Annotated in this window: 43 protein-coding genes and 2 pseudogenes (2 of these 45 only partly in view); 34 read left to right on the forward strand and 11 right to left on the reverse strand. The window is 71.6% G+C overall.

Annotated features, from left to right (window positions below):
• The 4 genes from ACIHIX_RS42760 to ACIHIX_RS42775 all read left to right on the forward strand — a co-directional run.
• Nucleotides 1–684 carry the 3' end of an ATP/GTP-binding protein gene (locus ACIHIX_RS42760; RefSeq protein WP_399965993.1) on the forward strand. Its footprint begins 1746 nt before the window's first position, so only the last 684 of its 2430 coding nucleotides appear in the window; the start codon falls outside the window, past its left edge; its stop codon occupies nucleotides 682–684.
• A gap of 97 nt (nucleotides 685–781) precedes the next feature.
• Nucleotides 782–2374 (forward strand): PucR family transcriptional regulator, encoded by a 1593-nt coding sequence (locus ACIHIX_RS42765; RefSeq protein WP_399965994.1) that lies wholly within the window; start codon nucleotides 782–784, stop codon nucleotides 2372–2374.
• Nucleotides 2375–2529: 155 nt separating this feature from the next.
• The gene (locus tag ACIHIX_RS42770; RefSeq protein WP_399965995.1) at nucleotides 2530–3441 is read left to right on the forward strand and encodes a hypothetical protein; all 912 of its coding nucleotides are present in this window, start codon (nucleotides 2530–2532) and stop codon (nucleotides 3439–3441) included.
• A 180-nt stretch (nucleotides 3442–3621) separates the two neighbouring features.
• Entirely contained in the window at nucleotides 3622–5067 is a 1446-nt protein-coding gene (locus tag ACIHIX_RS42775) for an aldehyde dehydrogenase family protein (protein WP_399965996.1), read from the forward strand.
• 120 nt (nucleotides 5068–5187) lie between these two features.
• Here the strand turns inward: ACIHIX_RS42775 and ACIHIX_RS42780 are convergent, their stop codons facing one another.
• A complete protein-coding gene (locus ACIHIX_RS42780; RefSeq protein ID WP_399965997.1) occupies nucleotides 5188–8028 on the reverse strand; it encodes a glycoside hydrolase family 3 C-terminal domain-containing protein in 2841 nt (946 codons plus the stop codon).
• Nucleotides 8029–8383: 355 nt separating this feature from the next.
• Between ACIHIX_RS42780 and ACIHIX_RS42785 the strand changes: the two genes are divergently transcribed.
• From ACIHIX_RS42785 to ACIHIX_RS42815, 7 genes are all read left to right on the forward strand, one after another.
• Entirely contained in the window at nucleotides 8384–10075 is a 1692-nt protein-coding gene (locus ACIHIX_RS42785; protein WP_399965998.1) for an extracellular solute-binding protein, read from the forward strand.
• 27 nt (nucleotides 10076–10102) lie between these two features.
• Nucleotides 10103–11134: an ABC transporter permease gene (locus tag ACIHIX_RS42790; RefSeq protein ID WP_399965999.1), complete on the forward strand. Its 1032-nt coding sequence runs from the start codon at nucleotides 10103–10105 to the stop codon at nucleotides 11132–11134.
• Complete coding sequence (locus tag ACIHIX_RS42795; RefSeq protein WP_399966001.1) at nucleotides 11131–12048, forward strand: carbohydrate ABC transporter permease; 918 nt, start codon at nucleotides 11131–11133, stop codon at nucleotides 12046–12048. Before ACIHIX_RS42790 ends, ACIHIX_RS42795 begins: the two co-directional genes overlap by 4 nt.
• A gap of 105 nt (nucleotides 12049–12153) precedes the next feature.
• Nucleotides 12154–14361 carry a WD40/YVTN/BNR-like repeat-containing protein gene (locus tag ACIHIX_RS42800; RefSeq protein ID WP_399966002.1) on the forward strand — a complete coding sequence of 736 codons (2208 nt, stop codon included), beginning with the start codon at nucleotides 12154–12156 and terminating at the stop codon, nucleotides 14359–14361.
• A complete protein-coding gene (locus tag ACIHIX_RS42805; protein WP_399966003.1) occupies nucleotides 14361–16328 on the forward strand; it encodes a beta-galactosidase in 1968 nt (655 codons plus the stop codon). The genes ACIHIX_RS42800 and ACIHIX_RS42805 overlap by 1 nt, the downstream gene beginning before the upstream one ends.
• Nucleotides 16325–18499 (forward strand): glycosyl hydrolase family 95 catalytic domain-containing protein, encoded by a 2175-nt coding sequence (locus tag ACIHIX_RS42810; RefSeq protein WP_399966004.1) that lies wholly within the window; start codon nucleotides 16325–16327, stop codon nucleotides 18497–18499. Before ACIHIX_RS42805 ends, ACIHIX_RS42810 begins: the two co-directional genes overlap by 4 nt.
• 50 nt (nucleotides 18500–18549) lie before the next feature.
• Nucleotides 18550–19275, forward strand: a complete 726-nt coding sequence (locus ACIHIX_RS42815; protein WP_399966006.1) for a hypothetical protein — start codon at nucleotides 18550–18552, stop codon at nucleotides 19273–19275.
• 75 nt (nucleotides 19276–19350) lie between these two features.
• Here the strand turns inward: ACIHIX_RS42815 and ACIHIX_RS42820 are convergent, their stop codons facing one another.
• Complete coding sequence (locus ACIHIX_RS42820; RefSeq protein ID WP_399966007.1) at nucleotides 19351–21399, reverse strand: TIM-barrel domain-containing protein; 2049 nt, start codon at nucleotides 21397–21399, stop codon at nucleotides 19351–19353.
• Nucleotides 21400–21499: 100 nt separating this feature from the next.
• Nucleotides 21500–22507, reverse strand: coding sequence for a LacI family DNA-binding transcriptional regulator (locus tag ACIHIX_RS42825; RefSeq protein ID WP_399966008.1), 1008 nt, complete (start codon nucleotides 22505–22507; stop codon nucleotides 21500–21502).
• A gap of 246 nt (nucleotides 22508–22753) precedes the next feature.
• Here ACIHIX_RS42825 and ACIHIX_RS42830 point away from each other — a divergent pair, with 246 nt between their 5' ends.
• The 8 genes from ACIHIX_RS42830 (at nucleotide 22754) to ACIHIX_RS42865 (ending at nucleotide 33124) form a co-directional block, all read left to right on the forward strand.
• Entirely contained in the window at nucleotides 22754–23563 is an 810-nt protein-coding gene (locus ACIHIX_RS42830) for an endo-1,4-beta-glucanase (protein ID WP_399966009.1), read from the forward strand.
• A gap of 113 nt (nucleotides 23564–23676) precedes the next feature.
• Nucleotides 23677–25608, forward strand: coding sequence for an acyl-CoA dehydrogenase family protein (locus tag ACIHIX_RS42835; protein WP_399966010.1), 1932 nt, complete (start codon nucleotides 23677–23679; stop codon nucleotides 25606–25608).
• Between the two features lie 88 nt (nucleotides 25609–25696).
• Nucleotides 25697–26992 (forward strand): 1-deoxy-D-xylulose-5-phosphate reductoisomerase, encoded by a 1296-nt coding sequence (gene dxr / locus ACIHIX_RS42840; RefSeq protein WP_399966011.1) that lies wholly within the window; start codon nucleotides 25697–25699, stop codon nucleotides 26990–26992.
• Nucleotides 26993–27000: 8 nt separating this feature from the next.
• Nucleotides 27001–28293, forward strand: coding sequence for a M50 family metallopeptidase (locus tag ACIHIX_RS42845; RefSeq protein WP_399966045.1), 1293 nt, complete (start codon nucleotides 27001–27003; stop codon nucleotides 28291–28293).
• 170 nt (nucleotides 28294–28463) lie between these two features.
• Nucleotides 28464–29621, forward strand: coding sequence for a flavodoxin-dependent (E)-4-hydroxy-3-methylbut-2-enyl-diphosphate synthase (ispG, locus tag ACIHIX_RS42850; protein ID WP_059197958.1), 1158 nt, complete (start codon nucleotides 28464–28466; stop codon nucleotides 29619–29621).
• Between the two features lie 254 nt (nucleotides 29622–29875).
• The gene (locus ACIHIX_RS42855) at nucleotides 29876–30724 is read left to right on the forward strand and encodes a GNAT family N-acetyltransferase (RefSeq protein WP_399966012.1); all 849 of its coding nucleotides are present in this window, start codon (nucleotides 29876–29878) and stop codon (nucleotides 30722–30724) included.
• A 52-nt stretch (nucleotides 30725–30776) separates the two neighbouring features.
• Entirely contained in the window at nucleotides 30777–31346 is a 570-nt protein-coding gene (locus tag ACIHIX_RS42860) for a GNAT family N-acetyltransferase (protein WP_399966013.1), read from the forward strand.
• 74 nt (nucleotides 31347–31420) lie between these two features.
• Nucleotides 31421–33124: a proline--tRNA ligase gene (locus ACIHIX_RS42865; RefSeq protein ID WP_399966014.1), complete on the forward strand. Its 1704-nt coding sequence runs from the start codon at nucleotides 31421–31423 to the stop codon at nucleotides 33122–33124.
• A 77-nt stretch (nucleotides 33125–33201) separates the two neighbouring features.
• Here ACIHIX_RS42865 and ACIHIX_RS42870 read toward each other — a convergent pair whose 3' ends face one another.
• Nucleotides 33202–33447 carry a hypothetical protein gene (locus tag ACIHIX_RS42870; protein ID WP_399966015.1) on the reverse strand — a complete coding sequence of 82 codons (246 nt, stop codon included), beginning with the start codon at nucleotides 33445–33447 and terminating at the stop codon, nucleotides 33202–33204.
• A 189-nt stretch (nucleotides 33448–33636) separates the two neighbouring features.
• On the reverse strand, nucleotides 33637–34059 hold the full coding sequence (locus ACIHIX_RS42875; protein ID WP_399966016.1) for a helix-turn-helix domain-containing protein: 423 nt from the start codon (nucleotides 34057–34059) through the stop codon (nucleotides 33637–33639).
• 282 nt (nucleotides 34060–34341) lie between these two features.
• On the opposite strand from ACIHIX_RS42875, the gene ACIHIX_RS42880 reads away from it, so the two are divergent.
• The 5 genes and pseudogenes from ACIHIX_RS42880 to ACIHIX_RS42900 all read left to right on the forward strand — a co-directional run bounded on the left by ACIHIX_RS42880 (nucleotide 34342) and on the right by ACIHIX_RS42900 (nucleotide 37424).
• On the forward strand, nucleotides 34342–34929 hold the full coding sequence (locus ACIHIX_RS42880; RefSeq protein WP_399966018.1) for an RNA polymerase sigma factor: 588 nt from the start codon (nucleotides 34342–34344) through the stop codon (nucleotides 34927–34929).
• Nucleotides 34926–35711, forward strand: coding sequence for a BN159_2729 family protein (locus ACIHIX_RS42885; RefSeq protein WP_399966019.1), 786 nt, complete (start codon nucleotides 34926–34928; stop codon nucleotides 35709–35711). Before ACIHIX_RS42880 ends, ACIHIX_RS42885 begins: the two co-directional genes overlap by 4 nt.
• Nucleotides 35708–35893: pseudogene (locus tag ACIHIX_RS42890) on the forward strand (WhiB family transcriptional regulator); the annotation flags it as partial. The gene ACIHIX_RS42885 and the pseudogene ACIHIX_RS42890, both read left to right, overlap by 4 nt.
• Nucleotides 35894–36400: 507 nt before the next feature.
• Entirely contained in the window at nucleotides 36401–36817 is a 417-nt protein-coding gene (locus ACIHIX_RS42895) for a hypothetical protein (RefSeq protein WP_399966047.1), read from the forward strand.
• 28 nt (nucleotides 36818–36845) lie between these two features.
• On the forward strand, nucleotides 36846–37424 hold the full coding sequence (locus ACIHIX_RS42900; protein WP_399966021.1) for a hypothetical protein: 579 nt from the start codon (nucleotides 36846–36848) through the stop codon (nucleotides 37422–37424).
• Nucleotides 37425–37527: 103 nt separating this feature from the next.
• Here ACIHIX_RS42900 and ACIHIX_RS42905 read toward each other — a convergent pair whose 3' ends face one another.
• The 3 genes from ACIHIX_RS42905 to ACIHIX_RS42915 are packed head-to-tail and all read right to left on the reverse strand — an operon-like array spanning nucleotide 37528 to nucleotide 39494.
• Entirely contained in the window at nucleotides 37528–38427 is a 900-nt protein-coding gene (locus ACIHIX_RS42905) for an aminoglycoside phosphotransferase family protein (protein ID WP_399966023.1), read from the reverse strand.
• Nucleotides 38428–38454: 27 nt separating this feature from the next.
• Nucleotides 38455–38946, reverse strand: coding sequence for a ferritin-like domain-containing protein (locus tag ACIHIX_RS42910; protein ID WP_399966024.1), 492 nt, complete (start codon nucleotides 38944–38946; stop codon nucleotides 38455–38457).
• The gene (locus tag ACIHIX_RS42915) at nucleotides 38943–39494 is read right to left on the reverse strand and encodes a hypothetical protein (RefSeq protein WP_399966025.1); all 552 of its coding nucleotides are present in this window, start codon (nucleotides 39492–39494) and stop codon (nucleotides 38943–38945) included. The genes ACIHIX_RS42910 and ACIHIX_RS42915 overlap by 4 nt, the downstream gene beginning before the upstream one ends.
• A gap of 216 nt (nucleotides 39495–39710) precedes the next feature.
• On the opposite strand from ACIHIX_RS42915, the gene rimP reads away from it, so the two are divergent.
• From rimP to ACIHIX_RS42960, 9 genes are all read left to right on the forward strand, one after another.
• Entirely contained in the window at nucleotides 39711–40208 is a 498-nt protein-coding gene (gene rimP, locus ACIHIX_RS42920) for a ribosome maturation factor RimP (RefSeq protein ID WP_399966026.1), read from the forward strand.
• 2 nt (nucleotides 40209–40210) lie between these two features.
• Nucleotides 40211–41197, forward strand: coding sequence for a transcription termination factor NusA (nusA, locus tag ACIHIX_RS42925; RefSeq protein ID WP_399966027.1), 987 nt, complete (start codon nucleotides 40211–40213; stop codon nucleotides 41195–41197).
• 102 nt (nucleotides 41198–41299) lie between these two features.
• Nucleotides 41300–41581 (forward strand): YlxR family protein, encoded by a 282-nt coding sequence (locus ACIHIX_RS42930; RefSeq protein WP_079313065.1) that lies wholly within the window; start codon nucleotides 41300–41302, stop codon nucleotides 41579–41581.
• A gap of 163 nt (nucleotides 41582–41744) precedes the next feature.
• The gene (gene infB, locus ACIHIX_RS42935; RefSeq protein ID WP_399966028.1) at nucleotides 41745–44870 is read left to right on the forward strand and encodes a translation initiation factor IF-2; all 3126 of its coding nucleotides are present in this window, start codon (nucleotides 41745–41747) and stop codon (nucleotides 44868–44870) included.
• A 135-nt stretch (nucleotides 44871–45005) separates the two neighbouring features.
• The gene (locus ACIHIX_RS42940; RefSeq protein WP_018531172.1) at nucleotides 45006–45299 is read left to right on the forward strand and encodes a DUF503 domain-containing protein; all 294 of its coding nucleotides are present in this window, start codon (nucleotides 45006–45008) and stop codon (nucleotides 45297–45299) included.
• A 38-nt stretch (nucleotides 45300–45337) separates the two neighbouring features.
• Nucleotides 45338–45784, forward strand: a complete 447-nt coding sequence (rbfA, locus tag ACIHIX_RS42945) for a 30S ribosome-binding factor RbfA (RefSeq protein WP_399966029.1) — start codon at nucleotides 45338–45340, stop codon at nucleotides 45782–45784.
• Nucleotides 45781–46686, forward strand: coding sequence for a tRNA pseudouridine(55) synthase TruB (gene truB, locus ACIHIX_RS42950; RefSeq protein ID WP_399966030.1), 906 nt, complete (start codon nucleotides 45781–45783; stop codon nucleotides 46684–46686). Before rbfA ends, truB begins: the two co-directional genes overlap by 4 nt.
• A 303-nt stretch (nucleotides 46687–46989) precedes the next feature.
• Complete coding sequence (locus tag ACIHIX_RS42955; RefSeq protein WP_399966031.1) at nucleotides 46990–50664, forward strand: trypsin-like peptidase domain-containing protein; 3675 nt, start codon at nucleotides 46990–46992, stop codon at nucleotides 50662–50664.
• A gap of 124 nt (nucleotides 50665–50788) precedes the next feature.
• Complete coding sequence (locus ACIHIX_RS42960) at nucleotides 50789–51736, forward strand: bifunctional riboflavin kinase/FAD synthetase (protein ID WP_399966032.1); 948 nt, start codon at nucleotides 50789–50791, stop codon at nucleotides 51734–51736.
• A 71-nt stretch (nucleotides 51737–51807) separates the two neighbouring features.
• Here ACIHIX_RS42960 and ACIHIX_RS42965 read toward each other — a convergent pair whose 3' ends face one another.
• Together ACIHIX_RS42965 and ACIHIX_RS42970 are read right to left on the reverse strand one after the other, a co-directional pair.
• Nucleotides 51808–54813 carry an AAA family ATPase gene (locus ACIHIX_RS42965; RefSeq protein ID WP_399966046.1) on the reverse strand — a complete coding sequence of 1002 codons (3006 nt, stop codon included), beginning with the start codon at nucleotides 54811–54813 and terminating at the stop codon, nucleotides 51808–51810.
• A gap of 675 nt (nucleotides 54814–55488) precedes the next feature.
• Nucleotides 55489–55617, reverse strand: a pseudogene (locus ACIHIX_RS42970) (SCO5717 family growth-regulating ATPase); the annotation flags it as partial.
• Nucleotides 55618–56079: 462 nt separating this feature from the next.
• Here ACIHIX_RS42970 and ACIHIX_RS42975 point away from each other — a divergent pair.
• Nucleotides 56080–57579 (forward strand): PQQ-binding-like beta-propeller repeat protein, encoded by a 1500-nt coding sequence (locus ACIHIX_RS42975; protein ID WP_399966033.1) that lies wholly within the window; start codon nucleotides 56080–56082, stop codon nucleotides 57577–57579.
• Nucleotides 57580–57649: 70 nt separating this feature from the next.
• On the opposite strand, the gene ACIHIX_RS42980 is transcribed toward ACIHIX_RS42975, so the two are convergent.
• Nucleotides 57650–57671, reverse strand: partial view of a DUF397 domain-containing protein gene (locus ACIHIX_RS42980; RefSeq protein WP_399966034.1) — the final stretch only. It continues 263 nt past the right edge of the window; only the last 22 of its 285 coding nucleotides appear in the window; the start codon falls outside the window, past its right edge — the gene reads right to left on this strand; it ends in the stop codon at nucleotides 57650–57652.

Genomic DNA, 57671 nt, shown 5'->3' on the forward strand with positions numbered 1-57671 from the left:
GGCGACACGGTCCCCTCCGACGGCTCCGGTGGTGACACCCTCCGTCCGTTCTCCCTGCGTGCCGTCGCCCATCACCCGCTGCGGGTCCGCATCGACCTGCCCCGGCACGGCCACGAGGAGGCGGCGCGGCTGATCGCCCGGCTGGTGCTGGCCCAGTTCGCTCGGGTCGCCGAGGAAGGCGAAGGCACCCGCGAGCACTTCGTGAGCCTCGTCCTCGACGACGCCACCGGCACCGTCACCCCCGGGTCGCTGCGCCGGATCCAGCGGCTGCGCTCGCGGAACGCCGGAGTGGTGCTGGCACTGCGCTCGGTCTCCGACGTCCCCGAGTCGCTGCACGGGCCGCTGTACGGGGCCGTGGGCTGCCGGATGGCCCTGTCCGGGGTGACCACCTGGGACGGCGGCCGCTTCGCGGAGGCCTGGGGCACGGAGTGGGTGGAGACCAAGGACGTCGCCCAGCACACCGTCTTCGCCGACCAGCCGATGACCCGGGTCATGCACGCCCTGCGCAAGCTGGTCACCGGCAAGGCCGTCACCACGGAGGCCGTGACCGTGCGCCAGGTCGAGCGGGAGCGCTGGTCCGCGTCCGAGCTGGCGCACGCGGTGCCGCCCGGGCACGCGGTGCTGTCGCTGACCGACGTCAAGGGGGAGCACACTCCGCCGCTGCTGGTGGACCTCAGGGGCTGAAGGGGACCGTACAGTGAGGCAGAATCGGCACAGGCTGTTCATACATGGCGGCCAAATGATCACGCCGGCCGCACCTCACTACTGACCTGAAGGCCTCATGCCGCCCACCCTCTCCTCGCTCGTCCACCACTCCGCGCTCAAGCTGACCGTGCGCGCGGGCGAGGACCGCCTCGACGTCCCCGTGCGCTGGGCACACGTCAGCGAGCTCGCCGACCCCGTGCCGTACATGGAGGGCGGGGAGCTGCTCCTGATCACCGCGCTGAAACTGGACGCGGCGGACCCGGAGGTGATGCGGCGCTATGTGAAGCGGCTGGTCGGCGCGGGCGTCGTCGGGCTCGGCTTCGCCGTCGGGGTCAACTACGAGGACATCCCCGAGGCGCTCGTGGCCGCCGCGGAGGCCGAGGGGCTGCCCCTGCTGGAGGTGCCCCGGCGTACCCCCTTCCTCGCCATCAGCAAGGCCGTGTCCGCCGCCATCGCCGCCGACCAGTACCGGGCGGTGACGGCGGGGTTCGCGGCCCAGCGCGAGCTGACCCGGCAGGCGCTCGCGGAGGGCCCGGAGGGGCTGCTGTCCGCGCTCGCCGGCCAGGTCGACGGCTGGGCGGCGCTGTACGACGCGTCGGGTGCCGTCGTCGCCACCGCGCCGGAGTGGGCCGGCCGGCGGGCCGCGCGGCTGACCGCGGACGTGGAGCGGCTGCGCGAGCGGGCCGCGCCGGCGTCTTCGGTGGTCGGCGGTCCGGACGGCGAGGACCGGGTCGAGCTGCACTCCCTCGGGACGGGCCGACGGCCTCGGGCCGCGCTCGCGGTGGGGACCGCCGCGGCGCTCGGCACGGCGGAGCGCTACGCCGTGCACTCCGCGATCGCGCTGCTGACGCTCACGACCGAGCGGTCCCGGTCGCTGTACGCGGCCGAGCAGCGGATCGGGGCGGCGGTGCTGCGGATGCTGCTGGCGGGGGAGCCCGACCACGCGCGGGCCGTGGCCGGTGATCTGTACGGCGCCCTGCTGGACGCTCCGTTCCGGGTGATCGTGGCCGAAGCGGAGTCGACGGTACGGGGGGCCGTGGACGGCGCCGCCGACGGTGATCCGCTGGGGGCGCTCGCCGAGGCCGTGGAGTCGGCGGCGGCCCGGGCCGGGGAGGCCGTGCTGGTCGTGCCCGAGGGGGAGCGGCTGGTGGTGCTGGCCGCGGACGGCGGCGCGGCGGTCGGCGCGTGCGGGGAGTACACGGCCGTACTGGAGGCCGCTCGGGCGGGGGAGCAGGGCGAGGCCGCGGAACCCGTCGTCGGGGTGTCCGCGCCGGCCGGTCCGATCGCCGCGGGCGTCGCCTACAAGCAGGCCGAGCAGGCGCTGTCCGTCGCCCGGCGCCGGGGGCGGCTGTGGGTGGAGCACGAGCAGCTGGCGGCGGGGTCGGTGGTGCCGCTCCTCGCCGACGACGCGGTGAAGGCCTTCGCCGACGGGTTGCTGCGGCCCCTGTACGAACACGACGCGACCGGCCGGGGAGACCTGGTCGCCTCCCTGCGGGCCTGGCTCTCCCGGCACGGCCAGTGGGACGCCGCCGCCGCGGACCTGGGCGTGCACCGGCACACCCTGCGGTACCGGATGCGGCGGGTGGAGGAGATCCTCGGACGGTCCCTGGACGATCCGGACGTACGGATGGAGCTGTGGCTGGCGCTGAAGGCCACGGCGTCGGAGTAGGCCCGTCACAGGGGTTGGCCGAAACCACAACTGTCGTCTCCTGAAACACAGTTGTCATGAATCCCGCCGATTGACAGACTCGCTGCGCCGGTGCGGAGAAAGCGCTCCCACCGGCGACAGGGGCACTGGCACTTCATCCGCAGGGGGGAACATTCATGAGCATCAGCGCGCCCGCACGCGTCCTGGCCCGCGCCGCGGCCGTCCTCGCACTGACCCTGAGCATGGCCGCCGGCACCACCGGTCTGCTGTCCGGCACCGAGGCACACGCTCTGCCCGTCACCGAGGGCTCGCTCGCCTTCAGCGGCGACGAGGGTGACTGGATCAGCGGCGGCCAGTCCTACGCCTACTCGACCGCGTCCCAGGATCAGCTGAGCATCTCCGCCGACACCGCGGGCAACGGGGTCCACCTCTCCGTCGACGGGGCGAACGGCGACTGGTGGTCCCTGGACCTCACGGCGCCTTCCGGCCGCACCCTCGCGCCGGGGACGTACACCGGAGCCACCCGCTACCCGTTCAACGAGCCGACCGAGCCGGGGCTCGACCTCAGCGGCAACGGGCGCGGCTGCAACACGCTCACCGGCGAGTTCACCATCACCGACGTGGAGCTCGGCCCGCAGGGCTATGTCGAGAAGCTCGACGCCAGCTTCGTGCAGCACTGCGAGGGAGGCAGTACCGCGGCCCGCGGTGAGGTCCACATCGCCAACCCGGCCCCGCCCGCGCAGCTCGACCTCGGCCTCGCCGTGGCCCTGGACGGCGCCGCGAGCAGCCTGAACGGCAAGGCCACCGTGCACGGGACGGTGAGCTGCAACAAGCCGGTGCGGGTGGATGTGGCGGGCGACATCACGCAGGTGAAGAGCCAGAAGCTCATCCGCGGCTCCTTCAGCACGTCCGTGTCCTGCACTCCGGGCGCCCCGGTGGCCTGGACCGCGACGGCCGTACCCACCGGAGACGTCCCCTTCCAGCGCGGTGACGTCGAGGTCGAGACCCGGGCGACGGCGACGGACCCGGACTACGCCCAGCCGGTGACCGTCAGCGAGACGGTCGCCGTCCGCCTCAAGCGAGCCTGATCCCGCCCCCTTCCCGAGCCCGGCCCGGAACGTCCCGGGCCGGGCTCTCCAGGGCACTCCACCAAACCGGCACACCCCCACCCCCCACCACTCCACCTCGGATAAACACCCCCTCGCCTCCCCACCCCTACCGTGGACCCCGAAAGCCATCGCACACCCCCAACGCGGAAGGGCCGGGACATGACTTCCACCCACGCCTTCTGGCTCGCCGGCCGCCAGGTCACCGGCGAGGACAGCTTCGACGTCACCTCGCCCTGGGACGGCCGGGTCGTCGGCAAGGTGAGCGTGCCGAGCGACGCGCAGACCGAGGAGGCCGTCGCCGCCGCCCACGCCGTACGGGACGAGTTCGCCGCCACCCCGGCCCACGTCCGCGCCGCCGCCCTCGACCACGTCAGCCGGCGTCTCGTCGAGCGCACCGAGGAGATCGCGCAGCTCATCTCCGCCGAGAACGGCAAGCCGATCAAGTGGGCCCGCGGCGAGGTCGGCCGGGCCGTCTCCGTGTTCCGGTTCGCCGCCGAGGAGGCCCGGCGCTTCAACAGCGGCGAGGCCCAGCGCCTCGACACCGACCTCGGCGGCCAGGGCCGGCTCGCGCTCACCCGGCGCTTCCCGAAGGGCGTCGTCCTCGGTATCGCGCCCTTCAACTTCCCGCTGAACCTGTGCGCCCACAAGATCGCTCCGGCGATCGCGGCAGGGGTGCCGATCATCCTCAAGCCGGCGCCCGCCACCCCGCTCTCCGGCCTGGTCATCGGCGACCTGCTCGCCGAGACCGAGCTGCCCGCCGGGTCCTGGAGCATCCTCCCGGTGCCGAACGACCGGATGCCCGCCCTCGTCCAGGACGAGCGCCTGCCGGTCATCTCCTTCACCGGTTCCGAGAAGGTCGGCTACGCGATCATGGACTCGGTGCCGCGCAAGCACTGCACCCTGGAACTGGGCGGCAACGGCGCGGCCGTCGTCCTCGGTGACTACGCGAGCGACGCGGACCTCGACTGGGCCGCGACCCGTATCGCCACGTTCTCCAACTACCAGGGCGGTCAGTCCTGCATCTCCGTGCAGCGGGTCATCGCGGACGCGTCGGTCTACGACCGCCTCCTGCCGCGGATCGTCGCCGCCGTCGAGGCCCAGGTCACCGGTGACCCGAGCGACGCCAAGACGGACGTCGGCCCACTGGTCAGCGAGGACGCGGCCAAGCGCGTCGAGGCGTGGGTGAAGGAGGCCGTGGAGGCCGGTGCCACCCTCCTCACCGGCGGCGACCGTGACGGCGCCTCCTACGCGCCGACCGTCCTCACCGACGTACCGGCGAGCACGACCCTCTCCTGCGAGGAGGTCTTCGGACCCGTCCTCACCGTGCAGAAGGTCGATGGCGAGGACGCGGCCTTCGCAGCCGTCAACGACTCGAAGTACGGCCTCCAGGCGGGCGTGTTCACCCACGACCTCCAGGCCGCCTTCCGCGCCCACCGCGCCCTTGAGGTCGGCGGCGTGGTCGTCGGAGACGTGCCCTCCTACCGCGCCGACCAGATGCCGTACGGCGGCGCCAAGCAGTCCGGTGTGGGCCGCGAGGGCGTGAAGTTCGCGATGGACGACTACACCTACGAGCGGGTGCTGGTCCTGACGGGGCTCGCTCTCTGAGGCGCCCCATCGAGACCCTCTAGCTAATGGGAACCATTTTCAGATAGGCTCCCGAAAAGGGGCCCGGCACCGATGCCTTCCGGTGCCGGGCCCCTTCTCCGTGCCGTCTCCTCCGGACACTCAACCGGAGAAGCCGACGTGCGCGAGCCGCAGCGGGCCGCGCAGTCTCAGGTGGACGTCGTGCACGCCGGAGGCCGTCAGCCCCGCCGTGAGGGTGACATAGTCGTACGGCCCTGACGTGGGCGTTCGGGGTGAGAGCGCGACTGTCGCGGGCCCGCCGTCCAGCGACACCTCGACCGTGCCCTCGCCCGCCACGGTCACCGTCACCCCCGTGACGCCCGGCCCGAAGTCGCAGGCACGGTAGAGCAGTTCGGCCGTCCGGTCCGGGGCCGGCGTCACCGCGTCGCCCGTGGTCCTCGTGCGGTCGACGATCTCGGCGCCGCTCTGCTCGTCGAAGTCCGCCCCGTCCAGGCCGCGTTCGGTCACCGCGCGCGGGGTGCCCGGCTCACCGTCCAGGACGACGGTCGCGCGCAACCGGATGTCCTCGCTGGAGGCGCCCACCAGCAGGTCGTACGGGCCGGGTTCGAGGCGGAGGCGGCCCTGCGCCACGTCCCAGAACTCCAGCTCCGACAGCGGGACCTCGAAGTCCACGCCCGTCTTCCCGCCCGGCGTCAGGGTGACCCGGCGGTGCGCGACCAGCTGGCGGCGCGGGCGCGGCACCGACGGGTCGACGGCCCGCGTGTAGAGCTGGGCCACCTCGTCGGCCGTCACGTCGCCGGTGTTGGTGACCGTGCAGGAGACGTGCAACATCCCTTCCTCGACCCGGGAGTTCAGATCCGCGTACGCGAACGACGCGTACGACAGGCCGTGACCGAACGGGAACAGGGGCGTGCCCTCGTAGTAGAGGTACGTCTGCCGGCCGCCGATCACGTCGTAGTCCAGCAGGTCGGGCAGATCGGCGTCGTCCGCGTACCAGGTCTGCGGGAGGCGGCCCGCGGGGGAGACGTCCCCGGCCAGGACCCGGGCCAGGGCGGTGCCCGCGGCCTGGCCGCCGTGGGCCGTCCAGAGCACGGCGCGCAGCGGACCGGGCTCGACCGCGTACGGGTAGGCGGAGACCAGGACCAGCACCGTGTTCGGGTTCGCGGTGCGGGCGGCGCGCAGCAGCCGCTCCTGGTGGGCGGGGAGCGCGAGGGTCGTACGGTCCTCGGTCTCGCGGCCGTTCAGATGCGGGTCGTTGCCCGCGACCACCAGGACGACGTCCGCCTCTGCGGCGACCCGGGCCACCGCGTCCCCGCCGTGCTCGGCGATGATCAGTTCGAAGATCTCCGGGGCCTCGGGGATTTCCGGATTCTCGTCGGCAACCTTTACTCCGCCGGCGGCGACAGAGATGTGGCGACCCGTACCGACGTGCCTGAGGAGGTGTCCGTTCTCGTGGGGTTCGAGCCGGAACGTCTCCTGGACGACCCAGCCCCCGGGCTGGTCGGCGGCGGCGCGGACATAGCCGTCCGCGGCGACCGACAGATAGCGGCCGTCGGGGGCGCGCAGGGTCAGCAGACCCTCGCCCCAGTCGACGAGGGCGAGTTCGGTGCCGGTCGGGTCCGTGGTCAGCGGCGGCAGATCGGTGCGGCCCGCGAGCAGCGCCGGGTCCAGGGCGCCCTCGGCACCGCGCACCTCGTCGTCGGCGTCCGCGGCCGGCACCTGAAGGAAGGCGCCGGTGGAGGTCCGCAGGCGGACGCGGTCCACGCCCTCCGCGAACTCCACGCGCTCGGCGCCGAACCGCTCGTACAGGCCCTCCAGCGGGGTGGAGCGGTGGATCAGGGTGCCGCTGTACCAGTCGAGCTTGCACTCGTCGGCGAGCAGGCCGACCACGGCGAGCCGGGTGTCGGGCGCGAGCGGCAGCACCCCGTCATTGCGCAGCAGGACGACGGCCTGCTCCGCCGCCTCCTGGGCGAGGGCTCGGTGCTCGGGGGTGTCGTACGCGCCCGGCTCGTCGTAGCCGTCGAACTCGCCGAGCCGGAACCGCACCGAGAGCTGGCGGCGGACCGCCGTGTCGAGGTCGGCCTCGGTCAACAGGCCCTGCTCGTAGGCCTTCCTGAGCCGGCCGACGATCAGCGAGCTGTCCGTGCCGTGGTCGGTGAAGCTGTCGACGCCGGCGAGCAGGGAGGCGGCCGTGGCCTCCTCGTGGGTGTCGAAGTAGTGCTCGAAGTCGACCAGGTTGGAGGGCGCGCCCGCGTCCGAGCAGACCAGCAGCTCCTCGTCCGTCCAGGCCCGCAGCTGCTCGCGCAGATACGGACTGACGTGGTTGGGGCGGCCGTTGACCAGGTTGTACGCGGGCATCACGCCGGCCACCGCGCCCGCCTCGACGGTCTCGCGGAAGGCTCGCAGGTCGTACTCGTGCAGCACGCGCGGGCGCACCGAGCTGGACGAAGTGGCCCGGTCCGTCTCGTTGTTGTGGGCCAGCCAGTGCTTGAGGACGGGGGCCGTACGCCAGTAGGCCGGGTGGTCGCCGCGCAGGCCGTGCGTGTACGCCGTGGCGATGGCGGAGGTCAGCTTCGGATCCTCCGAGTAGCCCTCCTCGTTGCGGCCCCACAGCGGGTGGCGCAGGAGGTTGACGGTCGGCGACCAGACGTTGAGGCCCACGCGGTCGTCGCGCGCCCGCATCGCGCGGACCTCCTTCGACACCGCGTCGCCGACCCGTCGCACGAGCTCCGTGTTCCAGGTCGCGGCGAGACCGACCGCCTGCGGGAACACCGTCGCCGGGCCCATCCAGGCCACGCCGTGCAGCGCCTCCTGGCCGGTGCGGAACGCGGCGACGCCGAGGCGCTCCACGGCCGGCGTGAACTGGTGCAGGAACGCGGTCTTCTCGTCGAGGGAGAGCCGCGACAGCAGATCGTCGATGCGCTTCGCGAAGGGCAGCTGTGGATCGCGGAAGGGCGGCGTGGGCGGCGGCTGTGCGGTCACGTGGGGTTCCCCTTGGAGTGGAGCGGCGAAGCTCTTTCGAAGCGCTTCGATGCTGATTCGACACCGGGGTGGGTGTCAAGGGAGCAGCACCATCACTTCAAGCGGTGCATAAGAAAAGGTTGCCTCCCAGGCCGCCGAGGAATATTGGGAGCGACCCTTGTGCACCCACATGGCTTCACTTAACCTCACAGCAACATCGAAGCGCTTCGACTACTTCGACCACGCGTCGACCGTAGAAGTCGACGGACCGACCGTAGAAGTCGAGGGAACGCTTCGGCTCAGCCAGTTCCACTGAAGACACCGCAGCCGACGGCCCACCGCCGGGTGTCCTGGTGCGCCATGAAGGGTTGACGCAATGACGCCGAACGCCGCTTCCGCCTCCTCCGGGCCCAGCCGGAGAAGCTTCCTCGCCTCCTCGGCGGTGGCCACCGCCGCGGTGGCCGGGGGGATGCCGCTCCTCGCCGCCTGCGGCGGCTCGGACAGCGGATCGCGCGACGGCACCACGTCGAGCAAGGACGCCAAGAAGATCCTTCCGGCCTATGTGGCCAGCAACGTGGTGACGCCGGACATCCCCGCCAAGAACGGCTCCGCGATCGGCTTCACCAGCAAGCTGGACCTCGCCACGCTGAAGACCTCGGTCGAGAAGAAGCTCGGCAAGGGCGGCAAGGTCACTGTCATGTCGCCGTTCTGGGGCTCGCCGCCCAAGAGCGGCAACGCCTACTACAAGGCGATGAACGACCTGATCGGCGTCGACGTCCAGTGGCAGAACCAGGACGGCAACACCTACGAGCAGAAGCTCGGCGCGGTCCTCGCCTCCAGCGACGTCCCGGACGTGGTGGTCGTCCCCGGCTGGAACATGAACGGCAAGATCCCCACCGCCATCATCAGCAAGTTCGCCGACCTCGGCCCCTACCTCTCCGGCGACGCGGTCAAGGACTTCCCGAACCTCGCCGCGATCCCGACCGACTCCTGGCGGCGCTCCATCTTCGGCGGCAAGCTGCGCGGACTGCCGATGCCGGCGCCGTGGGCCCCGAGTATCGTGCCCCTCTACCGGCAGGACATCTTCGACAAGGAGGGGTACGAAATACCCAAGTCCTGCGACGAGTTCATGGCCCTGGCCAAGGAGATCACCAACGCCAAGGCCAAGCGCTGGGCCTGCCTGGACATGAAGTGGACCGCGTGGCAGGCGTTCGGTGTCTTCTCCGGCAGCGAGAAGCCGCTCGGCTGGAACATGGTCGACGGCAAGCTGGTCAACCGAGTCGAGACCGAGGAGTACCTCGAAGCGATCGAGTGGGCCCGCAAGCTCTTCGAGGCGGGTGTCGTCCACCCCGACTCCAAGATGGGCAAGAACGCCCCCGACCCGGGACCGAAGTTCGCGTCGGGCGAGTTCCTGATCTACCCCAACAACATCTCCCAGTGGTGGAGCCGCACCGCCGAACAGGCCCAGCAGAACCCGGACTTCAAGGTCTGGGGCATGGATGTGTGGGGCCATGACGGCGGCAACCCCACCATCTACGCCGAGCAGCCCGCCGGCATCTTCGCCTTCGTCAACAAGAAGGCCTCCGAGTCGGTCATCCGCGACGTGCTCGCCGTCGCCAACGTCACCGCGGCGCCGTACGGCACCAAGGAGTACATGATGACCAACTACGGGGTGGAGGGCACCCACTACACCGTCAAGGACGGCGTCCCCACCAAGACCGACCAGGGCAACCTGGAGGTGATGAACGCCTACGTGATGGTCGCCAGCCCCGCCGCGACCCTCGCCCACCCCGACTTCCCCGAGGTCGCCAAGGGCCAGGTCGAGTGGGAGCAGCGGATGGGCGCCTTCACCAAGAAGTCCACCTTCTGGGGCATGCAGATCACCGAGCCCAACCGCTACACCAACCTCTCCAACGACTTCGAGCAGCTGGAGGACGACATCGTCCGCGGCCGCAAGAAGGTCAGCGACATGCAGCAGGCCGTCTCCGACTGGAAGAGCAAGGGCGGCGACAGGCTCCGCGACTGGTACAAGCAGATCCTCGACGAGAACGGCTCCGCGGCCGGCTGACCAGGTACCGAGGCAAGGAGAACGGCCGTGTCCCACAGCACGGTGCCTCGGAGCAGGACCGAGGCCGACACGACGGCGAAGACCCCGGTGGCGCCCGGCGGCGCCACCGGTTCCAGTGACGGGCGACGCGGGAGACTGAGCCTGCGCCTACGGTTCAGACGCGACCGCGTCCTGATCCTGATGACGCTGCCGGCGGTCGTCCTGGTCCTGCTCTTCAACTACGTGCCGATCCTCGGCAACGTGGTGGCCTTCCAGGACTACGACCCCTACATCAGCGACAACGGGGTCGTGTCGATGCTGCACAGCCCCTGGGTGGGGCTGGAGAACTTCAACCGGATCTTCGCGGACTCGTCCTTCTGGTCGGCGGTCCAGAACACCCTGGTGCTGTTCTTCCTCCAGCTCCTGCTGTTCTTCCCGATCCCGATCCTGCTCGCGCTGCTCATCAACAGCGTGGTCAGGCCCCGGGTGCGGGCCATCGCCCAGGCCGTTCTCTATCTGCCCCACTTCTTCTCATGGGTGCTGGTGATCGCGGTCTTCCAGCAACTGCTGGGCGGCGCGGGGCTGTTGTCGACGCTGCTGCGCAACCACGGCTACGACGGCCTCGACGTCATGACCGATCCGAACACCTTCAAGTTCCTCGTCACCGCGCAGTCGGTGTGGAAGGACGCCGGCTGGGGGATCATCGTCTTCCTCGCCGCGCTGGCGTCCGTGAGCCCGGACCTGTACGAGGCCGCCGCCATGGACGGGGCTTCACGGTGGCGCCGCATGTGGCACGTCACGCTGCCCGCGCTGCGGCCGGTGATCGCGCTGCTGCTGGTGCTGCGGGTCGGCGACGCGCTGACCGTCGGATTCGAACAGATCCTGTTGCAGAGAGACGCGGTGGGGCCGGGTGCCGCGGAAGTGCTCGACACCTTCGTGTGGTGGAACGGCGTCCGCAACCAGGACTTCGGCTACGCGGCCGCCGCCGGACTCGTCAAGGGCGTCATCAGCATCGGTCTCGTCCTGGCCGCGAACAAGGTGGCCCATCTCATGGGCGAGCAGGGGGTGTACAAGAAGTGACCGCCGTCATCGACAAGCCATGGGCCGCGCCGCCTCGGCCGGTGTGGGAAGAACCTCCCTCGAAGGCGGGGCTGGCGGGCAAGGGGCTCGTGCTCGGCATCGCGTGCCTGGCGATTCTCTTTCCGCTGTGGATCGTCGTCGTCACCAGTCTCTCCTCACGCAAGACCATCGACGAGGCCGGCGGGCTGGTGATGGTGCCGAAGGGCATCACCTTCGTGGCCTACCAGGAGCTGCTCAGCGGGGGGCAGGTCACCCGCGCGGCGATCATCAGCGTGCTCGTCACGGTCGTGGGTACCGCGTTCTCGATGACCGTGTCCGTGCTGTGCGCGTACGGGTTGTCGCGGTCGGGGTCGCTCGGACACCGGTGGATCCTCATGGTGCTGTTGGCGACGATGTTCTTCAGCGCCGGGCTCATTCCCACGTATCTGCTGGTGCAGACCCTCGGGCTGACGGACAGTTATCTCGCGCTGATCCTGCCGAGTGCGATCAGTGTCTTCAACATCCTGGTGCTGCGCGGGTTCTTCATGGGGATCTCGTCGGAGCTGACCGACAGTGCGCGCATTGACGGTGCCGGGGACTTCCGGATCCTCTGGCAGATCGTGATGCCGTTGTCGCGGGCGGTCATCGCTGTCATCACGCTGTTCTACGCGGTGGGGTACTGGAGCGCCTGGTTCAACGCGTCCCTGTATCTGAACGACCAGGACATGATGCCGTTGCAGAACGTCATGATCCAGCTGGTGCAGAAGCAGGAGGCGCCGGTGGGGTTGGGGCAGGCGATCAAGACGGGGCAGTTGTCGGGGCTTGCCGTTCAGATGGCTGTGATGGTGATGGCGTTGTTGCCGGTGGCTGTGTTGTCGCCGTTCGTGCAGCGGCATTTCAAGAAGGGCATGTTGACAGGCGCGGTCAAGGGTTGAACCTCTGCGCGTCGGCGGCTGCGGGTTTCTTTGTGGCTGGTCGCGCAGTTCCCCGCGCCTCTCAAGTAACTCACCTGAACCTTCTCGTCTAGCGAGGTATGTGTCATGCGCGCGCCACATCTGAGCCGTCGTGTCGTACTTGCGGGGACTGCGGCGGCTGCCGCGCTCACGGCCGTTCCCTCCCTCCAGGGGAACGCCCTGGCCGCCTCCGCCGCCCCCACCTACCGCTGGCGCAACGTCGTCCAAGGCGGCACCGGGTTCGTCACCGGCGTGCTCTTCCACCCCTCCGTCCGGGGGCTCGCCTACGCCCGTACCGACATCGGCGGCGCCTACCGGTGGGACGACTCCGCCGCGCGGTGGACGGCGCTCACCGATCACCTCGGCTGGGACGACTGGAACCTTCTCGGGGTCGAGGCGATGGCGGTCGACCCCGTCCATCCGAACCGGGTCTACCTCGCGCTCGGTACGTACGCGCAGTCCTGGGCCTCCAACGGGGCCGTTCTGCGGTCCGACGACCGGGGGGCCACCTGGGCCCGTACCGACCTCGACGTCAAGCTCGGGGCCAACGAGGACGGGCGTGGGTGCGGAGAGCGGCTGCTCGTCGATCCCCGGGACAGCGACACGCTCTGGCTCGGGACCAGACATGACGGGCTCCTCAAGTCCACCGACAGGGGCGCTACTTGGGCCAAGGTCGACGGGTTCCCGGGCACCCCCAGCGCTTCCGGGCAGGGCGTCACCCTCCTCGTCGCCGCAGGGCGTGTCCTCTACGCCGGTTGGGGTGACTCCGACGGGACCGCCGCCAACCTGTTCCGCACGGCCGACGGGAGCAACTGGGAGGCCGTGCCGGGACAGCCCTCCGGTACCGCCGCCAAGGTGCCGATCCGGGGCGCGTACGACCGGAACACCCGTGAGCTGTATCTGACGTACGCCGACGCCCCCGGGCCCAACGGACAGTCCGACGGCAGTGTGCACGCGCTGTGCACCGCCAACGGCAAGTGGCGCGAGGTCACACCGGTGAAGCCGGGCGGGACCACCGCCGACGGCGGCACCGACTCCTTCGGGTACGGCGGGGTCGCCGTGGACGCCCGGCGGCCGGGCACCCTCGTCGTCTCCACGAACAACCGGTGGGCCCTGGTCGACACCGTCTTCCGGTCCACCGACGGCGGTCGCTCCTGGACCTCCCTCAAGGACTCCGCCGTCTTCGACGTGTCCGAGACGCCCTATCTCAAGTGGGGTGCGGACGCGCCCAAGTTCGGCTGGTGGATCCAGGCGCTCGCGCTCGACCCCTACGACTCCAGGCACCTCGTGTACGGCACCGGCGCCACTCTCTACGGCACCCGGGACCTGAAGCACTGGGCTCCGCAGATCCGCGGGATCGAGGAGGCGTCCGCGCGGCTGCTGATCTCGCCCCCGGCCGGGGAGGCGCCGCTGATCAGCGGGTCCGGGGACGTCGGCGTGATGTACCACGAGAAGCTCACGGCGTCCCCTTCGCGCGGCATGGCGTCGAACCCCGTGTTCGGGACGGCGACGGGACTCGCGCAGGCCGCGGCGAAGCCGGCGTACGTCGTGCGCGCCGGGTGGGGCGACCACGGCAACGGGGCGTACTCGAACGACGGCGGGCGGACCTGGGCGCCCTTCGCGGCCCAGCCCGCCCTCGCCAAGGACGCACCGGGGCCGGTCGCCGTCAGTGCCGACGGCGGAGTGCTGCTGTGGGTCTTCGGGCACTGGGACGGCACCAAGTACCCGGCCCACCGTTCCACGGACAACGGGGCCACCTGGGCCGAGGTCGCCTCCTTCCCGAGGGGCGCCACGCCCCTCGCCGATCCGACCGACCCGGCGCTGTTCTACGCGTACGACACCGACACGGGAACGCTGTTCGCCAGCACGGACGGCGGCGTCACCTTTACCGCGCGCGCCTCCGGACTGCCCTCCGGAGACAGCCAGTTCGAGCTCGTCGCGGCACCCGGGCGCTCCGGCGACCTGTGGCTCAGCGTGAAGTGGAACGGGTTGTACCGGTCCACCGACGGGGGCGTCGGCTTCTCCAAGGTCGCCAGTTGCTGGGCCTCGTACACCCTCGGCTTCGGCAAGGCGGCCGAGGGAGCCGCGTACCCGGCGGTCTACATGGTCGGCTCCACCGAGTCGATCACCGCCGTGTACCGCTCCGACGACGAGACGAGGAGCTGGGTGCGGATCAACGACGACCAGCACCAGTGGGGCTGGACCGGTGAGGTGATCACCGGTGACCCGCGGGTGTACGGACGCGTGTATCTCGCCACCAACGGGCGTGGCATCCAGTACGGGGAGCCCGTCTGATGCCAGGGCTCGGTGACGCCACCCGCGGCCGCGTCCTCTTCGGCGGTGACTACAACCCCGAGCAGTGGCCCGAGGAGACCTGGCAGGAGGACGTCCGGCTGATGAAGGACGCCGGCGTCAACTCCGTCACGCTCGGCGTCTTCTCCTGGGCGAAGCTCGAACCCCGGCCCGGGGAGCGGGACTTCGGCTGGCTCGACCGGCTCATGGACCTGATGCACGAGCACGGCATCGGGGTCGTCCTCGCCACCCCGACCTCCTCGCCACCGCCCTGGCTGGGCCATCTGCATCCCGAGACCCTGCCCGTCGACCAGGACGGCCGCACCGAGTGGTGGGGCGGCCGGCAGCACTTCTCGCACTCCAGCGCCGTCTACCGGCACCATGCCGCCGCCATCACCGAGGCCCTCGCCGCCCGCTACGGCGGCCACCCGGCCCTCACGATGTGGCACATCAACAACGAGTACTGCACCTTCGACTGGGGCGACGAGGCCGCCGCCCGGTTCCGCGACTGGCTGCGACAGCGGTACGGCACCCTCGACGCCCTCAACTCCGCCTGGGGCACCGCCTTCTGGAGCCAGGGCTACGGCGACTGGGCCGAGGTGCACACACCGCGCCACGCCCACTATCTGAAGAACCCGGCCCAGGTCCTCGACTTCAAGCGGTTCACCTCCGACATGCTCCTGGAGTGCTACCTCGCCGAACGGGACATCGTGCGCAGGCACACCCCGCACCTCCCGGTCACGACCAACTTCATGCCGCTGTGGACGGGACAGGACGCCTGGCGGTGGGCCGAGGAGGAGGACGTGGTCTCCGTCGACCTGTATCCCGATCCGCGGGATCCGCTCGGCGCCCAACAAGGGGCGCTGGTGCAGGACATGACCCGCTCGCAGGCCCGTGGTCCCTGGATGCTGATGGAGCAGGCGGCCGGGCCCGTCAACTGGCGGGGCGTCAACCACCCCAAGCCGCGCGGCCTCAACCGGCTCTGGTCCCTCCAGGCCGTCGCCCGTGGCGCCGACGCCGTCTGCTACTTCCAGTGGAGACAGTCCCGGCAGGGCGCGGAGAAGTTCCACTCCGGGATGGTCAGCCACGCGGGGGAGCGGGGGCGGACCTACCAGGAGGTCAGGCAGCTCGGCGCGGAACTCGGCCGGATCGGCGGGGCGGTCGCCGGCCGCCACACACCCAACGAGATCGCCGTCCTGCACGACTGGCACTCCTGGTGGGCCGGCGCCCACGAGGGCCGGCTCTCCAGCGAGGTCGACTATCCGCAGGTGCTGAGCGCCTGGCACCGGGCCCTCTGGGAGGCCCACCTGGCCACGGACTTCGCCCATCCCGAACACGCCCTGAGCGCGTACAAGCTCGTCGTCGTCCCGCAGTTGTACGCCCTCACCGACGCGGCCGTCGACAACCTCCTCGCCTACGTCCACCAGGGCGGCACGCTCGTCTCCGGCTTCCTCACCGGCATCGCCGACGAGGACGACCGGGTACGGCCCGGCGGGATGGACGCCCGTCTGCGCGAGCTGTTCGGCATCCGCACCCTGCACGAGTGGTGGCCACTGGACGCGGGCGATGCCGTCGAATGCGACGGGTTCCGGGGAACCTTGTGGTCCGAGGAGATCGAGGCGGACGGGGAGGCGGTCGTGGCCGCCACCTTCAAGGGGGGCGAACTCGACGGTCTGCCCGCCGTGCTGCGCAAGGGGCGGGCCCGCTATCTCGCCACGCTTCCCGAACCGGACCAACTGCGCGAGCTGCTCGCCGGGTTCGCGGCCGAGGTGGGCGTCCGGCCGGTGCTGGAGGGGCTGCCGGCGGGCGTCGAGGCCGTACGGCGGGGTGAGTTGCTCTTCGTGCTCAATCACGGCCGCGACTCCGTGGACCTGCGTGTTCCGGGCGTTTTCCATGATCTGCTGACCGGCATGAACGTCGTGGACGAACTCACCCTCGACCGCTACGGAGTGGCGGTGCTGAAGCCATGAGCCTGGTGTACGGCACCTGGGAACCCCGCCCTGCGACCCGCTGGGAGGACGGCTTCCTCAGCGGCAACGGCCATCACGGCACCCTTGTGTTCGGCGAACCGAACGACGAGCGGGTCGTCGTCACCCATCACACCCTGGTCCGCCCCAACGGCGCCGAACAGGCCCGCCCGCCGCGGCTGGCCGCCGAACTCCCTGCGCTTCAGGACCGGTTGCTCGCCGGAGAGCTGGACGCGGCCGAGAGCTTCACGGACCACCGGGACCTCCAGTGGGTGCAGCCCTTCCACCCGGCCTTCCAGATCCGGCTGCGCGGCACGACCGGCGACGCCCCCGGCTACCACCGGTCCGTCGACTTCACCACCGGCGTCACCCGCACCTGGTACCAGGGCTGGGACAGCGAGGTCTTCGTCTCCCGCGCCGACGACGTCATCGTCCACCGGGTCACCACGACCGACCTGGAGATCTCCCTGGACCACCGGCTGCCGGGCGCCCCCAGGGACCTCGGCGTCGGCCAGGGCGCCGTGCTCACCCCCGAGGGCGCCCTGCTCACCCTGCGCGCCCGCTACCCCGGCAGCGACCGCGCCTACACCGGTGTCACCCTCGTCCGGCTCACCGGCGGCACCGTCACCCTCACCCCGCCCGGCCTGCGGATCAGCGGCGCCGAGTCGGTGCTGCTGCTGACCCGAGTCGTCCGGCACACCGGCGAACTGGACGTCTTGGCCGAGGCGCGCGCCCTGCGCGAACTCCCCCTGGACCACTCGGCGCTCCTCGAACGGCACACCGCACTGCACCGCACCGCCTACACCCGCGTCACCCTCGACCTGGACGCGGACCCCGACGAACGCAACCTGCCCGGCGCGGAGTTGCTGGAACGCCCCGACAGTCCTGCCCTCATGGAGCGCCTCTTCGCCGCCGGCCGCTACCACCTGCTCTCCGCGAGCGGCCTCTTCCCGCCCCGCCTCACCGGCCTGTGGACCGGCGACTGGGACACCGCCTGGGCAGGGGCGTTCACCAACGACGCCAACGTCAACCTCCAGACCGCGTCCGCCGCGGCAGCCGCCCTCCCCGAAGTGACCGAGGCGCTCGCGTCCCTCGTCCACGGGCAGCGGGACGACTGGCGGGAGAACGCCCACGCGATCTTCGGCGCCCGCGGGATCGTCGCCCCGCCGCACAGCGACGGCGAGTCCGGGCTGACGTACCACTTCAGCCGTGAGTACCCGCTGCACCTGTGGACGGCCGGCGCCGACTGGCTGCTCAAGCCGCTCGTCGACCACGACGAGACCACCGGCACCCGCGACCCCCGCACCGCCGCCGCGCTCGCCGAGGTCGCCCAGTTCTACGAGGACTTCCTCACCCGCACCGACACCGATGGACAACTCGTCGTCGTCCCCTCCTACTCGCCGGAGAACCGCCCCGCCAACGCCAGTTGGGGCGCCATCAACGCGGCGATGGACCTCTCGGCGGCCCGGCACGCGCTGCTCACGGCCGCCGCGTACCACCCGCGGGACGCGGCCCGCCTGCGCGCCCTCGCCGACCGCCTTCCGTCGCACCGGATCAACGACGACGGGGCGATCGCCGAGTGGGCCTGGCCGGGCCTGGAGGACACCTACGACCACCGGCATCTCAGCCATCTGTACGGGGTCTGGCCGCTCGACGAGATCAATCCCTACGACACCCCCGGCCTCGCCGACGCCGCCCACCGCGCCCTGCGACTGCGCGGCGCCGAGAACGACTCGGCCCACGGACACCTCCACCACGCCCTGATCGCGGCCCGGCTGCGCGACGGCGAACGGGTCGCGCACGCCCTCGGCCAGGTCCTCAAGGGCGACTTCTTCCACAACTCGCTGATGAGCGCGCACTACCCGAACCGCGACGTCTACAACGCCGACGCCGCCCACACCCTCCCGGCCGTGCTCGTCGAGATGCTCGTGCAGTCGACGCCCGACCGGCTGGTCCTGCTGCCCGCCCTGCCCGACCGCTACCCCCAGGGACAACTCCGCGGCGTCCGAACCCGGTTCGGCGCCGCACTCGACCTCGTCTGGACCCCACGGCAAGCGACCGCGGTCCTGCGCCCCACGCGCAGCCACCGCGTCGAACTGAGGACTTCCTCCGGCACCCGGCCGCTCGACCTCGTCGCCGGAGAAGACCACGTCCTGCGTCTGGAGGCGTGGTAGCCACCCCGCAAGACACCCCCGCGATTCCCCCCACCCATGGAAGGGACACCATGGCAAAGAGCACGAACACCAAACTGCGCAAGATCACCATGGCCGTACTGGCCCCCGCGATGGCCCTCGGCGCCACCGTCGGCCTCGCCTCCGCACCCGCCTCGGCGGCCGTGTGGAACTCCTGCGACCAGTGGGGCAACACCAGCCTGAACGGCTACACCCTCTACAACAACATCTGGGGTTCCGGCGCCGGCAGCCAGTGCATCTGGGCCAACTCCGGCACCAACTGGGGAGTCTGGGCCAACCACCCCAACACCGGCGGCATCAAGTCCTACCCGAACGCGAAGAAGGTGGTCAACAAGACCATCTCCTCGCTCGGTTCGCTGTCCAGCAGCTACAACGTCACCGTCCCGTCGTCCGGCGCGTACAACACGTCGTACGACATCTGGGACACCGACTACGACTACGAGATCATGCTCTGGGTCAACTACAACGGAGCCGTCGGCCCGCTCGGCACCTCGCAGGGCAACGTCACCCTCGGCGGCCACACCTGGACCGTCTACAAGGGCACCAACGGCGCCAACGAGGTGTTCTCGTTCCTGCGCACCTCGGACTCCAGCTCCGGCACCGTGAACATCAAGTCGATCCTCACCTGGATCTCGGGCACCAAGGGCTGGATGTCCAGCAGCGAGACCATCGGGGACGTCCAGTTCGGCTACGAGATCACGTCCTCGTCCGGCGGACTGGACTTCGTCACCAACAACCTGACGGTCAGCAGCAGTTGATCAGCTGACCTCCGCACGCGTGCGGCCGGTCCCCCTAGGGGAGGGACCGGCCGCACGTCATGTCACCGCCACCGGCTACTCCGCCACCGGCAGCCGCGCCCCGTCCCGCAGGAACAACGGGATGCGGTCGAGCGGCGCGTCGACCGTCACGGTCCTGCCGCCCTCGTACGACTCACCGGTCCACGCGTCCGTCCAGGTCGCGCCCGCCGGGAGATACGTCGTCCGGGCCGTCGCGCCCGCCGTCAGCACCGGGGCCACCAGCAGGTCGGCGCCGAAGAGATACGCGTCGTCCACCGACCAGGCCGCCTGGTCGTCCGGGAACTCCAGGAACAGCGGCCGCATGGGCGGCAGACCCTCCTCGTGGGCCTCCCGCATGACGTCCAGGACGTACGGCCGCAGCCGCTCGCGCAGCCGCAGGTACTTCTCCAGGACGGCCCCGGCCGCCTCGCCGTACGACCACACCTCGTTGGGTCCGCCCGTCATGTCCGGGCCCAGCGGCATGCCCGGGTCGCGGAAGCCGTGCAGCCGCATCAGCGGGGACAGCGCGCCGAACTGGAACCAGCGGACCATGACCTCCTGGTACGCCGGGTCGGTCGGGTCGCCGCCGTGGAAGCCGCCGATGTCGGTGTTCCACCAGGGGATGCCGGACAGCGCGGTGTTGAGGCCGGCCGCTATCTGGCGGCGCAGGGTCGGGAAGTCGGTGCCGATGTCACCGGACCACAGGGCCGCTCCGTAGCGCTGACTGCCCGCCCACGCCGAGCGGTTGAGGGTGATGACCTCCTCGCCCTCGGCGCGCAGGCCCTCGTGGAAGGTGCGGGCGTTGTCCGCCGGATAGATGTTGCCGACCTCCAGGCCGGGCCCCGACCAGTAGCGCAGGTTCTCCGGGAAACCCGGCTTCAGCTCGGGCTCGCAGGCGTCCAGCCAGAAGGCCGTGATGCCGTACGGGTCGAGATAGTTCTCCTTGATCCTCGACCACACGAACTGGCGAGCCTCCGGGTTGGTGGCGTCGTAGAAGGCCACCTGGACCGTGGACGCCACCTCCTTGTCCGGCCAGTCCGCGTGCGCCATCGGCCCGTACTGCGTGCCGATGAAGTAGCCGCGCTGCTCCATCACCGGGTGGTTCTCGCTCAGCGGCGACACCGACGGCCAGACGGAGACGACGAGTTTGACGCCCAGTTCCGTCAACTCCCGCACCATCGCGGCCGGGTCGGGCCACTCCGCGGGGTCGAACTTCCACTCGCCCAGGTGCGTCCAGTGGAAGAAGTCGCACACGATCGCCGAGAGGGGCAGTCCGCGACGCTTGTACTCCCGCGCCACCTCCAGGAGTTCGTCCTGGGTGCGGTAGCGCAGCTTGCACTGCCAGAAGCCCGTCGCCCACTCCGGCATCATCGGCGTCCGGCCGGTGACCGCGGAGTAGTGGCGCTGCCCGTCGGCGGGGGAGCCGGCCGTGATCCAGTAGTCGATCTGGCGGGCCGAGTCGGCCACCCAGCGGGTGCCGTTGTGGGCCAGCTCCACCCGGCCGATCGCCGGGTTGTTCCACAGCACGGTGTAGCCGCGGCTGGACGTCAGCACCGGGATGCCGACCTCGGCGTTGCGCTGGACCAGGTCGAGGACCAGGCCCTTCTGGTCGAACCGCCCGTGCTGGTGCTGGCCGAGGCCGTACAGCTTCTCGTCGTCGTAGGCGGCGAACCGCTGCTCAAGGCGGTGGTGGCCGTTGCCGACGGCCGTGTAGAGGCGCGACCCCGGCCACCAGAAATGGGCGCGGGCCTCCGCGAGCAGCTCGCTCGCGTCGTCCGTCCGCAGGAACCGGATCAGGCCCTCGCCGCTGACCTCGACGGTGAGCGAGCCGACCGTCAACCGCCCCTGCCCGTCCTCGATCTTGACGGTGGACGAGGTGGCGGGCGCGTCGTCGAGCAGCGCACCCGGCAACCCCTCCAGGATCGGCCCGCCGAGCCGCGCCCGGACCCGGACCGCGTCCGGACCCCAGGCTTCGATGCGTACGGTCTCCTGCCGGCCGCTCCACTCCAGCGCGCCGTCCCGCTCACGGAACGTACCGACGGTCGGGGACGACTGCGCGAGGCTCACCGCGCCGGTCGGGGGCTGGTTCTCGGCATGCTGAGTCACTTGAGGCGCTCCTGGGCTCCGATACTCCTGGCGGAGTGGCAGACATGGGGGTGCCCCGGCAGGGGCGGACGCGTGAAGGTGTTACGCCGGTGATGGGCGGTTACGCCGGTACCGGGCCGGTGCTCGCCCGGACCGTCAACTCGGGGGAGATCAGCACGACTTCGTCGCTGCCGCGGCCGTCCAGCTTGGCCACCAGACGCTCCACCGCATGGCGGCCCATCTCCTGGGCGGGGATGGCGACCGAGGTCAGCCGTACCGAGGCCTGGGTCGCCACCTGGTCGGGGCAGACCGCGACCACCGAGACGTCCTCGGGGACGGCACGCCCCTGCTGGCGCAGCAGGGCGAGCAGCGGTTCGACCGCCGACTCGTTCTGTACGACGAACCCCGTGGTGGCGGGGCGCTCGTCGAGGATGCGGGCGAGCGTGACGGCCATCGCGTCGTACCCGCCCTCGCACGGCCGGTGCAGCAGTCGTACGCCCAACTCCTGGGCCCGGGTGCGCAGTCCGTCCAGGGTGCGCTCGGCGAAACCCGTGTGCCGTTCATAGACCGCGGGGGCCTCGCCGATGACAGCGATGTCGCGGTGGCCGAGCATCGCGAGGTGCTCGACACAGAGCGCGCCGGTCGCCCGGAAGTCGAGGTCGACGCAGGTCAGCCCGGAGGTGTCGGCGGGGAGGCCGATGAGCACGGAGGGCTGGTCGGTGCCGCGCAGCAACGGCAGCCGCTCGTCGTCGAGTTCGACGTCCATCAGGATCATGGCGTCGGCGAGCCCGCTGCCGGTGACGCGGCGCACCGCGTCCGGACCCTCCTCGCCGGTCAGCAGCAGGACGTCGTACCCGTGCGTCCGGGCGGTGGTGGCGACGGCGATGGCGATCTCCATCATCACCGGCACGTACATGTCCGTGCGCAGCGGCACCATCAGCGCGATGATGTTGGACCTGCTGCTGGCCAGGGCGCGGGCGCCCGCGTTCGGGTGGTAGCCGAGTTCGCGGATGCTCTGCTCGACCCGCTGCCGGGTGGTCGTGGAGATGGACCGCTTGCCACTGAGGACATAGCTCACCGTGCTCGCCGACACTCCGGCGTGCTGGGCGACCTCGGCGAGGGTGACCATCCAGCTCTCCAAGCTTTGTGAAGCGCTTCGACAGTGCGCAGTGCGAACAAGGGCGGGTGAGGGTGGTTCGACAGTAGCTTCACCCGGGGTGGGTGTCCATAGGCTGTCGAAGCGCTTCGATAAGGAGTTCGGGACGGGGTGCCACATGGCCCTCCGGCTCCCATCATGACGGACCGGAGCGACGGCAACCTTTCGAACGGCGGCGGCCACTGAAGAGGTGTAACAGGACCCCCCGGAAGGACCCCCATGCAGCACCGCCGCCCCCGCTTCTCCAAGAAGGCGAAGACCCTGCTCTCCGGCACGGTCGCGCTGGCCGCCGCCGTCGGCGTCACCGTCGCGCAGGCCGACGAGTCGAGCAAGAAGTGCACGGCGTTCGACACGATCACGCTCGGCAAGTACTACGTGAACAACAACCTCTGGAACGAGGGGAAGTACACCGGCACCCAGTGCGTGTGGTCCAACTCCCAGTCGGGGTCGACCATTTCATGGGGCACCGACTACAGCCTCGCCAACAGCGCCACCGGCCGGGACTACGACGTGAAGTCGTACGCCTCCACCGTGCTCGGCTGGCACTGGGGCTGGAAGACCGACAAGGCCGCCACCCAGCTGCCCATCCGGGTCGGCGACCGCAAGCCGGTGAGGACCAGCTGGGAGTTCACGGTCAGCGCCGCCCCCGGCACCATGAACGTCGCGTACGACCTGTGGCTGCACAACAAGAGCACCGCCGACTGGCAGGACCAGCCCACCGACGAGATCATGATCTGGCTCAACCGCCAGGGCGGCGCCGGACCGCTCGGCACCAAGTACGGCAGCGTCAGCCTCGGCGGCGCGATGTGGGACATCTACCAGGGCGACATCGGCTGGAAGGTGTACTCCTTCGTCCGGCAGACCAACACCACCAAGGCCTCTCTCAACCTGGACGACTTCACCCAGGCCCTCGTTCGGCGCAAGCTGCTCAGCAACGACAAGTACGTCTCCGGCATCGAGTCCGGCACGGAGGTCTTCAAGGGCACCGGGCGCCTGGACACCAAGTCCTACTCCGTCAACATCGGCTGAACGGGCGCGTCCCAGGGGTGGTGGGGTCGCCCGGGATCGGGTACATACGATCGAGTAGCACCGGTCGGTAACGATAACGGTCCAAGATCCCGATTCGCGGCGAGGTGACCCTCATGTCCGCCCCATCCAGCAAACCCACCGTCTCCGAACGTGAGGCCCGCGAGGTCGCGGAGGCGGCCCGGGAACAGGAGTGGCGCAAGCCCAGCTTCGCCAAGGAACTGTTCCTCGGCCGCTTCCGGCTCGACCTGGTCCATCCGCACCCCATGCCCTCCACGGAGGCCGCCCAGCGCGGCGAGGAGTTCCTCGCCAAACTCCGCGACTTCTGCGAGACCAAGGTGGACGGCGCCCTCATCGAGCGCGAGGCCCGCATCCCCGACGAGGTCATCAACGGCCTCAAGGAGCTCGGCGCGCTCGGCATGAAGATCGACACCAAGTACGGCGGGCTCGGCCTCACCCAGGTGTACTACAACAAGGCGCTCGCGCTGGCCGGCTCCGCCTCCCCGGCGATCGGCGTGCTCCTCTCCGCCCATCAGTCGATCGGCGTACCGCAGCCGCTGAAGCTGTTCGGCACGGCCGAGCAGAAGGAGACGTTCCTGCCCCGGTGCGCCCGCACCGACATCAGCGCGTTCTTGTTGACCGAGCCGGACGTCGGCTCCGACCCGGCCCGGCTGGCCACGTCCGCGGTGCCGGACGGGGACGACTACGTCCTCGACGGAGTGAAGCTGTGGACCACCAACGGTGTGGTCGCCGACCTCCTCGTCGTCATGGCCCGGGTACCGAAGTCCGAGGACCACAGGGGCGGCATCACCGCGTTCGTCGTCGAGACCAACTCGCCCGGCATCACGGTCGAGAACCGCAACGCCTTCATGGGCCTGCGCGGCATCGAGAACGGCGTCACCCGCTTCCACCAGGTCCGCGTCCCGGCGGCCAACCGCATCGGCCCCGAGGGCGCGGGGCTGAAGATCGCGCTCACCACCCTCAACACCGGCCGACTCTCCCTGCCCGCCTCCTGTGTGGCGGCCGGCAAGTGGTGCCTGAAGATCGCCCGCGAGTGGTCGGCGGCCCGCGAGCAGTGGGGCAAGCCCCTCGCCCACCACGAGGCCGTCGGCTCGAAGATCAGCTTCATCGCGGCCACCACCTTCGCGCTGGAGGCGGTCACCGACCTCGCCAGCCAGATGGCCGACGAGGACCGCAACGACATCCGCATCGAGGGCGCCCTGGCCAAGCTCTTCGCCTCGGAGCAGGCGTGGCTCATGGCCGACGAACTCGTCCAGATCCGCGGCGGCCGGGGCTTCGAGACGGCCGCCTCCCTGGCCGCCCGCGGCGAACGAGCAGTCCCCGCGGAACAGGTCCTGCGCGACCTCCGCATCAACCGCATCTTCGAGGGCTCGACCGAGATCATGCACCTGCTGATCGCCCGCGAGGCGGTGGACGCCCACCTCTCGGTCGCCGGCGACCTGATCGACCCGGAGAAGTCCCTGACCGACAAGGCGAAGGCCGGCGCGGGCGCGGGCGTGTTTTACGCCAAGTGGCTCCCGAAACTGGTCGCGGGACAGGGGCAACTTCCTTACTCCTACCGCGAGTTCAAACACGAGATCGACCTCTCCGCGCACCTGCGCTACGTCGAACGCACGGCGCGCAAGCTCGCCCGCTCCACCTTCTACGCCATGTCCCGCTGGCAGGGCCGCATGGAGACCAAGCAGGGCTTCCTCGGCCGGATCGTCGACATCGGCGCGGAACTGTTCGCGATGAGCGCCGTCTGTGTCCGGGCCGAACTCCTGCGCACCACCGAGGACCACGGCCGCGAGGCCTACCAACTCGCGGACGCCTTCTGCCACCAGTCCCGCATCCGGATCGAGGAACTCTTCGGCCGCCTGTGGACCAACACCGACGACCTGGACCGCAAGGTCGTCAAGGGCGTCATGTCCGGCACCTACGTATGGCTGGAGGACGGCATCGTCGACGCCTCGGGCGAGGGCCCCTGGATCGCCGACGCGACACCGGGTCCGAGCGAGAAGGAGAACGTCCACCGCCCGATCAGCTGACCGGCCCATGACAGCGCGCTTTCCCGGGGGGACCTCCTTCGGGGGACGCGCTGTCCTCACACACCGTCCTTACGGCAACAATGGGGGGATGAGTGACAGTCCAGCCCTCCGAGGGCACGGGGCGAAAGCCCCGTCTGCGGCCCGCGCCCTCGCCGACCCCCACCTCGTCTACGACCCCGTGGCGGGCGACGGCCCCAAGGACGTGGTGATCCTCGGCTCCACCGGCTCGATCGGCACGCAGGCCATCGATCTCGTGCTGCGCAACCCGGACCGCTTCCGGGTCACCGCGCTGTCCGCCAACGGCGGCCGGGTCTCCCTGCTCGCCGAGCAGGCCCACCGGCTCGGGGTGCGGACCGTCGCGGTCGCCCGCGAGGACGTCGTACCGGCGCTGCGGGAGTCCCTCCAGGCCCGGTACGGCACCGGCGAGCCGCTCCCGGAGATCCTCGCCGGCCCCGACGCGGCCGCCCAGGTCGCCGCCTCGGACTGCCACACCGTCCTCAACGGCATCACCGGCTCGATCGGCCTCGCCCCGACCCTCGCCGCCCTGGAGGCGGGCCGCACCCTCGCGCTCGCCAACAAGGAGTCGCTCATCGTCGGCGGCCCGCTGGTCAAGGCGCTCGCCGAGCCCGGGCAGATCATCCCGGTCGACTCCGAGCACGCGGCGCTGTTCCAGGCCCTCGCGTCCGGGACGCGGGCCGACGTACGGAAACTCGTCGTCACCGCCTCCGGCGGCCCGTTCCGCGGCCGTACCAAGGAGGAACTGGCGGACGTCGGCGTCGAGGACGCCCTCGCCCACCCCACCTGGGCCATGGGCCCGGTCATCACCATCAACTCCGCGACCCTCGTCAACAAGGGCCTGGAAGTCATCGAGGCACACCTCCTCTACGACATTCCCTTCGACCGCATTGAGGTCGTCGTGCATCCCCAGTCGTATGTCCACTCGATGGTTGAGTTCACGGACGGATCGACAATCGCCCAGGCGACGCCCCCCGACATGCGCGGGCCCATCGCCATCGGCCTCGGCTGGCCCGAGCGCGTCCCCGACGCGGCCCCCGCCTTCGACTGGAGCACGGCGTCGACGTGGGAGTTCTTCCCGCTCGACAACGACGCGTTTCCTTCGGTCAACCTTGCGAGGCACGTGGGAGAGCTCGCGGGCACGGCCCCGGCGGTGTTCAATGCCGCCAACGAGGAGTGCGTGGAGGCGTTTCGGGTCGGCGCGCTGCCCTTCAACGGGATCATGGAGACCGTGACGCGCGTGGTGGAGGAACACGGCACGCCGGCCACGGGAACCCCACTCACGGTGTCGGACGTCCTCGAAGCGGAGACCTGGGCCCGCACCCGGGCCCGGGAACTGGCGGCACAGACGGCGGAGGCCCGTGCATGACGACCCTGATGTTCATCCTCGGCATAGCGGTCTTCGCGCTCGGACTCCTCGTCTCGATCGCGTGGCACGAGCTGGGCCACCTCTCCACGGCCAAGCTCTTCGGCATCCGCGTGCCCCAGTACATGGTCGGCTTCGGCCCGACCATCTTCTCGAAGAAGAAGGGCGACACCGAGTACGGCTTCAAGGCCATCCCGTTCGGCGGCTACATCCGCATGATCGGCATGTTCCCGCCGGGCCCGGACGGCCGCCTGGAGGCCCGCTCCACCTCGCCGTGGCGCGGCATGATCGAGGACGCCCGCTCGGCCGCCTTCGAGGAGCTCCAGCCCGGCGACGAGGACCGCCTCTTCTACACGCGCAAGCCGTGGAAGCGGGTCATCGTGATGTTCGCGGGCCCGTTCATGAACCTGATCCTCGCGATCGGCCTGTTCCTGACGGTCCTGATGGGCTTCGGCATCCAGCAGCAGACCACCGACGTCGCCTCGGTCTCCCCGTGCGTGATCTCCCAGAGCGAGAACCGCGACACCTGCAAGAAGACCGACAAGCCCTCACCGGCAGCGGCGGCCGGCATGAAGAAGGGCGACAAGATCGTCTCCTTCGCCGGGGTGAGGACCGACGACTGGAACACCCTCTCCGACCTCATCCGCGACAGCGCCGGCAAGACGGTCCCGATCGTCGTCGACCGCGACGGCACGCAGGTCTCCCTCTCGGCCAGGATCGCCACCAACCTCGTGGCGAAGAAGGACTCCAGCGGGGCCTACGTCCAGGGCGAGTACGTCAAGGCCGGCTTCCTCGGCTTCAGCGCCGCCACCGGCGTCGTCAAACAGGACTTCGGCGACTCCGTGACCTGGATGACGGACCGCGTCGGCGACGCGGTCGACTCCCTCGCCGCCCTGCCCTCCAAGATCCCGGCCCTGTGGGACGCGGCCTTCGGCGACGGCCCCCGTGAACCGGACTCCCCGATGGGCGTGGTCGGCGCGGCCAGGGTCGGCGGCGAGATCGCCACCCTCGACATCCCGGCGTCCCAGCAACTGGCGATGTTCGTCATGCTCCTCGCGGGCTTCAACCTCTCCCTGTTCCTCTTCAACATGCTCCCGCTGCTGCCGCTGGACGGCGGCCACATCGCGGGCGCCCTGTGGGAGTCGCTGCGCCGCAACCTGGCCAGGCTCTTCCGCCGCCCGGACCCGGGCCCGTTCGACGTGGCGAAGCTGATGCCGGTCGCCTACGTCGTGGCGGGAATCTTCGTCTGCTTCACGATCCTGGTCCTCATCGCGGACGTGGTTAACCCGGTGAGAATCTCCTAGCCGTACGGCGTTGGTCTCGGCCCGGCACGCTCTGTGCCGGGCCGTCATCGTTCGAGTGGGTCCGCGGGACGGATGTGCCCGAGCCCGGGCCCGTGCCGTAATCTCGAAGCCTGGAGCCCACTGTTCCGTTGGCGCCGGACCTTGATCCACGACTTGGGGTTGCACAGCAGATGACTGCGATTTCTCTCGGCATGCCGTCCGTTCCGACCAGGGTTGCCGAGCGCCGCAAGAGCCGGCAGATCCAGGTAGGCACCGTCGCGGTCGGCGGCGACGCCCCGGTCTCCGTCCAGTCGATGACCACGACCCGTACGTCCGACATCGGCGCGACCCTCCAGCAGATCGCCGAGCTGACGGCGTCCGGCTGCCAGATCGTGCGCGTGGCGTGCCCCACCCAGGACGACGCGGACGCCCTTTCGACGATCGCCAGGAAGTCCCAGATCCCCGTCATCGCGGACATCCACTTCCAGCCGAAGTACGTCTTCGCCGCCATCGAGGCCGGCTGCGCCGCGGTCCGGGTGAACCCCGGCAACATCAAGCAGTTCGACGACAAGGTCAAGGAGATCGCGCGGGCCGCCAAGGACCACGGCACCCCGATCCGCATCGGCGTCAACGCCGGCTCCCTGGACCGCCGCCTGCTCCAGAAGTACGGCAAGGCGACCCCCGAAGCCCTCGTCGAGTCCGCGCTCTGGGAGGCGTCGCTCTTCGAGGAGCACGACTTCCGGGACATCAAGATCTCGGTCAAGCACAACGACCCGGTCGTCATGATCGAGGCGTACAAGCAGCTCGCCGCCCAGTGCGACTACCCCCTCCACCTCGGCGTCACCGAGGCCGGCCCGGCGTTCCAGGGCACGATCAAGTCCGCGGTCGCCTTCGGCGCCCTCCTCTCCCAGGGCATCGGCGACACCATCCGCGTCTCCCTCTCGGCCCCGCCGGTCGAGGAGGTCAAGGTCGGCAACCAGATCCTGGAGTCCCTCAACCTCAAGCAGCGCGGCCTGGAGATCGTCTCCTGCCCGTCCTGCGGCCGCGCCCAGGTCGACGTCTACAAGCTGGCCGAGGAAGTCACCGCAGGCCTCACCGGCATGGAGGTCCCCCTCCGCGTCGCGGTGATGGGCTGCGTCGTGAACGGCCCCGGCGAGGCCCGCGAGGCCGACCTCGGCGTCGCCTCCGGCAACGGCAAGGGCCAGATCTTCGTCAAGGGCGAGGTCATCAAGACGGTCCCGGAGTCCAAGATCGTGGAAACCCTCATCGAGGAGGCCATGAAGCTGGCCGAACAGATGGAGGCGGACGGAGTGGCCTCGGGCGAGCCGTCGGTGGCGGTGGCGGGCTGAGGTTCTCTGGTTGGGGGCCGAAGGCCCCCCTCCAGGGGCGCGGGGCTGTATCAACTTGCGGCTACCGCCGCGCGGGCGCGACCAGCCCCCACCCGCCCGCACCCGCGACCAAGCCACAGCCACCCGAGCTCGTAGGCGACGGCACCGAAAGCCCGGGCACCTCAAATCCAGCGGCCCCACCACAGGGCGACGCTGCTCAGCTTCCGCAGGTACAGTGCGGAGATCAGCCGTCCCCAGTGTGAGGCGCCCCGCCCGTGTTGACCCAGACGACCTCCCGGGTCCTCGAACCGAGCGACCTGGACGCTGCGCTCGCCGTCCTCGACCGCGAGCCGGTCGCGAACGCCTTCGTGACGTCCCGCGTTCAGGTCGCCGGACTCGACCCCTGGCGGCTCGGCGGCGAGATGTGGGGCTGGTACGAGGACGGCCTGCTGACCTCCCTCTGCTACGCCGGCGCCAACCTCGTCCCCATCTGCGCCACCCCGAGAGCCGTCCGCGCCTTCGCCGACCGGGCCCGCCGGGCGGGGCGCCGCTGCTCCTCCATCGTCGGACCCGTCGAACCCACCGCGGAGCTGTGGCGCCTCCTCGAACCCAGCTGGGGCCCCGCCCGTGAGATCCGCGCCCATCAGCCGCTGATGGTCACCGACCGGCTGTCCACCGACATCGCCCCGGATCCCTACGTCCGCCGCATCCGCAAGGACGAGATGGAGACGATCATGCCGGCGTGCGTGGCGATGTTCACGGAGGAGGTGGGCGTCTCCCCGATGGCCGGCGACGGCGGCCTCCTCTACCAGGCCAGGGTCGCCGAACTCGTGGGCTCCGGCCGCTCGTTCGCGCGTCTCGACGCCGACGGCAAGGTCGTCTTCAAGGCGGAGATCGGCGCCGCGACCGACCGTGCCTGCCAGATCCAGGGCGTCTGGGTTGCCCCCGAGTACCGCGGCCAGGGCTACGCGGCCCCCGGCATGTCGGCGGTCCTGCGCTACGCCCTCGCGGACGTCGCCCCCGTGGTCAGCCTCTACGTCAACGACTTCAACACGGCGGCCCGGCGAACGTACCGACGCGTGGGCTTCGAAGAGGTCGGCGCGTTCATGAGCGTCCTGTTCTGAAGGCCGTGAAGTACCCCGCGTCATCCGGCGAAGCGCCCTGTACGCTCCCCACATGCGATTCCCCGGTCACGGACACCGCCGCCACCCCGACGACGACATCGTGATCGGCCCCCTGGACCTCTCCGCCCGCGTCGACGAGGCCCTCGCCGTCCAGGCCATCGCTTTCGGGCTCGGCGCGGACGAGGTCGCCGTCCGCCGTCAGATCGTTCTCCGCCACATGACATACCCCGGCGCGAGGGCCCTCGGCGCCACCTCGGCGGAGCGTCTCGTCGGCTTCGTCTACGGCATGCCCAACGACCGCGCCCACTGGTGGTCCACGGTCGTGGAGCCCTATCTCCGCGCTCAGGGCCACGAGACCTGGCTGGACGACTCGTTCGTGATCACGGAGCTGCACGTCCACCCGCACTACCAGAACCGCGGAGTCGGCCGCTCCCTGATCACCACGATCACCGACGGCGCCACCGAACCCCGCTCGATCCTCTCCGCGATCGACTCGGACAGCCCGGCCCGCGGCCTCTATCACTCCCTCGGCTACCAGGACCTGGCCCGCCAGGTCCTCTTCCCCAGCGCCCCGAAGCCGTACGCCGTGATGGGCGCCCCCTTGCCACTGCGCCGCCGATAACCGATTTCCGCCACCACCGGACCCCCGGCTAACCTCCTTGCCATCACCGTTTTCCCGGCAGGAGTACGAGAACCATGGCCAACGCACCGGTCCAGCGCATGTCCCAGTTGATGGCGAAGACGCTGCGCGACGACCCGGCGGACGCCGAGGTCCTCAGCCACAAGCTCCTCGTCCGCGCCGGCTACGTCCGTCGCACCGCGGCCGGCATCTGGTCCTGGCTGCCCCTCGGCAAGAAGGTGCTGGCCAACGTGGAGCGCATCGTCCGTGAGGAGATGGACGCGATCGGCGCCCAGGAGGTGCTGCTCCCCGCCCTGCTGCCGCGTGAGCCGTACGAGGCGACGGGCCGCTGGGACGAGTACGGCGCCGAACTCTTCCGTCTCCAGGACCGCAAGGGCGGCGACTATCTGCTCGGTCCGACCCATGAAGAGATCTTCACCCTGCTGGTGAAGGACCAGGCGTCCTCCTACAAGGACCTGCCGGTCATCCTCTACCAGATCCAGCACAAGTACCGTGACGAGGCCCGCCCCCGCGCCGGCATCCTGCGCGGCCGTGAGTTCCTCATGAAGGACTCCTACTCCTTCGACACCGAGGACGAGGGCCTGGCCCAGTCCTACGCCCTGCACCGCCAGGCCTACCAGCGCGTCTTCGAGCGTCTCGGCCTCGACTACCGCATCTGCGCCGCGACCGCCGGCGCCATGGGCGGCTCGAAGTCGGAGGAGTTCCTCGCCCCGGCCGGCGCCGGCGAGGACACCTTCGCCGACTGCCCCAACTGCGACTTCGCGGCCAACACCGAGGCGATCACGTACGAGCTGAAGGAGCGGGACGCCTCCGCCGTCCCGGCCGCCGAGGACATCCCCACTCCCGACACCCCCACCATCGAGACCCTCGCGGCCTCGCTGGGTGTCCAGGCCTCCGACACCTTGAAGAACCTGCTGGTGAAGGTGGACGGTGAGATCGTCGCCGTAGGCGTGCCCGGTGACCGTGAGGTCGACATGGACAAGGTCGAGGCGCACTTCGCCCCGGCGGTCGTCGAGATGGTCACCGAGGCCGACTTCGCGGGCCGCCCGGACCTGGTCCGCGGCTATGTCGGTCCGCAGGGCCTGGGGGAGAAGGTCAAGTACATCGCCGACCCGCGCGTGGCCCCCGGCACCGCCTGGATCACCGGCGCCAACAAGCCCGACACGCACGCCAAGAACGTCGTCGCCGGGCGGGACTTCGAGGTCGGCGAGTACGTCGACGTCGTGGTCGTCCAGGACGGCGACCCGTGCCCCAAGTGCGGCACCGGCCTCGTCCTCGACCGCGCCATCGAGATCGGCCACATCTTCCAGCTGGGCCGCAAGTACGCGGACGCCCTCAAGCTCGACGTCCTCGGCCAGCACGGCAAGCCGGTCCGCGTGACCATGGGCTCCTACGGCATCGGCGTCTCCCGCGCCGTCGCCGCCCTCGCCGAGCAGACCGCCGACGAGCAGGGCCTGTGCTGGCCGGCCGAGGTCGCCCCGGCCGACGTCCACGTGGTCGCCGCGGGCAAGGCCCTCCAGACCGAGCTGGCCCTCGACGTCTCCGAGAAGCTGCGCGCGGCCGGCCTTCGTGTCCTCGTCGACGACCGCGCGGGCGTCTCCCCGGGCGTGAAGTTCACGGACGCCGAGCTCATCGGCGTACCGAAGATCCTCGTCGCGGGCCGCCGCTCCGCCGAGGGCGTCCTGGAGCTGAAGGACCGCAGGACCGGTGAGCGCGAGGAGCTGACGGTGGACGAGGCGATCGCCCGCCTGTCCGCCTGACCCGTCTGCCACCTGGCCCGTTCCCCGCCCGGCACTCCGCCGGACAGGGGGCGGGCCGACGTGTGCCCGCGCCCGGGTCAGCCGGCTTCCGCTCCGTGGACGCAGGGGAGGAGTTCTTGGGGAAGCTCCACGCGCATCCCGCAGAAGCAGCGCAGCGGGCCGCCGCGGGAAGCGGGGGCGCCGAGATCGACCATGAGGATGTCCGCCACCTCCCGCAGCGCATCACCCGTCGGTGCACCTCGGGCGACTCGGATGCTGACCTCGTCCGAGTCCCAGACCGCGATGCTCGCCAGACCGTCGGCTACGGCAATGTGGACGCACACAACTGTCTCCCCAGGAAAGCGCTACGGCATGAGCGTTCCGCTCCGGGAGGCCAGCGGCTGACTGATGGTACCGATGGCGGGCGGACGCATGCACTGTTTCGGCATATTCACCCGACGCATCCGAACCGTGCGTCACAACCGGCGGATGTCGGCGCGACCGGCCGGACAGCCGGTCGCGCGGCGCTGGCCTCACCCGATGCGACTGACCTGAAGCATCGCCTCGGCGTCCTTCAGTAGTGCGCGCTGACGTGCCTCCGGCAATTGCCGGTAGAGCTTCAGCAGCCGGGCCTCGCGCTCGTCCCCGCTGGGGCCCGGCACGGGGCGGCCGACCGCCTCGAAGAACTCCTTCGGCGTCGTCCGGACGCCCCAGCGCCGAAACGCCTCGACCATGACGCGGAGCTTCTCCGGGTCGATGCGCGAGGTGCCGCGGGTGCGGTTCATCCAGGCGTTGAGCGTCGGGTAGGAGATGCCGGTTTCCGCCGCCAGGTCCTTCTGGGTCCTGCCCGGCACCTGTGCCAGCAGACGTTCGAGCAGGGCAGCCAGGTCCTCGTCACGGCGCGGCGGATCCTGGCCGGTCTCCGGGGATGCTGGGCGGCTCGCCTCGTTCGTCACATGTCCGAGGATCGGTCATCGTTATCTACAAGCGCAAGTAGATCGCAGATCGGGCCTGTGGGGGTCCGGTGTGCAGGGTGTAACTCTCCTGTCACGGTGGCACCTTGACACGATCTACATCTACATGAAGACTGCAGAGCGTATCCGGATGTGGGTCGCGGCCCCCGTGTGTGTGCCGCGGTGACCCGTGCCGTGTCCTTCGGCAATCTACATCTACATGGATATCGAAGATATGGGGCATGCCGCCCCGCACCTCCGCATCGATGCCGACGGGAGCGATCCATGCCGTTACCGGCCCACCCCATCGTCCAGCCCGCCCCCGAACCCGAACTGGTCACGCGTGCGCGCGCCGGGGACCGTGAGGCGTTCGCCGCGCTGTACCACCAGCACTACCGCATCGTGTACGGCTTCCTGCTCGTCCGGACCCGCAACAGACATCTCGCGGAGGACCTGACCCAGGAGGCGTTCGTCCGTGCCCTGCGCCGGATCGACGGCTTCACCTGGCAGGGCACGGCCTTCGCCGGCTGGCTCACCACCATCGCCAAGAACCTCTGGCTCGACGAACTCGGCCGCGGCCGGACCCGCTGGGAGACCCCGGTCGGCGAGTTCGACGACCCCCGGGGGACAGGCACCGGTGCCGAGGGCCTGGTCCCACGAGAACTGGAAGCCGTCGAGGCCCAGGAGACGGTGCGCTGCGCCCTGGACGTTCTCAGCGCCCGTCAGCGGCACTGCGTGGAGCTGCGCTACCTCGACGAACTCACCCCGCAGGAAACCGCGTTGGTGATGGGGCAGACCGTCGGAGCCGTGCGCACGCTCACCTATCGGTCGCTGCGGAAGCTGCGCTGGTCCATCGGGGCGGTGTCCGTGTGAACAGCAACCTCACCCACGCCGCCGGTGTGATCCGCGCGGTTCTGGGGTCCGTTCCGTTCGAACAGGCGGCGGCCGTCGCCCACGCGCTCGACACCGCCCGGCTCCTCGTCGACCCCCATCGCCCGCCGGGCACCGTACTGCTCAGGACGCCCGGCGGAGGCTGGTCCCGCATCCCGCGCCCACTGACCGAGCTGGAGCGCAAGGCGCTGGACTGGGACGCCGCCTGCGCACGGGCGCGGTACGTCGCCCAGGCCGTCGCGCGCCATCTCGCCGGCCAGGTCGGCCCCGCCGACATCCGCGTCGACGGCGACCGGGTGAAGGTCGTGCTCCGGGTCGACGGGCCCGAGCGCTGGACCCGCTGGCGCGCCTACTTCGGCATCACGATCGTCGGCGAGGGCGCCCGCCCGCACACCGTGATCGGAGAGGGAGTGCGCGACGGCGTGCGCGTCACGGTGGTGGCCCACGGCGCCGCGGCGACGCTGCCCTCCGCCGCGCCCACCGCACCGACACGCCCCTTCCGTCTCGGCGACACCGTCTACGACCTGGCCCTCCCGCTGCGCGACGTGCACGGGGACGTCTGGTACTTCCAGGGGTGCAGACGCCAGGACGGCATGCCGCTGATGTCCGTCGACGGCCGGCCCGAGCGCTGCTCCCTGGCCAACGTGGCGGCCCATGTGGGACCCCTGACACCGGTGGCGGTCCCGCTCCCGGACGACGTCGACCCGTCCGCGCCGCCGCTCACCCCGGTACCGGCCCATGGTCCGGCGGGACCGGTCCGATGAGCCCCGGCGCACCCGCCGCGGACGCGGGCTCGCGGGCCTGGGAGGCGAGCGCGGCCTGCCGGGCGAGGAACGCCGACCTGTGGTTCACCCGGCGGTACACGTCGACGGCGCTGGCCATCTGTGCGGCGTGCCCGGTGCTCGACTCCTGCCGGGCCGCCGTGCTGCACAGGGAGCGGAACCTGCCGCGCTGCGACCGCCAGGGCATCGTCGCCGGCCTCACCGGCGCCCAGCGCCACGCCCTGGAACAGTCGACGGACCACCTACCTGGGCCCACCACCCCTCCGCTGAGCGGGCCTTCGGACGACGACGCGTCAACCCCACCACCCGAGCGCCCGACGGTGCCTTCCCACCGGCCGGAGCCGGGGAGACGCCGGGCAGGGTCGAGCGGGGGACCGGCCGGCTCGCCGTGCGGGGGGATCGAGGGGGCGCCGCCGGGGGAGGCCGGGGCTGCCGTGGTCGGGAGGAAGAGCGGTACCGCCACACCGCGGTCGGTCGGGCCTGCGGGCGGCACGGAGCCGGGGAGACGCCGGGCACGGTCGAGCGGGGGACCGGCCGGCTCACCGCGAGGGGAGATCGAGGGGGCGGCGCCCGGGGAGGCCCGGGCCGCCACCGCGTCGGGCGCCGGGTGGCACCGCGGTGACCGGGGCGCGGGCTCCGCCGGAACGTCCCCGAGGGGATCCGCCGGGTGCGTGGACGAGGCTCCGCAAGCGGTGCTGTCCCGCCACGGGTCCGCCCGGTCGATAGCCGGGCCGACCGGCAGCGGCCGGAGCGAACGGCCCGCCGCCCCTTCTCACCGGACGGTCGGCGACCCACCCTCCGGCCGACCCGGCGACCCCACGGACGCGCGGCACCCGCCACCGGGGCGGTCCGGCGACGGCCGGCAGGAGCGGGGCGCCCGGAATCCGGGCCCCCGGCTCGCGCCCTGCGGTACTCGGGCCGCGTACCAACGGCACCTGCGGCGGGGCGAGTTCGTCGACGAGGCCTGCCGGGACGCCAATGCCCGCGGTGCCGGTCGGTACCGGCGCACCGGATCCACCCGCGACCGCACCGACGAAACCCGCCCGCGTGCGGCCGCCCGCGCCGCCACGGCCGACACCCCGAGCTGAGAACCGTTCACCGTCACCGGAGTACCTCATGTCCACGCCCCCTCCCCTCACCCCGTCCCAGGAGAAGGACCCCCGCGTTTCAGGGGCGCCCGGCCCGCTGGGACGGACGGCCGCCGCCCTGTGCCGAGCCCTGCGGTCCGGCCGCGTGCCGCGCCCCGACCGGCACGACCTGGACGACTGCCGTCGGGAACGCGACCGCTGGCAGCGCCACGCCGACTCCTACGAGCGGGAACTGACCCGCGTCCGGCTCGACCACGCACACCTGCTGGCCTGGCTGGCCGCGCTGCACCCCGCGAGCGCCGTCCTCACCCCCGACAGCGAGGCGGGCCCCGACGGCGTCCACCGGCTGCGCATCGAGGCGGGCGGGCGGCAGCTGTCCTGGCGGCTGCACCCGACCGACCTGCCGCTGTTCGTCCACACCCCGTACGCGCCCCACCCCCTGGCCGCGGACAGCCCCCCGGCCACCGAACAGGCGGCCCATCTGCGCCGGCACACCCGCCTGCTGGCGCTGGAGGGGATGCTGCTCACCAGGCCCGCCGAGGCCCGACCTCTGGCACGACCCCCGGCACGGCCCCCGCGCCCCGGCGAGAAGGCACCGCCCCCGTGAGACTCCGGTCGGCAGGCTCGGGAGGCACGTCGGCCGGACCCGCCACGCCCCCCTGCGAAGGCTCTCGGCAGGGGGGCGTGCTCCCGTTCCCACGGCGGCCCGGCTACAACCAGCCCGCGAACTCCAGCAACAGCTCCGCGTCCTGGGCCCGGCCGACCCTGAGCGCCCGCACCCCGGACTCCACCGCCCGGAACAGCGTCCACCCCCGCAACCGCTCCTGATCCACATCCAACGACTCCGCGAGCCGCTTGACCCGCCGCCGAGTGATCGAGGCCCCCGACGGCGAGGCGATCAGGTCCTCCACCCGGTCCCGCACCAGCCGCGCGAGATCGAACGCACACTCACCCACCACCGGATCCGGCCCCACCGCCAGCCACGGCATCCGCTCCCCGGCCAGCACCTTGCTCTGCCGGAACGTCCCGTGCAGCAACCGCTCCTCGGGCGGCTCGGCCAGCAGCTCCGCCCGCGCGGCCACCGCGGCGGAGACCAGCGGACCGACCTCGGCCAGGCCCGACGCGGTCGCCCGCATCGCCTCGGCCTGCCGCCCCGTCCGCTCGGCCACCGTCTCGAACGCGTGGCCGACAGGGGGCTCGACCCAGAGCCGCCGCAAGGTACCGGCCGCCTCCAGCAAGGCCTTCGCCTCGGGGAGCGACCGCACCGACACATCGGGATGCAACCGCTCCAGCAGCAGCACGCCTTCCCCCGCGAACGGCTCCAGCAGCTGTACGGCACCCAGCCCGTCCCAGTGCGCCAGTGCCGCCCGCTCCGCCTCCGGCCGGAACCGCGGCGGGGCCAGCTTCAGCACGGCGGGCGTGCCGTCGGCGCGCCGGACCAGGACCACCAGGCTGCTGCGACCGCCGGGCACCTGCACCCGCTCCACGCTCAACTCGCGTAGCGCGACGGCCTGCTGAGCCGCCTCGGGCAGCTTCTCCAACCAGTCGTCACCATCAGGTGCCGTCTCACCGAGCGCCCTGACCAGACGCCGCGGCGGTTCGAAAGCCATACCCGAGATCTTCCCTTCCCGTACGCGTTACGCCGTAGGAGCCGGCGCGGCCGTGGTCGTGGCTGAAGCCGAGGCCGTGGCCGTCGCCGCCCGCTCGGCGAGACCAGGGAAGGCTACGCTCTCCCCGCGCCAGCGCACCGCCCGCACCGCAGCCTCCCGCAGCGCCTCCGTGGCCAGCGTGCGCCGCTCGCCCACGGCTGCCCGCACCAGGTCGGAGTACACCCCGGCGACCCGGTCCTCCAGCTCGGCTGCCAGCCGTACGGCCGCCTCCGAGTCCGGCACCGGGAACGGCAGCGCGTATCCGGCCGCCGCGGCGACCGGCTTGCCGCCCAGGTCCCGCACCTCGCGTACCAGTACGTCGCGCCGGGCGCGATGGGCGTCGTAGGCGGAACGCGCCTCGGTGCGCCGGCCCTCGCGGATCCGGCCGCCGACGACGCCGTAGCCGTACACGGCGGCGTGCTCGGCCGCCAGGGCCGCCTGGAGCGCGGTCAGTGCCCGCTTCTCCTCCTTGTCGCTCACTTGGCCCCCTCCGTCAGCAGATAGGCGTGCGCCGCCCCGGCCGCGGCCACCGAGGCCAGCAGCCGGGCCAGTTCGCCCGGCATGTCGAGCAGCGCCTTCGCCCGCGCGTCCGCGAGCACCCGCTCCGCGGTGGCGAGCTCGACCAGGGCGTCCTTCTCGCTCACCGGCACGGCGACGGCCGACGTCGGCGCCCCCGTCCCGCTCGCCGACGCGGACTCCGATGCCGAAGGCGTCGCGCCCGCCGTCCCCGTTGCGCCGAACGCCTCCACGTGCCGTACGGCCTCCGCCCGCAGCGGTGACAGGCGGTCCGTGAGCGTGGGATGGGCGGCGAGGACGGCGTCGTAGTGCTCGACGATCCCGCGGCTGTCCCGCGCCGCACGCGTGCGTGCCCGCTCGGCGACCGACGGGCTGCCTCCGGTGCTCTCCTCGGAGTCGGAGTCGCCGGATCCGGAGGTGCAGCCCACCAGGAGGGCGGCTCCGGCGGCCGAGGCGAGGAGGGTTCTTCTGCGCGGCCCCGAGGGGGTGCGCGGCGGCGGGGGGTACGGCACGGCAGACGTCCTCGGGGGCTCGTACGAACACACGGGCGGGGAGGGCGGCCCCGCCGGTGATCACGGTACCCGCGCGCCGGTCCGGAGCCACTCATCGGCACCGCCCGCGGGCCCCGAGGGGCGCACGATGGACGGCAACAGTCCCTCGGACCGGATACCCTTTGACCAGACACGCGACCTTCCCACAACAGCACACGCGGCCGAGGAGTCACCCGGATGAGCACCACCCAGAGCGAGAGGCTGCGAGAGCTCCTGGAACCGCTCGTCACCTCCCAGGGACTGGATCTCGAAGAGATCGAACTGGACTCCGTCGGACGAAAGCGTGTGCTGCGTGTCGTCGTCGACTCCGACCAGGGCGCCGATCTGGACGCCATCGCCGATGTGAGCCGCGCGCTCTCGGCGAAGCTCGACGAGACGGACGCGATGGGCGAGGGCGAGTACACCCTCGAGGTCGGCACCCCGGGCGCGGAGCGCCTCCTCACCGAGCACCGGCACTACGTCCGTGCCGTCGACCGGCTGGTGAAGTTCCAGCTGGCCGAGGGCGGGGAACTGGTGGCCCGGATCCTCACGGTCGACGACGACGGCCTGGACGTCGAGGTGCCCGGAGTGAAGGGCCGCAAGGCCACCGGCCGCAGACTCGGCTTCGCCGAGATCGACAAGGCGCGCGTCCAGGTCGAGTTCAACCGCAAGGACAAGAAGGAAGAGGAGGCGTAGCCGTGGACATCGACATGAGCGCCCTGCGGGGCTTGGTACGGGAGAAGGAGATCTCCTTCGACCTGTTGGTCGAGGCGATCGAGTCGGCCCTCCTCATCGCCTACCACCGCACCGAGGGAAGCCACCGCCACGCGCGCGTGCGCCTCGACCGGGAATCCGGCCATGTGGTCGTGTGGGCGAAGGAAGACCCCGAGGACCTCGAAGAGGGCCAGGAGCCCCGCGAGTTCGACGACACCCCGTCCGACTTCGGCCGTATCGCCGCCACCACCGCCAAGCAGGTCATCCTGCAGCGGCTGCGCGACGCCGAGGACGACGCGACGCTCGGTGAGTACGCCGGGCGTGAGGGCGACATCGTCACCGGTGTGGTGCAGCAGGGCCGCGACCCGAAGAACGTGCTCGTCGACATCGGCAAGCTGGAGGCCATCCTGCCGGTGCAGGAGCAGGTCCCCGGCGAGACCTACCAGCACGGCATGCGGCTGCGGTCGTACGTCGTACGGGTGGCGAAGGGCGTGCGCGGTCCGTCCGTCACCCTCTCGCGCACGCACCCCAATCTGGTGAAGAAGCTGTTCGCCCTCGAAGTGCCGGAGATCGCCGACGGCTCGGTGGAGATCGCCGCCATCGCGCGCGAGGCCGGTCACCGTACGAAGATCGCGGTGCGGTCCACCCGTTCCGGACTCAACGCCAAGGGCGCCTGCATCGGCCCCATGGGCGGCCGGGTGCGCAACGTCATGGGTGAGCTGAACGGCGAGAAGATCGACATCGTCGACTGGTCGGACGACCCGGCCGAGATGGTGGCGAACGCGCTGTCCCCGGCCCGGGTCTCCAAGGTGGAGGTCGTGGACCTCGCGGCCCGCTCCGCGCGCGTGACCGTGCCGGACTACCAGCTGTCCCTGGCGATCGGCAAGGAAGGGCAGAACGCCCGCCTCGCGGCCCGTCTGACCGGCTGGCGCATCGACATCCGGCCCGACACCGAGCAGCCCGGGGAATAAGCCGGGGAATAGATCCAAGCCGAGCTTGGCTTAGATCACGACAACAACCGTTCGATTCCTGCCCCAAAGGGGTGAGGTCGGTACGGGGAGGTAGACTTAGCAGTGTCTGGCCGGACGCGCGCCCGCGCATGCCCTGAACGCACCTGTGTGGGGTGCAGGCAGCGAGCGGCCAAGACCGATCTGCTGCGTACCGTGGCGATCAAGGACGCATGCGTCCCCGATCCAAGCGGTACGCTGCCCGGCCGGGGCGCCTATGTGCACCCCGCCCTGGTCTGTCTCGACCAGGCGGTACGCCGCCGGGCGTTCACGCGGGCGCTTCGCGCCCCGGGAGCGCTCGACGTAAAGGCGTTGCGCCAGTACGTCGAGCAGACAGACAGTTGCTGAGCAGGCAACACCGCAAGGAGCGTCGTACGGAACCCCCGTGCGGCCCTGGTACCCCGCGAGTTGGAAGTAGGTCGAGATTGCGATGAGCACTCGATGAGCACGCGATGAGTACGCCCATGAAGTAGCGACGGTCCGGACGCAACCCGGACCTAAAAGGAGCGAAGTGGCTAAGGTCCGGGTATACGAACTCGCCAAGGAGTTCGGGGTTGAGAGCAAGGTCGTCATGGCCAAGCTCCAGGAACTCGGTGAATTCGTCCGTTCGGCGTCTTCGACCATCGAAGCGCCCGTCGTCCGCAAACTGACGGACGCCCTCCAGCAGGGCAACGGAGGCGGCAAGCCCGCCCCGCGCAAGGCTGCCCCGGCGAAGCCGGGCGCCCCCTCTCCGGCGCAGGCTGCCCGTCCGGCCGCCCCGCGCCCGCCGGCTCCCAAGCCGGCCGCCGCCGAGACGCCCGCGGCTCCCGCCGCGCCGGCGCCTTCCGGCCCCCGTCCCACCCCGGGCCCGAAGCCCGCGCCGCGCCCCGCGCCGGCGTCCCCGGCTCCGACCACGCCCGAGTTCACGGCGCCTCCGTCGGCTCCCGCCGCGCCGGCTCCCGCGCAGGGCTCCGCCCCGCGTCCGGGCGCCCCGCGTCCGGCCGGCCAGCAGGCTCCGCGTCCGGGTGGCCAGCGTCCCGCCGGCGGTCCCGGTCAGGGCGGCCAGGGCCGTGGTGACCGTGGCGACCGTCCCGGCGCTCCGCGTCCGGGTGGCCAGGCCCCGCGTCCCGGCGCCCGTCCGGCCGGTCCCCGTCCGGGCAACAACCCCTTCACCTCTGGTGGCTCCACCGGCATGGCGCGCCCGCAGGCGCCCCGTCCGGGCGGCGCCCCGCGTCCCGGCGGCCCCGGTGCCCCCGGTGAGCGTCCCGGCGGCGCCCCGCGTCCGCAGGGCCAGGGCGGTCCCCGTCCCCAGGGTGCGGCGGGCGGTCCCCGTCCGCAGGCCCCGGGTGGCTCGCGTCCGACCCCGGGCGGCATGCCTCGTCCGCAGGGCGGTCCCCGTCCCGGCGGCGGCCCCGGCGGCCCGCGTCCCAACCCCGGCATGATGCCGCAGCGTCCTGCTGCCGGCCCGCGTCCCGGCGGCGGTGGCCCCGGTGGCCGTGGTCCCGGTGGCGGCGGCGGTCGTCCCGGTGGCGGCGGCGGTCGTCCGGGTGGCGGCGGCGGCTTCGCCGGTCGTCCCGGTGGCGGTGGCGGCGGCGGCTTCGCCGGTCGTCCCGGTGGTCCCGGTGGCGGTGGCGGCGGCTTCGCCGGTCGTCCCGGCGGTCCCGGTGGTCCCGGCGGCGGTGGCCGTCCCGGCTTCGGCGGTCGTCCGGGTGGTCCCGGTGGCCGCGGTGGCACGCAGGGTGCGTTCGGCCGTCCCGGCGGTCCGGCGCGTCGTGGTCGCAAGTCGAAGCGGCAGAGGCGCCAGGAGTACGAGGCCATGCAGGCCCCGTCGGTCGGCGGCGTGATGCTGCCTCGCGGCAACGGACAGACCGTCCGCCTGTCGCGCGGTGCGTCCCTCACCGACTTCGCGGAGAAGATCGGCGCCAACCCGGCCTCGCTCGTCGCCGTGATGATGAACCTCGGCGAGATGGTCACTGCCACGCAGTCCGTCTCCGACGAGACCCTCCAGCTGCTCGCCGGCGAGATGAACTACGTCGTCGAGATCGTCAGCCCGGAGGAGGAGGACCGCGAGCTGCTCGAGTCCTTCGACATCGAGTTCGGCGAGGACGAGGGTGGCGAGGAGTTCCTCGTCGCGCGTCCGCCGGTCGTGACCGTCATGGGTCACGTCGACCACGGTAAGACCCGCCTGCTGGACACCATCCGCAAGACGAACGTCGTCGCGGGCGAGGCCGGCGGCATCACCCAGCACATCGGTGCCTACCAGGTCACGACCTCGGTCAACGACGAAGAGCGCAAGATCACCTTCATCGACACCCCGGGTCACGAGGCGTTCACCGCCATGCGTGCCCGTGGTGCGAAGTCGACCGACATCGCGATCCTGGTCGTCGCGGCCAACGACGGCGTCATGCCGCAGACGGTCGAGGCGCTCAACCACGCCAAGGCGGCCGACGTGCCGATCGTCGTCGCGGTCAACAAGATCGACGTCGAGGGCGCGGACCCGACCAAGGTGCGCGGTCAGCTGACCGAGTACGGCCTGGTGGCCGAGGAGTACGGCGGCGACACCATGTTCGTCGACATCTCCGCCAAGCAGGGCCTCAACATCGAGAGCCTGCTGGAGGCCGTGGTCCTGACCGCGGACGCCTCGCTCGACCTGCGGGCCAACCCGGATCAGGACGCGCAGGGCATCGCGATCGAGTCCCACCTCGACCGTGGCCGCGGCGCCGTCGCGACCGTCCTGGTCCAGCGAGGCACCCTGCGGGTCGGCGACACCATGGTCGTCGGCGACGCGTACGGCCGTGTCCGCGCGATGCTCGACGACAAGGGCGAGAACGTGGAAGAGGCGGGTCCCTCGACCCCGGTCCTCGTCCTCGGTCTCACCAACGTCCCGGGCGCCGGCGACAACTTCCTCGTCGTCGACGAGGACCGCACGGCCCGCCAGATCGCCGAGAAGCGCGCGGCGCGTGAGCGCAACGCCAACTTCGCCCGCCGGGGTGTCCGGTTCTCCCTGGAGAACCTGGACGAGGCCCTCAAGGCCGGTCTGGTGCAGGAACTCAACCTCATCATCAAGGGCGACGCGTCCGGTTCGGTGGAGGCTCTTGAGTCCTCGCTGCTCCAGCTCGACGTCGGCGACGAGGTCGACATCCGCATCCTGCACCGCGGCGTGGGTGCGGTCACCGAGTCGGACATCAACCTGGCGACCGGCTCCGACGCCATCGTCATCGGCTTCAACGTCCGCGCCGCGGGCCGCGCGGCGCAGATGGCGGAGCGCGAGGGCGTCGACGTCCGGTACTACTCGGTGATCTACCAGGCCATCGAGGAGATCGAGGCGGCCCTCAAGGGCATGCTCAAGCCGGAGTACGAGGAGGTCGAGCTCGGCACGGCGGAGATCCGCGAGGTCTTCAAGTCGTCCAAGCTGGGCAACATCGCCGGTGTCCTGGTCCGCTCCGGAGAGGTCAAGCGCAACACCAAGGCGCGCCTCATCCGCGACGGCAAGGTCATCGCGGAGAGCCTCAACATCTCCGGTCTGCGTCGCTTCAAGGACGACGTCACCGAGATCCGCGAAGGGTTCGAGGGCGGTATCAACCTCGGCAACTTCAACGACATCAAGATCGACGACGTCATCGCGACGTACGAGATGCGCGAGAAGCCGCGCGGCTGATCGTCGTAGCACGCGATCGGGGCCGATCGGCGGACGTAATATCCGTCGATCGGCCCCGGCCGTTGCGTGTACGGTTCCCGTATCGGCGTCCAAGAGCGGCGCCCGTACCCCGAACCGGCGGGTATCCGGACACACATGTATGTGGGGACTCTGTCCTTCGATCTGCTCCTCGGCGACGTTCACTCGCTGAAGGAGAAACGCTCACTCGTCCGTCCGATCGTGGCCGAACTCCAGCGCAAGTACGCGGTGAGCGCGGCGGAGACGGGCAATCAGGACCTCCATCGCCGGGCCGAGATCGGGCTCGCGGTGGTCTCCGGGGACACGGGCCACCTCACCGACGTACTGGACCGCTGCGAGCGGCTGGTCGCCGGGCGGCCCGAGGTGGAACTGCTCTCGGTTCGACGCAGGCTCCACAGCGACGAAGACTGAAGCAGAAGCAAGAGATAAGTACTTAAGGAGACGGACCAGTGGCCGACAACGCGCGGGCGAAGAGGCTGGCGGACCTCATCCGGGAGGTGGTGGCCCAGAAGCTGCAGCGGGGGATCAAGGACCCGCGGCTCGGCACCCACGTCACCATCACGGACACCAGGGTCACGGGCGACCTCCGGGAGGCGACCGTCTTCTACACGGTGTACGGGGACGACGAGGAGCGAGCGGCGGCGGCGGCCGGACTGGAGAGCGCCAAGGGCGTGCTCCGTTCCGCGGTCGGCGCGGCGGCGGGCGTGAAGTTCACCCCGACGCTCACCTTCGTGGCCGACGCCCTGCCGGACAACGCCAGGACCATCGAGGACCTCCTCGACAAGGCCCGCCAGTCCGACGAGAAGGTGCGCGAGGTCTCGGCCGGCGCCACCTACGCCGGTGAGGCCGACCCGTACCGCAAGCCGGACGAGGACGAGGACGACACCTCCGAATGAACCGGAAGAGCACCACGCCCGACGGGCTTGTCATCGTCGACAAGCCGTCGGGCTTCACTTCGCACGACGTGGTCGCCAAGATGCGCGGGATCGCCAGGACCCGCCGCGTCGGCCACGCCGGCACCCTCGACCCCATGGCGACGGGCGTGCTCGTCCTCGGCGTCGAGAAGGCGACGAAGCTCCTGGGGCATCTCGCCCTCACCGAGAAGGAGTACCTGGGCACGATCCGGCTCGGCCAGACGACCCTGACCGACGACGCAGAGGGCGAGATCACGGGGTCGGTCGACGCCTCGAAGGTCACCCGGGACGCCGTCGACGCCGGGATCGCCAAGCTGAGCGGCGACATCATGCAGGTGCCGTCCAAGGTCAGCGCCATCAAGATCGACGGCGTGCGCTCCTACAAGCGGGCGCGCGAGGGCGAGGAGTTCGAGATCCCCGCGCGGCCGGTCAGGATCTCGTCCTTCGCGGTGTACGACGTCCGGGACGCGGTCGCGGAGGACGGCACCCCCGTCCTCGACCTGGTCGTGTCGGTGGTCTGCTCGTCCGGCACCTACATCCGGGCGCTCGCCCGTGACCTGGGCGCGGACCTGGGCGTGGGCGGCCACCTCACCGCGCTGCGCCGCACCCGCGTCGGCCCGTACAAGCTGGACGCGGCCAAGACCCTGGACCAGCACCAGCAGGAGCTGACGGTCATGCCGATCGCCGAGGCCGCCACGGCCGCGTTCCCCCGCTGGAACGTGGACGCCAAGCGAGCCCGGCTGCTGCTGAACGGCGTACGCCTGGAGATGCCCGACGAGTACGCGGGCCGCGGCGCGGTCGCCGTCTTCGACCCCGAGGGCCGCTTTCTCGCCCTCGTCGAGGAACAGAAGGGCAAGGCCAAGAGCCTGGCCGTGTTCGGCTGAGCCGCCGAGTGGCGGTCCACCCGTGGAGCGGCGGTCACGGAGTACTCCGCCGCTCCACGGTCCCCCCTCGGTTCCCCCACCCCTAGGGTGTATCCAACCGACCCCGTCCATTCACCCGTCCGGGCAGGCGCTCGGAGTGAACCGGGGGAGCGGAAGGGGGCGCGTTCATCGCGCGATCTGTCCCGCCGATCAGCCGGTGCCTACCGTCGAAGACGGGCCTGTCCCACGGACCGGACGGAGTCGTCCGGCCGGCCGAGAGGCGGTCCCGCGGCACGGGCAGGGGCACGGCGGGGAGGTTCGACCATGGCGGGACGGGGCTCGCGGGCCGCAGGCGCCCGCACACGTCCGACCCCGAGCGGTACGCCCGGTCCGCCCCTCGGCTGGGACCGGGCAGGCAACCCAACGCCGGACACCCTCCGTGACTCAGGGGCGGACCGTGAGGGGGACTGCCCTCCGGTCCACGCGCTCGTCCGTGTGCACGACCTCGCCGGACGCCCGCGCGGCACCGGCTTCGTCGCCGACCACCACGGCACGGTGATCACCAGCCACGAGACCGTCGACGGACTGCCGAGGCTGCTGCTCCAAGCCGCCGAGGACCGTCACTGCGTGGTCACCGCCGACGCGGTGACCGCCCTGCCCGAGCTGAACCTGGCGCTCGTGCGCACCGAGGGACTGGGCGTCGACCCGCTGCCGGTCGGCGGGCGGGACGGGGTGGAGACCGGCGCCTACGTACGGATCGCCGCCGGCCGCTGGCGTGAGGCGCGGGTGCTCGGGACGGCCTCCGTGACGTACACGGCGACGGATCGCTTCCATCTCCTGCACGGCGTACTGGAGTTGGCGATCGGCACGGCGGGGCAGGACGCCCTGCGGCTCGGGGGCGGGGCGGCCGGGGGGCCCGTGCTGGACGCCGCGACCGGTGCGGTGCTCGGTGTGCTGGGCACCGCCCTGCAGAGCGGTCGACGCGAGGCGGGCTTCGCGGTCCCCCTGTTCCCGCCCCCGGACGGCCCCCTCGCCGCCCTGCTCGCCGAGAACGCGGCGACCGTCCCGGCGTACGGCACCGACCTCAACCTGGCGGGTGTCCTGGAGCTGACGGCCACGTCGGTGGGCCAGGACGGGCCACCCGGGACGCTCGCCGGACATGTCGGCGGGGCGGCGGCGGACCCCGTCGGCCCCCTCGGCACCGGCGCGGTGGAACCGGTCCAACGGGCGTCCACCGCAGCGGAGTTCGACGCCTTCGCCGAGAGCGAGGCCGCCGTCCTCGCGCTCGTCGGGCCGCCCGGCAGTGGTCGTACGACGGAACTGGCCTCCCTCGCCGCCCGCCGTGACCGGGGCGCCTGCCCTGCGCCGACCCTCTGGCTGCGCGGCGCCGACCTGAGGGACGAGGACACCTCGGTCGCGGACGCCGCGAGCCGGGCGCTGGCCCGCGCGGCGAGGATCGTCGCCGCCGCCCGCTCCGCGCACGTCAGCGACCTGGGTGACCTCACCCCCACCCGGCTCGCCCGTCTGTCCCGGGACGCGGGCCGCCCCCTGCTCCTGCTCCTCGACGGCCCCGAGGAGATGCCGCCCGTGCTGGCCCACCGCCTCCCCGGCTGGACCGACGGCACCGCGCGGTGGCTGCGCGAGTCGGGCGCACGGTTGGTGGTGGCGTGCCGGGCGGAGTACTGGGAGGCGGCGGGGGCGGCGTTTCCGGGGGAGATGCTGTACGGGGGTACTCGGTTCGGGGGTGCTGACGGCGATGGCGTCGACAGGGCGAGCGAGCCTCCCGATGGAGGTACGGGCAGGACCGAGACTCCCTGCGTCCGCCTCACCGACCTCCAGGAGGACGAGGCCCGCACCGCACGCGCGCGCTACCGCATCCCGGACGGCACCCTGCGCGACCCCGACGCCCGCCACCCCCTCACCCTCCGTCTCCTCGCCGAGGTCCGTGCCGCCCGCCCCGGCGCCGACGCCCCGCACGCGCGCGTGGACCGCGACGACGTCTTCTCGGCCTACCTCGACCTGATGTGTCTCCGTATCGCCGTGCGCCTGGCCGCCGAGAACGGCCTGCGCGGCACCGCCGTACGCCGCCTCGCGGCCAGGGTCTCCGGCCAGGTGCACGAGGCCGCCCGCCGCAGCCTCGGCCCCGGCCAGGGCGAACTGGACCGGGAGTCGTTCGAGGCGGTGTTCCCCTGGGGTCCCGCCCCGACCCGGCTCGGCGGCGGCACCGGCTGGGCCTCCGCCGTCCTCACCGAGGGACTCCTCGTCCCCGCCGGCAGCGGCTACCGCTTCGCCCACGAGGAACTCGCCGACTGGATCCAAGGCGTCCACCTCGACCTCGACGAGGCGCTGCGCGCCCTCGTCCACCGCCGCCGTACCCACCCGACCGACCACCACCCGCTCCCCGTCCCGCACCACCGCATCGGCCCGGTCGTCCAGGCCCTGCTCCTCCTCGCCCGCCAGCAGGGCACGCCGAGCCTCGCCCTCCGCCTGGAGGAGCTGATCCAGGCACTGGACGCCGACCCGCACTCCTGGTGGGCGGCCCGTCTCCTCACCGAGTCCCTGCTACGGGTGCCCGACGCGACCCCGTACACGGGGGTGCTGCGGCTGCTGGCGGACCGGGTGGTCGACTGGCGGGGCCGCGAGCGGGAACAGCGACAAGACCAGGAACAAGAGGGTGAACGCCCCACCACCTCCCACTTCCCGCCCACCTTCTGGCTGGCCCTCCCCCTCCCGCCGGTGACCCTCCTCGACCTCCTGCGACGACTCGTCCTGGCCGACGGCCCCCCGCAGGACACCGCCCCCCGCTACCTGGACGCGGCCTCACAACTCCTCGCCGACACCCCCACCGCCGTACAGCCGCATCTCACCCGCTGGTTCGACGACGAGCGCCCGTTGCCCGCGACCCCGCACGCGACCGTCGCCAAGGCGGCGCAGGCCCTGCTGCACACCCACCGGCGCCTGGCCCTGGACGATCTGACGGAGGTGCTGGTCGACAGCGCGCACCGGCGGGCCGACGAACTGCTGGCGGGGCTCGCGGAGGACGAGCCGTCGGCGGTGTGCCGGGCGGTGGACCGATGGGCGCACGACGAACGGCCCGACCGGCGGGTCGCGGCGGTGGCGTACGGCCTGCGCGCCGCTCCGCACGTGACCACCGAGGCCGACCGCGAACTGCTCCGCTACGCCGCCCTCACCCTCCTCGCCCGCCCCGCCGACTGCACCCTGCACGGCGGAGCGCTCGCACTCCTCGTCCGCGATCCACGCACGCGTGCCCGTCATCTCCCGCAGGCCCTGGGCCACTTCGCGGCCGGCGACCCGCAGTTCCCGCCGAGCGCCCTGGCCGCCGCCCTCACCACCCACCCGGAGCCGGTGCTCGACGCCTTCCGCGCCCGGCTGCGCCGTCCCGGCGCCGGAGAGGCGCTGCGCACGCTCGCCGACGTCACGCTGCCCACGCCGGCCCGTCGGATCGCCGCACTCGTGCGGGAGGCCGTGGAGCAGCGCCCGGAGACCGCGGCGGACGTGGCCGCGTACGTCGACCGGCGCCTGGACCAGGGGCCGGGCACCCGAGCCGTGCTGTTCCCGCTGGTCACAGGGTTGCTGGAGGACGGCCCCGAGGAGGTGCGGTCGGCGCTGGCCGCCGTACTGGCCACCCCCGGAGCCCCGGACTCGCGCCCCCTGCGGCGGGAACTGCTCGCCCACCTGCTGGGCCATGAGCGGGCGCCGGCCGTACTGGACACGCTGCTGCGCGCCACTGCCTCCCACGGAGAGGACGGCGACAGTCTGCGCGACCTCGTCCATCGCATCGGTCTCCTCCTCGTCCGCACCCCGGACGGAGCGGCTCGCTTCGACCGCGCGCTCGTCGATCTGGGCCGTCGGATCCCGGGCTTCGCCGCGCGCGTGGCGGGCTGGCTGACCGACACCCCGCAGCCGTGGGCGGCCGTCGTCGGCCCCAGCACCCGCCGCATGATCGAGAACCTGGCCGGGGTCGGGGTGCCCGCCTGACCCACGTGGGTCGAGTCACAGCGTCCATGCCGATGCGGGCCGGAGGGACGCGGCATGGCACCCTTAGACCTGCGTAAGAGGTAAGCCGTACATACGGACACGGGTTCGACGAGGAGCGGTCACAGTGCAGCGCTGGCGTGGCTTGGAGGACATCCCCCAGGACTGGGGGCGCAGCGTCGTCACCATCGGCTCCTACGACGGAGTCCACCGCGGACACCAGCTGATCATCCGGCATGCCGTGGATCGCGCCCGTGAGCTGGGAGTTCCCGCGGTCGTCGTCACCTTCGACCCGCACCCCAGCGAGGTCGTCCGCCCCGGCAGCCACCCGCCGCTGCTCGCTCCGCACCACCGCCGCGCCGAACTGATGGCGGACCTGGGCGTGGACGCGGTCCTGATCCTCCCGTTCACCACGGAGTTCTCGAAGCTCTCGCCGGCCGAGTTCGTCGTCAAGGTCCTGGTCGACAAGCTGCACGCCAAGGCGGTCGTCGAGGGCCCCAACTTCCGCTTCGGCCACAAGGCCGCGGGGAACGTGGAGTTCCTCGCCGAGCAGGGCAAGGTGTACGACTTCGAGGTCGAGGTCGTCGACCTGTTCGTCTGCGGGGACGCCGGCGGCGGCGAGCCGTTCTCGTCCACCCTCACCCGCCGACTGATCGCCGAGGGCGACCTCGAAGGCGCCGGCGAGATCCTGGGCCGTCCGCACCGGGTGGAGGGCGTGGTCGTCCGAGGCGCCCAGCGGGGCCGCGAGATGGGCTTCCCGACGGCCAACGTCGAGACCCTCCCGCACACCGCCATCCCCGCCGACGGCGTGTACGCCGGCTGGCTGCACGTGCAGGGCGAGGCGATGCCGGCCGCGATCTCCGTCGGCACCAACCCGCAGTTCGACGGCACCGAGCGCACAGTGGAGGCGTACGCCATCGACCGCGTGGGCCTCGACCTCTACGGCCTGCACGTGGCCGTCGACTTCCTGGCCTTCGTCCGCGGCCAGGCGAAGTTCGAGTCGCTGGAGGCACTGCTGGAGCAGATCGCCGAGGACGTCAAGCGATGCCGTGAGCTGATCGCGGCGGCCGAGTAGCCGCTTCTTCGTCCACGACGCCGAAGGGCGGCCGGTGCTGATGGGCACCGGCCGCCCTTCGGTCGTACGGGCTACTGCTGCGGAGGCTGCTGCGGATACGGCTGCTGCGGCGGCTGCCCCTGCTGGGGATACGGCTGCTGCGGCGGGTACGGCTGACCCGGCTGCGGGGCGGGGGCGTACGGCTGGCCGGGCTGGGGGTAGCCCTGCGGCGGGTACGGCTGGCCGGGAGCGGGTTGGCCGGGCACCGGCTGTCCCGGGGCGTACTGCTGTCCGGGGGCGTACTGCTGGCCCGGCATCGGCGGGGCCGCCACCGGGGGCGGGTTGCCGTCGCTGGTCCACAGGCCGTGGGACTGCTGGTGGCGTACGAAGTCCTCGGCGACCATCGCCGCGAGGTTGAAGTACGCCTCCCGGACCTTCGGCCGCATCATGTCCAGGTCCACCTCGGCACCAGCGGCGAGATGCTCGTCGAAGGGCACGACGACCACGCCACGGCAGCGCGTCTCGAAGTGGCTGACGATGTCCTCCACCTTGATCGTCTTGCCGGTCTCGCGGACACCGGAGATGACGGTGAGCGAACGGGACACGAGATCCGCGTACCCGTGCGCGGACAGCCAGTCCAGTGTCGTACTGGCGCTGCTCGCACCGTCGACGGACGGGGTGGAGATGATGATGAGCTGGTCGGCGAGGTCGAGCACGCCGCGCATCGCGGAGTAGAGCAGACCGGTACCGGAGTCCGTGAGGATCACCGGGTACTGCTTGCCCAGCACGTCGATGGCGCGCCGGTAGTCCTCGTCGTTGAAGGTCGTGGACACGGCCGGGTCGACGTCGTTGGCGATGATCTCCAGGCCCGACGGCGCCTGGGAGGTGAACCGCCGGATGTCCATGTACGAGTTGAGGTACGGGATCGCCTGGACGAGGTCACGGATGGTGGCCCCGGTCTCGCGCCGGACGCGGCGGCCGAGCGTACCGGCGTCCGGGTTGGCGTCGATGGCGAGGATCTTGTCCTGCCGCTCGGTGGCGAGGGTGGACCCGAGGGCGGTGGTGGTCGTGGTCTTACCGACGCCGCCCTTCAGGCTGATGACGGCGATCCGGTAGCAGGACAGCACCGGCGTACGGATCAGCTCCAACTTCCGCTGCCGCTCGGCCTCTTCCTTCTTGCTGCCGATCTTGAAACGGGAGGGCTGGGCGGCCGGACGGCTGCTCTTCGCCTTCTGCCGCTTGTTGTTGAGCAGCCGGTCGGACGACAGCTCCACGGCAGCCGTGTAACCGAGCGGCGCGGCACCGGGGTTGGTCATCTGCCGCTGGTCATGCTGGATGGGCTGGGGCCAGGCGGTGCCGGTGCGGGGGTCGGCGGGGGCCTGCGGCGCCTGGGCTGAGGGGGCCGGGGCTGAGGCCGGGGGCTGTGCGTCGGTTTGGGGGTGCGGTTGGGGTGCGCCCGGCTGCGGGTGGCCCGGGTGGCCCGGGTGGGCTGGCTGGCCTTGCTGGGCGGGGGGTTGGGGGAAGCCGTGACCGCCCTGCGGGTCGGGGGAGGGCTGGGCGTTCGGGGCAGCGGGGGCGCCGGGGTGCGGGAAGCCGTAGCCGGCCTGGGCGTTGGGGGTGGGGGTCGGGGCGCCGGGCTGGGGGGCGGGTGCGGGGATTCCACCGGGGTGGGGGAAGCCGTAACCGCCTTGGGCATCGGGCGCGGGGGCGGCCGGGGCGCCGGGCTGGGGGAAGCCGTATCCGCTCTGGGGGGTCGGGGGAGTGGGGGGCTGCGCGGCCTGGGGCGCGGGGGCAGGTGCCGGGGGGGCCGGGGGCTGAGCGTCGGCCTGCGGGTGCGGCTGGGGGATGCCCGGGTGGCCCTGCGGGGTGGCGGGGGCGCCGGGGTGGGGGAAGCCGTAGCCGGCCTGCTGGTCGGGGGAGGGCTGGGCGTTGGGCGTGGGGGTGGCCGGGGCGCCGGGCTGCGGGAAGCCGTAGCCGCCCTCAGGGTTGGGCGTGGGGGCTCCGCCCGGTTGGGGGAAGCCGTAGCCGCTCTGGGCGTTGGGCGCCGGAGTCGGGGCGCCGGGGTGCGGGAAGCCGTACGCGCCTTGCGGGCCCGGGGCCGCCGGGGTGGGGGCCGGGCCGGCGGGCGGCTGCGCGGCCTGCGGCGTCCAGGAGGCGGGCGCGGGCTGCGGTGCCTGCGGCTGGAAGGGCTGCTGCTGCGGCTGCTGCGGCGGCACGGGCGGCAGGTCCTGAGCGACCGCGGGCTGCGGCTCCGCGGGTGCTACCGGGGTCGGCTGCGGAGGCGCGGGCTGAGGCTGCGGCTGCGCGGGCCACTGCGCCGCGGATGCGGGCGCGGCGGGCTGGTACGACGGCGGCAGGGGCGGCATCCCGGGCTGTGGCGCCGGTGCGGGAGCCCAGGCGGGGGGCCCGTCGGCCGGGGGTGCGTCCTGCGGGGCGGCGTCTTCGGGTGCGGTGTCCTGAGGCGCGGCTTCCTCGGTGGTGTCCGACGGTGCGACGTCCGCGGGTTCCGCGTCAGCCTCTACGTCGTCCGGTACGGCGTCCGCGGGTGCGGAGTCGGAGAGGTCCGCGTCCGCGGGCTCCACGCCGGCGGCAACGGCGTGTACCGGCTCCGCGTCCGTCGACTCCGCGTCCACGGGCTCTACTTCGGCAAGCTCCGGCTCCACCGTCGCGTCGGCGTCGGCCTCGGCGTCGGCCGCCTCCGTCAGGTCCGCGTCCGCCAACTCCTCGTCTGCCGCAGCAGCTTCGGCGTCTTCGTCTTCGTCTTCGTCGTCGGCGTCGTCGGACAGCGGAACGTCGCTGAAGGAGTCCGCGTCGAGACCGTTGTCCTCGTCGGTGTCGTCGCCCGCGTGGGCCGTACCGTCGGCATCCGCGTCACTCTCCGCGGCCAACTCGGTCTCCGGGGCCTCGGCATCCGTGTCGAAAGCCTCCTCGGCGGCGGCGTCCTCCTCCTCAGCCTTGTCGGTCTCCTCGACCGCCGCGGCGCGCTCCGCGATCTCCCGCTTGAGGGCGACAGCGGAGAACCGCATCGTGGCGCCGCTCTCCAGGTCACCGCTCCCGGACTCCTCCGGCTCCTCGACGTCCGGCGCGGCAGCGGCCACCTCAGAAGCAGGCGCCGGAGCAGGGGCGGGCGCCGGTGCGGGCGCGGGCAGGGTGAAACTCGCCGGAGACGAGGAGGGAGCCGGAGCCGGAGCACCCCACGGCCCGGCCGCAGGCGAGGCGGGGTCCGCGGCAGGAGCCTCAGCCCGGGCCTCGTCCTGCGTCGGCTGCGAAGTCTGCGGAGGCTGCGGCTCGAAGCCACTCCCCACCGGAAGCCTCGGCACCGCCACTGGCCCAGCGCTGGGCGGAGTGAACGGCGCACCGGGCCCCGAGGCCGGCGGTGCGGGCGGCGTGAACGGAGCCCCGGGCCCGGAAGAGGGCGGTGCCGGGGGAGTGAAGGGCGCCCCCGGACCCGCCGCCGGACCTGCCGTCGGCGGTGTGAACGGAGCGCCGGGCGCCGGAGCCGGGACGGAAGCCGGTCCCGAAGACGCCCCCTGGGGACGTGAGTGCGCCGGCGGAGTCAGCCCCGGAAGCGAGGAAGCGGACCAGTCGGTGGGAGAGGGAACGCCCGCAGGCGCACCGCCGGCCGCCGACCCCGCCGTACTCGAAGAAGAACCCGTAGAACCCGGACCCCCCGAACCGGCTGAACCGGCTGAACCGGCTGAACCGGTCGAGCCGCCTGAATCCCCCGAACCCCCCGAATTCCCTCCGTCGTTGGATCCCCCCGACGCGTTCTGCGTGTACCAGGCAGGCGGTGCGTAGTCGATGGTGAACTCGCCCGTCATCTCGCTGGCGGACTCCGCGTCGGGCTGGTCATCGCCGGGTGTGGCCCAGCCCCCGCGGATCCCGTCCCGATCGCTGCTCACAATTCCTCCTGGTGTGGTCGAGCACCCTCATACCGTGCTAGGGGCGACCTGTTCTTGTCGTCTTCTAGTCGTCCGAAGTCGTTCGAGGTCGTCCGCTCCACCGGACTCTCCCCCTGGGACACCGACGCCCGGTCCACGGGTTCTGGCGTCGCGCCCGGTACCAGCCTAATCACCACAAGCCCCACCCCGGCAGGCCCGTCCACCACTGAGCGAGGGTCCACTGCGTCACAACCTGCCCAGAAGTGCCGTACACAGCTTTCGCATCCGTGAGGAAAAGGGGCGATGTTCGTGAATACCCCGAACATAAACGGAAGGTGACGGCGGACGAGTCCGCGCCCTCCCGAAGCGCCTTGCCCCGCAAGGCCGTTGACGGGAACGGTGATCCACCCCGCTCCCGGGCCGTGGCCGCCCGACGGGCATAGTGGGCCCTTCTCAGGTCACGAACAGAAAGGGCGCTTCCGCGTGAGCTTCGGCCCGCCTCCCTCGATCTACACCCAATCCGCACTCGCGGCGGACACCGCGCGCAGGCGCCGCCGGACGAAACTGCTGGGCGCGGTGGCGGTCGTCGTGGCCCTCCTCGTGCTGGCCGGAGGCGGCTGGTTCCTGGCGTCCGGCGACGACGCCGCCCCCGTCGACGCCAAGGGGCCGGTCGCGCAGAGCCCCGACGCGATCAGGGAGACGACCGAGAGGGTCCCCGGCTCGCCCGAGGGGCAGCTGATGATCGAGCACGACGAGGAGAACCTCGCCAAGACCAACGACGCCAGCCCCCGCTACGCGCCCGGCACCTGGGCCACCGACAAGGTCATGGTCAAGGGCGTCGCCAGCCGGCTGGAGGGCTACAACATCGCCCTCGACGCCGATGAAAAGGCCTGGACGCTGAAGCTGGACGGCCACCTCTGCGCGACCAGCCGGCACGTCACCGCGGACGGCCGTACCGCCGTCGTCATCCAGCCCCCGCGGCCCAAGGGCTCGGAGCAGGACGGCGTCTGCGACCAGGTGGTGTTCGTCGACCTGAACACCGGCAAGAAGCTGTGGCAGAAGCAGATGCCGGCCGCGACCTCCGCCTTCGTCACCAACACCAACCTCACCCTGACCAAGGGCGTCGTCGCCGTTGCCTGGGGACAGGGCTCGGTGGCGTACGACATGCCGACCGGCGCGAAGCTGTGGAACAGCGCGCTCGGCGACGAGTGCCAGGACAAGGCCTTCGCCGGTGGCCGCGCCCTGCTGGCCCTGCGCAGCTGCGGTTCGCTGCCCGACGTCAGGTTCCAGGTGCAGAAGGTCGACCCGCGCACAGGCAAGCCCTTGTGGACGTACCGCGTCTCCAGCGGCATCCAGACCGTCTACCTGCCCTCCGCCGACCCGCCGGTCCTCGCCCTCGCGGCGGGCGACAGCACGGTCACCGACGTGATCACCCTCGACGACCAGGGCAAGTACCGCACCACCATCCCTCTCGACGACTACGACGCGAAGTGCGGTGAGCGCTACTTCGGGATGTCCTTCTTCGGCGAGTACGAGAACTGCGACGGCATCGTCGTGGGCCGCACCCAGGCGTACATCCTGAGCAAGGAGAACATCGCCACCGGCGAGCCCTCCGACTGGATCGTGGCGTTCGACCTCGCGACCGGCAAGACCGCGGGCAAGTTCGAGGGCCGCGAGCTCCAGAAGGTCTACCCCCTCCGGATGAGCGGCGACGACCTGCTGATCTACCGCCGCGGCGCGGGTGCGGTGGCCCCGGCGGCGGTGGTCCGCTGGAACCCGCGCACGGACCGGGAGACCCCGCTCCTGCTCTTCACGCTCCCCGAGGACGACGACTCCGAGCTCAGTGACCCGGAACAGTCCGACATCCTCTACCAGCACGGCCGCGCCTTCTTCGGCAAGCGGGAACTGGTCCACGACGACAAGTACCCCACCGACCCCGTGCTGATGGCCGTGGCGATCGGGAGCGCGGGACTGAAGCACTGAGAGACGTCCGTAGACGATGAGTGAGGGCGGCACGCGCGCGTGCCGCCCTCACTCATCGTCTACGTCGCGCTCACTCCGCGGATTCCTCCGGC

Origin of the sequence: Streptomyces sp. NPDC051913, from assembly GCF_044593635.1 — a bacterium.
Classification (GTDB): Bacteria; Actinomycetota; Actinomycetes; order Streptomycetales; family Streptomycetaceae; genus Streptomyces.

Coding starts and splice junctions, on each gene's coding strand:
- ACIHIX_RS42825 (WP_399966008.1), bottom strand. CDS start 22,507: ATGGTCACCCTCGCCGAGGTCGCCCAGCACGCCGGAGTGTCGGCGAGC.
- dxr (WP_399966011.1), top strand. CDS start 25,697: ATGAGTGACAGTCCAGCCCTCCGAGGGCACGGGGCGAAAGCCCCGTCT.
- ACIHIX_RS42765 (WP_399965994.1), top strand. CDS start 782: ATGCCGCCCACCCTCTCCTCGCTCGTCCACCACTCCGCGCTCAAGCTG.
- ACIHIX_RS42905 (WP_399966023.1), bottom strand. CDS start 38,427: ATGGCTTTCGAACCGCCGCGGCGTCTGGTCAGGGCGCTCGGTGAGACG.
- ACIHIX_RS42775 (WP_399965996.1), top strand. CDS start 3,622: ATGACTTCCACCCACGCCTTCTGGCTCGCCGGCCGCCAGGTCACCGGC.
- ACIHIX_RS42785 (WP_399965998.1), top strand. CDS start 8,384: ATGACGCCGAACGCCGCTTCCGCCTCCTCCGGGCCCAGCCGGAGAAGC.
- ACIHIX_RS42880 (WP_399966018.1), top strand. CDS start 34,342: ATGCCGTTACCGGCCCACCCCATCGTCCAGCCCGCCCCCGAACCCGAA.
- ACIHIX_RS42810 (WP_399966004.1), top strand. CDS start 16,325: ATGAGCCTGGTGTACGGCACCTGGGAACCCCGCCCTGCGACCCGCTGG.
- ACIHIX_RS42955 (WP_399966031.1), top strand. CDS start 46,990: ATGGCGGGACGGGGCTCGCGGGCCGCAGGCGCCCGCACACGTCCGACC.
- ACIHIX_RS42800 (WP_399966002.1), top strand. CDS start 12,154: ATGCGCGCGCCACATCTGAGCCGTCGTGTCGTACTTGCGGGGACTGCG.
- ACIHIX_RS42865 (WP_399966014.1), top strand. CDS start 31,421: ATGGCCAACGCACCGGTCCAGCGCATGTCCCAGTTGATGGCGAAGACG.
- ACIHIX_RS42805 (WP_399966003.1), top strand. CDS start 14,361: ATGCCAGGGCTCGGTGACGCCACCCGCGGCCGCGTCCTCTTCGGCGGT.
- rimP (WP_399966026.1), top strand. CDS start 39,711: ATGAGCACCACCCAGAGCGAGAGGCTGCGAGAGCTCCTGGAACCGCTC.
- ispG (WP_059197958.1), top strand. CDS start 28,464: ATGACTGCGATTTCTCTCGGCATGCCGTCCGTTCCGACCAGGGTTGCC.
- truB (WP_399966030.1), top strand. CDS start 45,781: ATGAACCGGAAGAGCACCACGCCCGACGGGCTTGTCATCGTCGACAAG.
- ACIHIX_RS42860 (WP_399966013.1), top strand. CDS start 30,777: ATGCGATTCCCCGGTCACGGACACCGCCGCCACCCCGACGACGACATC.
- ACIHIX_RS42940 (WP_018531172.1), top strand. CDS start 45,006: ATGTATGTGGGGACTCTGTCCTTCGATCTGCTCCTCGGCGACGTTCAC.
- ACIHIX_RS42770 (WP_399965995.1), top strand. CDS start 2,530: ATGAGCATCAGCGCGCCCGCACGCGTCCTGGCCCGCGCCGCGGCCGTC.
- ACIHIX_RS42845 (WP_399966045.1), top strand. CDS start 27,001: ATGTTCATCCTCGGCATAGCGGTCTTCGCGCTCGGACTCCTCGTCTCG.
- ACIHIX_RS42830 (WP_399966009.1), top strand. CDS start 22,754: ATGCAGCACCGCCGCCCCCGCTTCTCCAAGAAGGCGAAGACCCTGCTC.
- ACIHIX_RS42835 (WP_399966010.1), top strand. CDS start 23,677: ATGTCCGCCCCATCCAGCAAACCCACCGTCTCCGAACGTGAGGCCCGC.
- ACIHIX_RS42900 (WP_399966021.1), top strand. CDS start 36,846: ATGTCCACGCCCCCTCCCCTCACCCCGTCCCAGGAGAAGGACCCCCGC.
- ACIHIX_RS42815 (WP_399966006.1), top strand. CDS start 18,550: ATGGCAAAGAGCACGAACACCAAACTGCGCAAGATCACCATGGCCGTA.